Source organism: Rhodococcus olei (genome assembly GCF_039540555.1).
GTDB classification, from domain to species: Bacteria; Actinomycetota; Actinomycetes; order Mycobacteriales; family Mycobacteriaceae; genus Rhodococcus_G; species Rhodococcus_G olei.
The window spans coordinates 1-47,848 of sequence record NZ_BAABFB010000049.1 but is presented as its reverse complement, the minus strand read 5'-3'; the positions used below and the strand labels follow the sequence as shown (position 1 = coordinate 47,848).

At 71.5% G+C, this 47,848-nt stretch carries 35 protein-coding genes, 3 tRNA genes and 1 pseudogene; 21 read left to right on the top strand and 18 right to left on the bottom strand.

Annotated features, from left to right (window positions below):
* From ABD951_RS15545 to ABD951_RS15535, 3 genes and pseudogenes are all read left to right on the top strand, one after another.
* Positions 1 to 322: pseudogene (locus ABD951_RS15545) on the top strand (acetyl-CoA C-acyltransferase); the annotation flags it as partial.
* Positions 323 to 389: 67 nt separating this feature from the next.
* Entirely contained in the window at positions 390 to 767 is a 378-nt protein-coding gene (locus ABD951_RS15540; RefSeq protein WP_345346490.1) for a DUF3817 domain-containing protein, read from the top strand.
* 178 nt (positions 768 to 945) lie between these two features.
* Positions 946 to 1,842 carry a tetratricopeptide repeat protein gene (locus tag ABD951_RS15535; protein WP_345346499.1) on the top strand — a complete coding sequence of 299 codons (897 nt, stop codon included), beginning with the start codon at positions 946 to 948 and terminating at the stop codon, positions 1,840 to 1,842.
* Between the two features lie 16 nt (positions 1,843 to 1,858).
* On the opposite strand, the gene ABD951_RS15530 is transcribed toward ABD951_RS15535, so the two are convergent.
* Genes ABD951_RS15530 through ABD951_RS15520 form a run of 3 tightly spaced genes read right to left on the bottom strand, consistent with a single transcriptional unit; the run spans position 1,859 to position 7,490 of the window.
* On the bottom strand, positions 1,859 to 3,286 hold the full coding sequence (locus ABD951_RS15530; RefSeq protein WP_345346487.1) for a neutral zinc metallopeptidase: 1,428 nt from the start codon (positions 3,284 to 3,286) through the stop codon (positions 1,859 to 1,861).
* Positions 3,283 to 5,487, bottom strand: a complete 2,205-nt coding sequence (glgB, locus tag ABD951_RS15525; protein WP_345346484.1) for a 1,4-alpha-glucan branching protein GlgB — start codon at positions 5,485 to 5,487, stop codon at positions 3,283 to 3,285. The genes ABD951_RS15530 and glgB overlap by 4 nt, the downstream gene beginning before the upstream one ends.
* Complete coding sequence (locus ABD951_RS15520; protein ID WP_345346481.1) at positions 5,484 to 7,490, bottom strand: alpha-1,4-glucan--maltose-1-phosphate maltosyltransferase; 2,007 nt, start codon at positions 7,488 to 7,490, stop codon at positions 5,484 to 5,486. Before ABD951_RS15520 ends, glgB begins: the two co-directional genes overlap by 4 nt.
* Before the next feature lie 96 nt (positions 7,491 to 7,586).
* Between ABD951_RS15520 and glgP the strand changes: the two genes are divergently transcribed.
* On the top strand, positions 7,587 to 10,169 hold the full coding sequence (gene glgP / locus ABD951_RS15515) for an alpha-glucan family phosphorylase (RefSeq protein ID WP_345346478.1): 2,583 nt from the start codon (positions 7,587 to 7,589) through the stop codon (positions 10,167 to 10,169).
* A 12-nt stretch (positions 10,170 to 10,181) separates the two neighbouring features.
* Entirely contained in the window at positions 10,182 to 11,012 is an 831-nt protein-coding gene (locus tag ABD951_RS15510) for a dienelactone hydrolase family protein (RefSeq protein ID WP_345346475.1), read from the top strand.
* A gap of 19 nt (positions 11,013 to 11,031) precedes the next feature.
* Here ABD951_RS15510 and ABD951_RS15505 read toward each other — a convergent pair whose 3' ends face one another.
* The 7 genes from ABD951_RS15505 to ABD951_RS15475 form a co-directional block, all read right to left on the bottom strand.
* Positions 11,032 to 12,312 (bottom strand): PucR family transcriptional regulator, encoded by a 1,281-nt coding sequence (locus ABD951_RS15505; RefSeq protein WP_345346472.1) that lies wholly within the window; start codon positions 12,310 to 12,312, stop codon positions 11,032 to 11,034.
* Entirely contained in the window at positions 12,309 to 13,742 is a 1,434-nt protein-coding gene (locus tag ABD951_RS15500) for a phytoene desaturase family protein (protein ID WP_345346469.1), read from the bottom strand. Before ABD951_RS15500 ends, ABD951_RS15505 begins: the two co-directional genes overlap by 4 nt.
* Positions 13,739 to 15,571 carry a DUF3556 domain-containing protein gene (locus ABD951_RS15495; RefSeq protein WP_345346466.1) on the bottom strand — a complete coding sequence of 611 codons (1,833 nt, stop codon included), beginning with the start codon at positions 15,569 to 15,571 and terminating at the stop codon, positions 13,739 to 13,741. Before ABD951_RS15495 ends, ABD951_RS15500 begins: the two co-directional genes overlap by 4 nt.
* Positions 15,572 to 15,660: 89 nt before the next feature.
* On the bottom strand, positions 15,661 to 17,121 hold the full coding sequence (locus ABD951_RS15490) for a class I adenylate-forming enzyme family protein (RefSeq protein WP_425569864.1): 1,461 nt from the start codon (positions 17,119 to 17,121) through the stop codon (positions 15,661 to 15,663).
* Positions 17,122 to 17,287: 166 nt separating this feature from the next.
* Positions 17,288 to 19,321 carry an ATP-dependent DNA helicase gene (locus ABD951_RS15485; protein WP_345346460.1) on the bottom strand — a complete coding sequence of 678 codons (2,034 nt, stop codon included), beginning with the start codon at positions 19,319 to 19,321 and terminating at the stop codon, positions 17,288 to 17,290.
* Positions 19,322 to 19,356: 35 nt separating this feature from the next.
* Entirely contained in the window at positions 19,357 to 19,983 is a 627-nt protein-coding gene (locus ABD951_RS15480; protein ID WP_345346457.1) for an isochorismatase family protein, read from the bottom strand.
* 11 nt (positions 19,984 to 19,994) lie between these two features.
* A complete protein-coding gene (locus ABD951_RS15475; RefSeq protein WP_345346454.1) occupies positions 19,995 to 21,320 on the bottom strand; it encodes a nicotinate phosphoribosyltransferase in 1,326 nt (441 codons plus the stop codon).
* 127 nt (positions 21,321 to 21,447) lie between these two features.
* On the opposite strand from ABD951_RS15475, the gene clpS reads away from it, so the two are divergent.
* The 7 genes from clpS to rdgB all read left to right on the top strand — a co-directional run bounded on the left by clpS (position 21,448) and on the right by rdgB (position 26,474).
* A complete protein-coding gene (clpS, locus tag ABD951_RS15470; RefSeq protein WP_425569863.1) occupies positions 21,448 to 21,768 on the top strand; it encodes an ATP-dependent Clp protease adapter ClpS in 321 nt (106 codons plus the stop codon).
* 40 nt (positions 21,769 to 21,808) lie between these two features.
* Positions 21,809 to 22,384 (top strand): oxidative stress transcriptional regulator AosR, encoded by a 576-nt coding sequence (gene aosR, locus ABD951_RS15465; RefSeq protein ID WP_345346451.1) that lies wholly within the window; start codon positions 21,809 to 21,811, stop codon positions 22,382 to 22,384.
* Complete coding sequence (locus tag ABD951_RS15460; RefSeq protein WP_345346448.1) at positions 22,381 to 23,451, top strand: P1 family peptidase; 1,071 nt, start codon at positions 22,381 to 22,383, stop codon at positions 23,449 to 23,451. Before aosR ends, ABD951_RS15460 begins: the two co-directional genes overlap by 4 nt.
* 62 nt (positions 23,452 to 23,513) lie before the next feature.
* Entirely contained in the window at positions 23,514 to 24,161 is a 648-nt protein-coding gene (locus tag ABD951_RS15455) for a rhomboid family intramembrane serine protease (protein WP_345346445.1), read from the top strand.
* Between the two features lie 90 nt (positions 24,162 to 24,251).
* Positions 24,252 to 25,010, top strand: coding sequence for a cyclic nucleotide-degrading phosphodiesterase (locus ABD951_RS15450; RefSeq protein ID WP_345346440.1), 759 nt, complete (start codon positions 24,252 to 24,254; stop codon positions 25,008 to 25,010).
* A gap of 74 nt (positions 25,011 to 25,084) precedes the next feature.
* Entirely contained in the window at positions 25,085 to 25,867 is a 783-nt protein-coding gene (gene rph, locus ABD951_RS15445; protein ID WP_345346437.1) for a ribonuclease PH, read from the top strand.
* Positions 25,860 to 26,474, top strand: coding sequence for an RdgB/HAM1 family non-canonical purine NTP pyrophosphatase (gene rdgB / locus ABD951_RS15440; protein ID WP_345346434.1), 615 nt, complete (start codon positions 25,860 to 25,862; stop codon positions 26,472 to 26,474). Before rph ends, rdgB begins: the two co-directional genes overlap by 8 nt.
* A 104-nt stretch (positions 26,475 to 26,578) precedes the next feature.
* On the opposite strand, the gene ABD951_RS15435 is transcribed toward rdgB, so the two are convergent.
* The 3 genes from ABD951_RS15435 to ABD951_RS15425 form a co-directional block, all read right to left on the bottom strand.
* On the bottom strand, positions 26,579 to 26,953 hold the full coding sequence (locus ABD951_RS15435) for a DUF3817 domain-containing protein (RefSeq protein WP_345346431.1): 375 nt from the start codon (positions 26,951 to 26,953) through the stop codon (positions 26,579 to 26,581).
* On the bottom strand, positions 26,950 to 27,354 hold the full coding sequence (locus ABD951_RS15430; protein WP_345346428.1) for a transcriptional regulator: 405 nt from the start codon (positions 27,352 to 27,354) through the stop codon (positions 26,950 to 26,952). Before ABD951_RS15430 ends, ABD951_RS15435 begins: the two co-directional genes overlap by 4 nt.
* 87 nt (positions 27,355 to 27,441) lie before the next feature.
* Positions 27,442 to 27,526, bottom strand: a tRNA-Leu gene (locus ABD951_RS15425).
* A 402-nt stretch (positions 27,527 to 27,928) separates the two neighbouring features.
* Here ABD951_RS15425 and ABD951_RS15420 point away from each other — a divergent pair.
* Positions 27,929 to 37,225 (top strand): fatty acid synthase subunit beta domain-containing protein, encoded by a 9,297-nt coding sequence (locus ABD951_RS15420; RefSeq protein WP_345346425.1) that lies wholly within the window; start codon positions 27,929 to 27,931, stop codon positions 37,223 to 37,225.
* Entirely contained in the window at positions 37,226 to 37,639 is a 414-nt protein-coding gene (gene acpS, locus ABD951_RS15415) for a holo-ACP synthase AcpS (RefSeq protein WP_345346422.1), read from the top strand.
* Positions 37,640 to 37,719: 80 nt separating this feature from the next.
* On the opposite strand, the gene ABD951_RS15410 is transcribed toward acpS, so the two are convergent.
* Positions 37,720 to 38,376: a phosphodiesterase gene (locus ABD951_RS15410; protein WP_345346420.1), complete on the bottom strand. Its 657-nt coding sequence runs from the start codon at positions 38,374 to 38,376 to the stop codon at positions 37,720 to 37,722.
* 187 nt (positions 38,377 to 38,563) lie between these two features.
* Between ABD951_RS15410 and ABD951_RS15405 the strand changes: the two genes are divergently transcribed.
* Both ABD951_RS15405 and ABD951_RS15400 read left to right on the top strand, forming a co-directional pair.
* Positions 38,564 to 39,142, top strand: coding sequence for an MTB12 C-terminal domain-containing protein (locus ABD951_RS15405; protein WP_345346417.1), 579 nt, complete (start codon positions 38,564 to 38,566; stop codon positions 39,140 to 39,142).
* A gap of 9 nt (positions 39,143 to 39,151) precedes the next feature.
* Positions 39,152 to 40,735, top strand: a complete 1,584-nt coding sequence (locus ABD951_RS15400; protein WP_345346414.1) for an MFS transporter — start codon at positions 39,152 to 39,154, stop codon at positions 40,733 to 40,735.
* On the opposite strand, the gene ABD951_RS15395 is transcribed toward ABD951_RS15400, so the two are convergent.
* Positions 40,702 to 41,493: a TetR/AcrR family transcriptional regulator gene (locus ABD951_RS15395; protein ID WP_345346411.1), complete on the bottom strand. Its 792-nt coding sequence runs from the start codon at positions 41,491 to 41,493 to the stop codon at positions 40,702 to 40,704. The two genes, ABD951_RS15400 and ABD951_RS15395, sit on opposite strands and share 34 nt — an antisense overlap.
* Before the next feature lie 243 nt (positions 41,494 to 41,736).
* On the opposite strand from ABD951_RS15395, the gene gadC reads away from it, so the two are divergent.
* Genes gadC through ABD951_RS15380 form a run of 3 tightly spaced genes read left to right on the top strand, consistent with a single transcriptional unit; the run spans position 41,737 to position 45,119 of the window.
* On the top strand, positions 41,737 to 43,215 hold the full coding sequence (gene gadC, locus ABD951_RS15390; protein ID WP_345346408.1) for a glutamate/gamma-aminobutyrate antiporter GadC: 1,479 nt from the start codon (positions 41,737 to 41,739) through the stop codon (positions 43,213 to 43,215).
* A gap of 1 nt (position 43,216) precedes the next feature.
* Positions 43,217 to 43,708 (top strand): hypothetical protein, encoded by a 492-nt coding sequence (locus tag ABD951_RS15385; protein ID WP_345346405.1) that lies wholly within the window; start codon positions 43,217 to 43,219, stop codon positions 43,706 to 43,708.
* A gap of 52 nt (positions 43,709 to 43,760) precedes the next feature.
* Positions 43,761 to 45,119 carry a dipeptidase gene (locus ABD951_RS15380; RefSeq protein WP_345346402.1) on the top strand — a complete coding sequence of 453 codons (1,359 nt, stop codon included), beginning with the start codon at positions 43,761 to 43,763 and terminating at the stop codon, positions 45,117 to 45,119.
* Positions 45,120 to 45,193: 74 nt separating this feature from the next.
* On the opposite strand, the gene bcp is transcribed toward ABD951_RS15380, so the two are convergent.
* Positions 45,194 to 45,667, bottom strand: coding sequence for a thioredoxin-dependent thiol peroxidase (gene bcp / locus ABD951_RS15375; protein WP_345346399.1), 474 nt, complete (start codon positions 45,665 to 45,667; stop codon positions 45,194 to 45,196).
* An 80-nt stretch (positions 45,668 to 45,747) separates the two neighbouring features.
* Here bcp and ABD951_RS15370 point away from each other — a divergent pair, with 80 nt between their 5' ends.
* Positions 45,748 to 45,969 (top strand): DUF3618 domain-containing protein, encoded by a 222-nt coding sequence (locus ABD951_RS15370; protein WP_345346396.1) that lies wholly within the window; start codon positions 45,748 to 45,750, stop codon positions 45,967 to 45,969.
* A 44-nt stretch (positions 45,970 to 46,013) separates the two neighbouring features.
* On the opposite strand, the gene ABD951_RS15365 is transcribed toward ABD951_RS15370, so the two are convergent.
* Positions 46,014 to 46,086, bottom strand: a tRNA-Lys gene (locus tag ABD951_RS15365).
* A 66-nt stretch (positions 46,087 to 46,152) separates the two neighbouring features.
* Positions 46,153 to 46,228, bottom strand: a tRNA-Lys gene (locus ABD951_RS15360).
* Positions 46,229 to 46,524: 296 nt separating this feature from the next.
* Between ABD951_RS15360 and ABD951_RS15355 the strand changes: the two genes are divergently transcribed.
* Positions 46,525 to 47,697, top strand: a complete 1,173-nt coding sequence (locus ABD951_RS15355; protein WP_425569862.1) for a L,D-transpeptidase — start codon at positions 46,525 to 46,527, stop codon at positions 47,695 to 47,697.
* Positions 47,698 to 47,848: the final 151 nt, after the last annotated feature.

Below are 47,848 nucleotides of genomic sequence, written 5' to 3'. Positions count from 1 at the left end.
GCAGTCGCAGCCGGCGAACGCGATCGCGAAGGCGTGTGCGCGGGAGGGCATCGACCCGAAGGACCTGGATCTGGTCGAGATCAACGAGGCGTTCGCCGCGGTCGGCATCGTGTCGGCCCGGGAGCTGGGCATCGACCCGGAGAGGGTGAACGTCAACGGCGGCGCGATCGCGCTCGGTCACCCGCTGGGGATGTCGGGTGCGCGGATCGCGCTGCACCTGGCGCTGGAGCTGGGCCGTCGTGGCGGTGGTGTCGGTGCCGCGGCCCTGTGTGGTGGTGGCGGGCAGGGTGACGCACTGATCGTCCGGGTCCCGAAGAAGTAGGACGAGCGACTACAGGGCGTCGTAGATCACAGTCTGCGACGCCCTGTGCTCGGGCACAATGGAGCCCATGCCGACGATTCTCGACGTGTCCACCCCCGCGAAGCGCTTCCGACTTGTCGCCGTCTGGGAGGCCGTCACCTGGGCGATCCTGCTCGTTGCGATGTTCTTCAAGTGGGTCCTCGGATACGAGGAGGCCGTCCGGATCCCCGGCATGATCCACGGCGTCGCCGCGTTCATCCCGTTCGTGATCATCGCGCTGCTCACCGCGCGCTCGCTGAAGTGGAGCCTCGGCACCACGTTCTGGGCCCTGGTGTCCAGCGTGCCCCCGTTCGGTTCGGTGATCTTCGAGCGGTGGGCCGTCAACAACGGCCGGCTCGGTGAGCTGTCGGCGACCGCCGGTGCCGCCGCGCCCGCCGCTGCCGACCGCGAACTCGACGCCGTCTGACCCGACTTCGCGCCGCCCCCGAACCGCACACGGTCCGGGGGCGCAGTCGTTTCCGGGGCCGGTCCCGGGCACCGGCGGCCGGGACCGGAAGGCGGGGCCGCGCCTGTGACAGACTGGCATCGTGACTCGACCCGGTTCCCGTCAGCCCGCACCTCCGTCGGCCGCACTGGCGGCCGCCATGTCCGGCGCAGTGGATCTGTCCGGACTCAAGGACCGCCCGCAGCCGCCTCCGGCGCCGACCGCGGCGCCCGCGACCGGTGACGGCCCGGCGACCGGTCTGTCGCCGGTCGTGGAGATCACCGAGGCGTCGTTCGAGGCGGAGGTGCTCGAGCGGTCGCTGCAGGTCGTGGTGCTCGTCGCGCTGTGGTCGGCGCGCAGCGAGGCCAGTGCCGCGTTCACCCGCGAGCTCGAGGAGCTCGCGCGCGAGGGCAACGGCACGTGGGTGCTCGCGACGGTCGACGTCGACGCGAACATGCGGATCGCGCAGGCGTTCGGGGTCCAGGGCATCCCGACGGTGGTCGCGGTCGCGGCGGGTCAGCCGCTCGCCGACTTCCAGGGCGTCCAGCCGGTCGACCAGGTGCGCGGCTGGCTCGGCCAGGTGCTCGCCGCGACCGCGGGCAAGCTGTCGGGCCCGCCGCAGCCGGAGGGCGCCGAGCCGGAGCCGGAGGATCCCCGGTTCGTCGCCGCCGAGGACGCTCTCGCCGAGGGTGACCTCGACGGCGCCGACGCCGCGTACCAGGCGATCCTCGACGCGGAGCCGGGCAACAAGCAGGCCGTCGCCGCGCAGCGTCAGGTGCGTTTCCTGGCCCGGGTCCAGAACGTCGCGCCGGACGCGGTGGCGGCCGCGGCCGCGGAGCCGGCGAACGTCGCGGCCCAGCTCGACGCCGCGGACGCGCTGCTCTACACGCAGCAGGCGGAGGACGCGTTCACGGTGCTGATCGATGCGGTCAAGCGGTATGCCGGTGACGACAGGACGACGGTCCGTACCCGCCTGCTCGAGTTGTTCGAGCTCTTCGACCCGGCCGACCCGGTCGTCGTCGCGGCGCGCCGCAAGCTGGCGTCGGCGCTGTACTAGGGGCCGCGCAGCCGCGCTAGCCGTAGCGGTTGGCGCAGGCCTCGCGGCCGCCGAGCACGCCGGATCGGAAGGCGTCGACACGCGCGAATCCGCTGGGCACGGTGACCCCGTCGACGTCGCTGGCCATCAGGCCGTCGGTGAGCAACCCGGACGCGGCCTCGTCGAGGTCCCCGGGTGACAGGCTCAGCCGGCCCGCCTGCCCGACCGCGGTGGCCGCGGTCCACGCGCCGGACAGGCAGGCCGCGCGCAACGCGGTCTTCGGGTCGGTCAGCGAATCCCCGGCCGCCCGCTGCACGGCCAGCGTGTACCGCGACGCGACGAGCACATACGCGCCGAAATCGCCGCGGATGTCGGTCGAGAGGTCGTTCGGGTCACCGGCGTGCGGGGTGCCGCGCTCGACCAGGTCGGGCATCGAGACGCCGATCGTGTTGGTCGCCGGGCAGTACGACACCGGTTCGGTCGAGTGGGCGTCGGGGCATCCGGTGTCGGCCCCGGCGAACTCGACCCGCGGTGGATCGGTCAACGCGAACAGCGACTGCAGCGAGTCGACGGTCATCTGCACCGTCTGCTCGGTGACGGGCGTCTCGCCGGTGTCGGCGGCCGTCGTGAACTGCTGGGGCAGCTGCGCGCGCCGACCCTCGACCTCGGCCTCGTCGATCGCGGTGCAGGCGCGGGCACCGTCGGTGAATCCCATCTGGAACGCGGTGACCCGCTCGAACGCCGATCCGTGTACGGACTCGGGGTCGCTCGGGTCGATGTCGCGAACGGCGACCATCGCGGCCATCACCGAGTTCAGGCCGTCGGAGGTGTTGAGGGTGAAGTGCGCGGAGTCGCCGGCCGCGACGTACCGCATGTACGCGCCGGCGAAGCAGTCCGCCTGCTGTTCGAGCACCAGGGTGGGGTCGTCGTCGCCGGCGAGCCCGGAGTCGTGCTGGACGGCGTGGCCGTACTCGTGGGCCATCACCATCACGACCGACATCGGTCCGAACGTGTCCATCAGGGCGGGCAGCAGCGAGGTCCGGTCCCAGCCGATCGAGCCGTCCCCGGTGCAGTAGCCGGCATTGATTACACCGTGGGTGTTGTCGCCACAGAACGTCCCGGACTCGGCGGGAGCGACGTCGGGGTCCCAGGAGACCAGATCGGTGACGGGCCGGAAGGTCCCGGCGAACGCGTGCGGGTACGTGGAGCGCCAGAACGCGGTGATGTCGTCGACGGCGTTGGTGGCCAGGGTGTCGGCGGCCGATCCGTCGGCGCCCCGCACGGCCAGCGTGGACGGCGGCGCGTCGGGGCGCGGACCACTCGGACCGTCGGTGGCGGGCAGGCCGGCGACCGTGAACGGGTTGTCGTAGATCGACACCGGGCGGCCGTCGATCACCGACCCGCACCCGGCGAGCAGGGCGGCGCCGGCCACCGCCGCGGCGACCGCGAGCGGCAGGCGGGTCACGGCCGGTCCCGGCGCAGCCAGATCGCGGCGTTCGCCGGCAGTGTCACCTCGGCGGACGCCGGGCGGCCGTGCCAGGTGTCGGTGGTGGCGGTCACCCCTCCGAAGTTACCGACTCCGCCGCCGTGATAGGTCTCGGCGTCGGTGTTGAGAATCTCGGACCAGCGGCCCGGCTCGGGCAGCCCGACCCGGTACCGGTCGTGCCGGGTGCCCGAGAAGTTGAACAGGCAGGCCACGACCGAGCCGTCGGTGCCGTAGCGCAGGAAGCTGAGCACGTTGTTCTCGGTGTCGTTGGCGTCGATCCACGAGTAGCCGCCGGGCGAGGTGTCGAGCGTCCACAGCGCCGGAGCCGCCCGGTACACGGCGTTCAGGTCGCGGACCAGGGCGAGCACACCGCGTTGCAGGGCGCCGGTGTGCACGTCGTCGAGCTGGTGCCAGTCCAGGCCGAGCTCCTCGGACCACTCGGTGCGCTGCCCGAACTCCTGGCCCATGAACAGCAGTTGCTTGCCGGGGTGCGCCCACATGTAGGCGAGCAGCGCTCGCAGGCCGGCGGCCTTGGCGTGGTCGTCACCGGGCATCCGGGTCCACAGCGTGCCCTTGCCGTGCACGACCTCGTCGTGGCTGATCGGCAGCAGGTAGTTCTCGCTCCACGCGTACATCAACGAGAAGGTGATCTCGTGGTGGTGGAAGCTGCGGTGCACCGGATCGCGGCCGAGGTAGCCGAGGGTGTCGTGCATCCAGCCCATGTTCCACTTCATCGAGAACCCGAGACCGCCGACGGTGGTGGTGCGGGTGACCCCGGGCCAGGCGGTGGACTCCTCGGCGATCGTCACCACGCCCGGGTGGTGTTTGTGGACGGTGGCGTTCATCTCCTGGAGGAAGGCCACCGCCTCGAGGTTCTCGCGGCCACCGTGGGCGTTCGGGGTCCACCCGCCGGGCGGGCGGGAGTAGTCGAGGTAGAGCATCGAGGCGACCGCGTCCACGCGCAGACCGTCGACGTGGAACTCGTCGATCCAGTACCGCGCGTTCGCGACGAGGAAGTTGCGGACCTCGGGTCGGCCGAAGTCGAAAACGTAGGTGCCCCAGTCGAGCTGCTCACCCCGTTGGGGATCCGCGTGTTCGTAGAGCGGTTCGCCGTCGAAGCGGGCCAGCGCCCACTCGTCCTTCGGGAAGTGCGCCGGTACCCAGTCGACGATCACGCCGACGCCGGCCCGGTGCATCCGGTCGACGAAGGAACGGAAGTCGTCGGGGGTGCCGAACCGTGCGGTGGGGGCGTAGTACGAGGTCACCTGGTATCCCCAGGACCCGCCGTACGGGTGCTCGGCGACCGGCAGCAGCTCGACGTGGGTGAAGCCGGCCGCGGTGACGTGGTCGGCGAGCTGCTCGGCCAGTTCGAGATAGCCGAGACCGGGCCGCCACGACCCGAGGTGCACCTCGTAGACGCTCATCGGCTCCTGGTTCGGTTCCCGGTGCGCCCGCGCCGCGATCCAGTCCTCGTCGGTCCAGGTGTGCGTGGACCGGGTCACCCGGGACGCGGTCGCGGGTGGCACTTCGGTGGCGAACGCCATCGGGTCGGCCTTGTCCCGGACGGATCCGTCGCGGCAGTGGACGCGGAACTTGTACAGCTCGCCGGGGCCGATGCCGGGGACGAACACCTCCCAGACCCCGGTCGAGCCGAGCACGCGCATCGGGGCCTGCCGCCCGCCCCACCCGTCGAAGTCGCCCATCACGGCGACGCCGCGCGCGTTCGGCGCCCACACCGCGAACGAGGTCCCGGCGACCTCGCCGTCCGGAGTGGTGTAGCCGCGGGGGTGGGCGCCGAGCACCTCCCACAGCCGTTCGTGCCTGCCCTCACGCAGCAGGTGCAGGTCGAGCTCGCCGAGCGTCGGGAGGAAGCGGTAGCCGTCGGCGACCACGACGGTGTGGTCGCCGGGGTACTCGACCACGAGGCGGTAGTCGGCGAGATCGACAAACGGGACCACCGCGCCGAACACGCCGTCCGCGAGGTGGGCGAGCGGGTGGTCGACGCCGCCGATGCGGGCCGCGACCGCGACCGCGTGGGGGCGCAGGGCCCGGATCACGGTGCCGTCGGGGTGCGGGTGCGCGCCCAGCACCGAGTGCGGGTCGTGGTGGATGCCTGCCGTCAGACGGGCGAGGTCGTCGGGGGTCGGGGCCGCGCCGGGGCGCGGCGTGGCGGCGGTCACGAGACCGGCGGGCGGTGCGCCAGGTGCAGCCGCGCGGGGAGGGGGACCGGGGGCAGCGCGAGAATGTGTGCGACCGCGCGCCACGGCTCTAGGCGGATGAAATTGGTTTGGCCCCAGTGGAACTGCTCGCCCGACACCTCGTCGAGGACGGTGAGGTGGTCCTGCCAGTCGTGTCCGATCGCGGGCATGTCCAGCCAGATCATGCCCTGCTCGGCGCCGTACGGGTTGAGGTTGACGACGGTGAGCACCGCGTCCCCGGTCACCGGGTCGAACTTCGAGTACGCGATCAGCGAGTCGTTGTCGACGTGGTGGAAGGTGATGTTGCGCAACTGCTGCAGCGCGGGGTGTGCGCGGCGGATGCGGTTGAGCGTGGTGATCCACGGCTCGAGCGACTCGCCCCGGGCGCGGGCGCCGTCGAAGTCCCGCGGCCGCAGCTGGTACTTCTCCGAGTCCAGGTACTCCTCGCTGCCGGGACGCAGCGGGACGTGTTCGTAGAGTTCGTATCCCGAGTACACGCCCCACGTCGGCGCGAGGGTCGCCGCGAGTGCGGCCCGCACCGCGAACATGCCGGGGCCGCCCACCTGCAGCGACTCGTGCAGGATGTCCGGGGTGTTGACGAACAGGTTCGGCCGCGCCTCGTCGGCCTTCGCCGCGATCTCCAGGCCGAACTCCACCAGTTCCTGCTTGTGCACCCGCCAGGTGAAATACGTGTAGGACTGGGTGAAACCGCGTCTGGCGAGCCCGTACATCCGGGCCGGCCGGGTGAACGCCTCCGACAGGAACAGCACGTCGGGGTCGGTCACCTTGACCTCCGCGATCAACCACTCCCAGAAGTCCGGCGGCTTGGTGTGCGGGTTGTCGACCCGGAAGATCTTGACCCCGTTGTCGATCCAGAACCGCACCACGCGCAGCACCTCGGTGTAGATGCCGTCGCGGTCGTCGTCGAAGTTGATCGGGTAGATGTCCTGGTACTTCTTCGGCGGGTTCTCCGCGTAGGCGATCGTGCCGTCGGGCAGGACGGTGAACCATTCCGGGTGGGAGGCGGCCCACGGGTGGTCCGGGGCGCACTGCAGTGCGAGGTCGAGTGCGACCTCGAGCCCGAGTCGTCCGGCGCGCGCGACGAAGGCGCGGAAGTCCCGCAGGGTGCCGAGTTCCGGGTGGATCGCGTCGTGCCCGCCCTCCGCGGCCCCGATCGCCCACGGCGAGCCGACGTCGTCGGGGCCCGGGGTCAGGGAGTTGTTCGGGCCCTTGCGGTTCACCCGGCCGATCGGGTGGATCGGCGGCAGGTACACCACGTCGAAGCCCATCGCGGCGATCCTCGGGAGGTCGTTCGCCGCGGTGGCGAACGTGCCGTGCCGCGGCTTCCCCCCGGCGTCCCACCCGCCGGTCGAGCGGGGGAAGAACTCGTACCACGACCCGAACAGCGCCCGAGTGCGGTCCACCCACACCTGCAGGGGGCGGCCGCGGGTGAGCAGGTCCCGCAACGGGTGTGCGCGCAGCAGCTCGGTGACGGCGGGGGCGAACGCGGGTGCGACCCGCTCCGGCAGGTGGTGGCCGCCGCGCAGGGCGGCGGCGACCGCGAGGCAGCGGTGCCGGTCGCCGCGCGGCACCGACCGGGCCGCCCGCTCGAACAGCCGTGCCCCGGTCTCGAGGTCGTTCGCGAGTTCGGCCGCGCCCTGCCCGACCGCGAGTTTCACCTCGATCGCGTTGCGCCAGGTGGTGATCGGATCGCTCCAGCCCTCGACGCGGTAGCTCCAGATGCCCGGGCCGGTGGGGGTGAACGCGGCCGCGAACGTGTCGGGCAGCGGTCCCGGCACCATCGGGATGCGGATGCTGCGCGTGAAGCCGGGGCCGCGCACCGCCAGGGTGGCGGCCACCGCGTCGTGCCCCTCCCGCCACACCGTGGCGGACACCGGGAAGGTCTCGCCCACGACCGCCTTCGCCGGGAGGTGTCCGCCCGCGATCTCGGGGACGACGTCGTCGATGCCTATCCGCCCGGTCATGGAACAGACCTTACGGGTATCGGGCCGCTGCTCGCGCGTGACGAAGCGCCCGCGTACGACAGGACCGACCGCACGGGGGTCGGTAGTCTTCGCCTGGTGAAAGCCTTGCGTCGGTTCACCGTCCGTGCCCACCTGCCCGTCCGGCTGTCCGCTCTGGGAAAGCTGTCGACGAACCTGCGCTGGTCGTGGCATCCGCCGACGCAGGATCTGTTCGCCCGGATCGACCCGCGACTGTGGGCGGAGCTCCGTCACGACCCGGTCCGGATGCTCGGCGAGGTCGCCCCCGGGCGGCTCGACGAACTGGCCGCCGACGCCGGATTCGTCGCCGAACTCGACCGCCTCGAGGCCGATCTCGACGAGTACCTGGACCGGCCGCGGTGGTATCAGAACCAGCAGGCCGCCGGCGCCGACCTGGCCACCGGGATCGCCTACTTCTCGATGGAGTTCGGCGTCACCGAGGTGCTGCCGAACTACTCGGGCGGGCTCGGCATCCTGGCCGGCGACCACCTCAAGGCCGCCTCCGATCTCGGGGTGCCGTTGATCGGGGTCGGGTTGCTCTACCGGTCCGGCTACTTCCGGCAGTCGCTGACCGCCGACGGCTGGCAGGCCGAGCACTATCCGGCGCTCGACCCGCAGGGGCTGCCGCTGCGGCTGCTGACCGGTGCGGGCGGCGCGCCGGTTCTGCTGCACGTCGCGATGCCCGGTGGCCGGGTGCTGCGGGCCCGGGTGTGGGTCGCGCGGGTGGGCCGGGTGCCGCTGCTGCTGCTGGACTCGGACATCGCCGAGAACGACCCCGAACTGCGCGGGGTCACCGACCGGCTGTACGGCGGCGACCAGGACCACCGGATCAAGCAGGAGATCCTGGCCGGGATCGGCGGGGTGCGGGCGGTGCGGGCGTACACGCGCTCGGAGGGACTCGCCGACCCCGAGGTGTTCCACATGAACGAGGGTCACGCCGGGTTCCTCGGGGTGGAGCGGATCCGCGAGCTGGTCACCGGAGCCGGACTCGAGTTCGACGAGGCGCTGGCGGCGGTGCGCGCGTCGACCGTGTTCACCACCCACACCCCGGTGCCTGCCGGTATCGACCGGTTCCCGGTCGACCTGGTGCGGCACTACTTCGGGGCATCGGGCGGCGACGAGTCCGCGCTGATGCCCGGCCTGCGGGTCGATCGCATCGTCGAGCTGGGTCGTGAGGCGGACCCGTCGGTGTTCAACATGGCGCACATGGGCCTGCGGCTCGGCCAGCGTGCCAACGGGGTCTCGAAGCTGCACGGCATCGTCAGCCGGGAGATGTTCAACGGGCTGTGGCCGGGATTCGACGCGGCCGAGGTGCCGATCGGGTCGGTGACCAACGGGGTGCACGCGCCGACCTGGGCGGCCCGGGAGTGGATGGACCTGGCGCGCCGCACGGTCGGCCCCGAGCTGGTCGAGGAGGGCCGCGGGTGGGAGCAGCTCACCGGGATCCCGTCGGCCGAGTTGTGGGCGACCCGCACCGTCCTGCGCGGGCAGCTGGTCGACGAGGTCCGGCGGCGGGTGCGGGCCTCGTGGCTCGAACGCGGCGCCACCGACGCCGAACTGGGGTGGACCGCAGACGTTTTCGACCCGGACGTGCTGACCGTCGGATTCGCGCGGCGGGTGCCGACCTACAAGCGGCTGACCCTGATGCTGCGCGACCCCGAACGGCTGCGGGCGCTGCTGCTCGACCCGAAGCGGCCGGTGCAACTGGTGGTCGCGGGCAAGAGCCACCCGGCCGACGACGGCGGCAAGGCGCTGATCCAGCAGGTGGTGCGGTTCGCCGACGCGCACGACGTGCGGCACCGCATCGTCTTCCTGCCCGACTACGACATGTCGATGGCGCGGTTCCTGTACTGGGGCTGCGACGTGTGGCTGAACAACCCGCTGCGGCCGCTCGAGGCGTGCGGCACGTCGGGCATGAAGTCGGCACTCAACGGCGGGCTGAACCTGTCCATCCGGGACGGGTGGTGGGACGAGATGTTCGACGGTGAGAACGGGTGGGCGATCCCGACGGCGGACGGCGTGACCGACGAGGCACGGCGCGACGACCTCGAGGCGAACGCGCTGTACGAACTGCTCGAGCAGTCGGTGCTGCCGAAGTTCTACGACCGCGACGCGGACGGGGTCCCGGTGCGCTGGGTGGAGATGGTCCGGCACACGCTGCAGTCGCTGGGGCCGAAGGTGCTGGCGTCACGCATGGTTCGGGACTACGTCGTCGACTGGTACGCGCCCGCGGGCCGGGCGGGACGGGCCGCGGTGGCCGACGCGTATGCCGGCGCCCGGCAGGTCGCGCGCTTCCGGGCACGGGTCGAGGCGGCCTGGCCGGCGGTCCAGGTGGTCCAGGTCGACAGTTCCGGACTGCCCGACACCCCGGTCATCGGCGCGGACCTGTCACTGCGCGCGTACGTCCACCTCGGCGGACTCGACCCCGAGGAGGTGACCGTGCAGGCGGTGCTCGGGCGGGTCGGGCCGGACGACGACCTCACCGACGTCGTCACCGTCCCGATGAGCCACGCCGGGGCCGAGGAGCTGGGTCAGGTGTACGTCGTCGACACGCAGCTCCCGCGGTCGGGTGCCGTCGGGTACACCGTCCGCGTGCTGCCGCACCACGAGCTGCTGGCGGCGGATGCGGAGCCGGGCCTCGTCGCGATGCCGGCACGGTGACGGGAGACGACGATGGCCGACGACCTGCTCGCCGACTTCACCCGCGAGTCGTTCACGCACGCCGGAACGGCCCGCACGGTCTTCCGCTCGGGAACCGGCCCCGCCGTGATCGTGATCGCCGAGGTCCCGGGCATCACACCCAAGGTCGCGGCGTTCGCCCGCCGGGTCCGCGACCTCGGACTGACCGCGGTCCTGCCCGACCTGTTCGGGATCGCCGGGCGGGACCCGGACCCCGCGGCACACGGGCGGGTGGGGGCCGCGGCCTACGGCGTCCGGACGATGACCCACGTCTGCGTCAGCCGCGAGTTCACCATCTTCGCCACCGGCCGGAGCTCGCCGGTCGTGACGTGGCTGCGAGCGCTCGGCGCCCACGAGCACGAGCGCTGCGGCGGCCCCGGAATCGGCGCCATCGGGATGTGTCTCAGCGGGGGATTCGCTCTCGCGATGGCCACCGACGACCGGCTCGTCGCGCCGGTGCTGTCGCAGCCGTCGCTCCCGTTGGCGATCACGCCCGCCCGCCGGGCGACGGTCGACATCGGCCCCGACGAACTCGCGGTCGTCCGGCGGCGCTGCGCTGAGGGGCTCGAGGTGCTCGGGCTCCGCTTCCGCGGTGACCGATTCGTGCCGCCGGAACGGTTCGCGTTCCTGCGCCGGGAACTGGGCGATGCGTTCGTGGCCGTCGAACTCGACGACGCGGACGCCAACCCGGACGCCCTGCTCCCGCCGCATTCGGTGGTGACCGAGCACCTGATCGACGAACCGGGCCAGCCGACCAGGCAGGCGCTGGACGGGGTTCTCGAGCACTTCCGTCGGCGGCTGTTGCCGGCCGAGCCCCCGAACTGAGGGGGGCCCGCGGCCGGGATCACCGGGGCCGCAGCACCTTCGCGCCCAGGTACTCGCACACCTGCAGGGCCAGGGCGAGATCGAGTTTGCTGTGCGTACCCGGACCGGCCGCGGGGTCGCCCAGCGCTTTCGCGATGCGGTACTTGACGGTGTTGCGGTGCAGGTTCATTCGCTGTGCCGTGTGCAGGTGGCTCTCGCCGGTCGCGAAGTAGGTGCTCAGCGTGGCGCGCAGCGTCGCGGCCTGTTCGGTGTCCTCGGCGAGGGGTCCGAGCACCTCCCACACCCACGCCCGCGTCGAGTCCGGGTTCTCGGCGAGCAGCGAGACCACCGCGACGCCCCGGTCGCCGAAACCCACGACGGGTCGGGTCCCGGAACCCGGCATCGTCGCGACCGAGTACGCCGCCAGGGCCTGCTGATGCGATCGGCGGAACCCCGTCCTACCCGGCGTCGGCATGCCGAGGGCGACCCGGACTCCCGCGGGCACGGCGCCGGTGGCCACCACCTCGGCCGACGCGACCGCCGGTGCTTCCCGGTCGAAAGGCAGCCAGGCCCACAGGGTTTGCCGGTCGACCGCGGTCAGGATCGGCGGCCCGGCGGCGCCGAGCCGGGCCGCGAGTCCGCGCACGCAACGATCCAGCGCGCGCAGGTCCGCCGCGTCGTCGGTGGACCACACGATCATCGCGACGTGGGTTCGGGACAGCCGGTAGCCGGTGGCGCTCTCGAACGGCGCCGGATCGTCGGCCGCGCCCGCGAGGAGCGCGCGGATCGCGGACGAGTGGACGTCGGCCTGCGCACCGATCCAGCGGCGACGTTCGCGCTCGTACGTGTCGAAGACGTAGAGCGTGATCCAGTCGATGTAGCGGTAGGCGACGTCCGAGATGTACCTCACCACGTCGAGGGAGAGCCGGGTCGGCAGGTCGAGCGCGGTGACCGCGTCGTGGCAGGTGCGCAGCAGAACGTCCTGGCCCATGTGGTAGGCCCGGACGAGGGAGTGGGACGGGACGTCCCGCTGCGCCAACCGCAGCGCGTACTCGACCGCCGCGGTCGTCGGCTGCAGGTGGTCGACCGGGATGTCGTTGGCGAGCACGTGGATGATCGTCGCGACGTTGCCCGCGACGCTCGCCTCGAGCAGCTCGACGAGTTTCGGATCCGCGTCGAGCTGGTCGATCTCGCGGGCGAGCAGGGCACTCATCGACCGGGTGATCTCGGTCTTGCGGGCGTCGAGGTCGTGCGCGATCGCGACGACGATCGCGCGGACCTCGTCGTCCGCCGACACGGGCACCGACGCCGCCTCGCTCACAGCACCTCGGCCCCGGTCCGCCGCAGACGGCGCAACGCGGACTCGGCCGCGTTGAACCCGCACATCCCGTGCGCTCCGGCCCCGGGCGGGGTCGACGCCGAACACAGGTAGGTGCCCGGGACGCCGGTGGCGTACGGGTCCAGCGCGATCCGCGGGCGCAGGACCACCTGCGTCTCGGTGTTCGCGCCCCCGATGATGTCGCCGCCCACGTAGTTCGGGTTGGACGCGGCCAGCCGCGCCGGCCCGGCCGCGGTGGTGGCGACGACCCGGTCCCGGAACCCCGGCGCGAAACGTTCGATCTGCGCGAGCACCGACTCGGTGGCGTCACCGGAATAGCCGTGCGGGACATGGGCATACGCGTACACCGGGTTCAGTCCGTCCCGGGAGCGGGTCGGGTCGGCGACGTACTGCTGGCCGAGCAGGACGAACGGCCGCTGCGGCATCCGGCCCGCCGTCACGTCGCGCTCGGCCGCGGCGACCTCGGCGAACGTCCCGCCCAGGTGCACGGTCCCGGCCCGGCCGCACGCCGGGTCCGTCCACGGGATCGGTCCCTGCACCGCGAAATCCACCTTGAACGCCGCCGCCCCGTGCCGGAACCGGCGGTAGGCGCGGGCGACCCGCGCGGGCACCCGGTCCCCGAGCACCTCGAGCGCGGCCGCGGGAGCGAGGTCGAGAAGGACGACGTCGGCCGGCGGGATGTCCCGTGCACTCCGGACCCGGACGCCGGTGCTGATCTTCCCGCCGTGATCGGTCAGCATCGCGGCGAGCGCGTCCGCGATCGCGCGGGACCCGCCCTCGGCCACCGGCCACCCGTACCGGTGCCCGGCGGCGGCGATCATCAGCCCGACCGCCGAGGTCGCCGGCCGGTCGAGCCGGTAGTAGGCGTGCGCGGCGACCCCGCCGTACAGGGCCCGGGCCCGTTCGGTGCGCAGCCACCGCGCGGTGACCGTCGCCGGGAGCAGCGCCCGCGGCCCGAACGCCGCGAGCCGGACCGGGTGCCGGGGCACGCGCGCGATCGGCCGCATCAGGTCGGCGGCGAGGTCGTCGAAGCCGGTGGCCAGGTCGCCGACGAGGCGCCGCCACCGCGGACCGTCGGCCCCGAGTCCCGCGGCCGTGGCGTCCAGGGACCGGTACAGCAGGCCGGCCGTGCCGTCGTCGAGAGGGTGGGCGCAGTCGATCTCCGGCCACCGCCAGCGCAGCCCGTACCGGTCGAGACCGAGCGTCTGCAGGTACGGCGAGCCCGCGCCCATCGGGTGGAACGCCGAGCACTCGTCGTGGATCAGGCCGGGGACGGTCAGCTCCGCGGAGCGGGTGCCGCCGCCGATCCGGTCGGCGGCCTCGAGGACGTGCACCTCGACGCCGCTGCGGGCGAGGTGGACCGCGGCAGCGAGCCCGTTCGGCCCGCTGCCGACGACGACCGCGGTGGTCACGGCTGCACCGCCTTGTTCACCCTCATCTGCGGCTCCTCGATGTGTCCGGGATCGGTTTCCGCGCGGTTCGCGTCCACCTCCAGTGTCCACCGGACGTCGAACGGGATGGGACCGTTCGGCAGCCACGGCTGCTCCGCGATCGCGTCCGACACCCGGTAGGTGCCGCGTTCGATGACGCCGAGCGCGGCGTCGATCACCTTGTACTCCTGCACACCCTTGTGGATCGGCTGCGACTCGATCCAGGCGACGAGGAACTCACCCGGCGCGAAGTTGCAGCGGCGCTGGATCGCGGCGATCAGGTGCTCGTCGTGCAGGTGGCCGTCGCCGAAGTTGAACGCCGCGACCGAGTTGCAGCTGAACTCGCCGTCCCGCAGCGCGTAGGTGTCGATGTCCTCGCCGAGGTGATTGATCATCAGCGAGTACAGGGCCCGGCCCTGGCTGTGCATCGCCCGCCAGCCGAGAATCTGGTGGATCAGCACGTCGGCGACGTCGGGCGGGTACGACGCGAGCAGCTGGGCGCGGGTCATCTTCGCCGGCCGCGGGATGCACTCGTCGATCCGGTCCTCCACGCCCGGGGCGAACGCCCACGTGGCCGACGCCCAGTTGCCCGCGTACTGCCGCATCGACGGCAGGAACGAGACCAGGTCGGGACGCAGGTTGCCGAGGACCGGGAAGAACAGCAGGGCCGCCACGATCACCGCGGTCAGCCACGGCGACGACATGTCCGTGACGCCGTAGCCCTCCCACGACGGGAACCCGAGGAACAGGAACACCGAGGCGTACGCGAACAGCAGGTTCCACTCGAGCGGTACCGCGAGCGGGAACGTGGACAGGATGAAGAGGTGGAACGCGACCATCAGGACCACCGCGAGGAGCGTGACCGTCCGGTTGGTCGAGAAGAGCAGCACGAGCGGGGTGACGACCTCGACGAGGGTGCCGAGCACGTGCGCGACCCCACCGGCGGCCCGCGACGGCAGCAGGTCGTGCGGGAAGTTGCGGTAGTGGGCCCGCTTGACCTGCTTCGACAGCATCCACGGGGTGTTGCTCAGCATCGGCGGCACCACCATCGAGAAGTGGTGTCCCAGCTTCGAGACGCCGGCGCCGACCCACACCGTCACGATCAGCAGCTTGAGCGCGACGATCATGTCCACGAACGGCAGCGTCGCGAAGAACACCATCGCCGGCAGGTACTGCTCGCCGCGGGCGGCGATGAAGATCACCTTGTCCCGCAGGCCGAGCAGGATCAGCAGCGCGATCGCCGGGAACACGACCGCTGGGCGCACCAGGCCGGAGTTGTCGGCGACCGCCGCGTCAAGGGAGGCGGTGTGGACGCCCGGAAGTGCCAGGGACACAACGAGAGTGGCCAGCAGTGCCAGGTACAGGGCGACGTCGACCGGGGTGCGGGTGTCGCCGGAGGTCAACGGCACCTTGCCGGGCCACGGTGGCAGCCGGATCGTTCCCGGGCGCAGCCAGTACAGGATGCCGCCGGTCATCGGCGAGAAGTGGCCGGCCAGCGGACCCCACGACCCGGCGAGGCCGACCGACTCGAGCAGCACCGTCCAGAGGATCAGTTTCTGGTAGACGATCGGGTCGTTCCACCAGTCGCCGACGTGGAGCGGGTTCAGGCCGGAGGTGAGTGTCGCGATCGTGACACCCGCGCCGAGGTAGAGCACCAGGAGCTTGACGATGTAGATGGCGTGCACCATCTTCGGGGTTCCGAATCCGTGGTCGACCCAGTGGGTGGTCGTGGCCCGCAGGCGGTCACGGAACGGTCGGTCGAGGAAGGTCGCCGGATCGACCTCGGGGAAGTTGCCGGTCTTGAATCCCATTGGATGCTCCTGGGTTTCGGGTGTTGCGGGGTTTCGGGCAGGGGTCATCGCCTCGGGTGTCGCCCCGAGGTGCCGTGGTGGCCGTCGAGTCAGACGGTCGCGGGGGAGTGCCGGCGTCGCAGCCCGGGCTTGTCGATCTTGCCGACCGGGTTGCGCGGCAGGTCGTCCGTCACGTGGATCTGCACGGGCAGTTTGACTTTCGCGAGTCGCTCGCGCAGGTGTCCGGCGAGGTCGTCGGCGGTGGTGTCGGCGTCCGGATACGTGACGACGTAGGCGACGGGCACCTCGCCGTACACCCGGTGCGGCGCGCCGATCACCGCGGCCTCGAGAACGCCCTCGTGGGTGGCCAGCGCGTTCTCGATCTCCTTCGGGTAGATGTTCTCGCCACCGCGGATGATCATGTCCTTGATCCGGTCCACGAGGGTGAGATAGCCGTCCTCGTCGAGACGGCCGACGTCGCCGGTGTGCAGCCAGCCGTCGACCACCGTCCGGGCGGTCTCGTCCGGGCGGCCGAGGTAGCCGGCCATCACGTTCGGCCCGGCGATCAGGACCTCGCCGACCGTCCCGGTCGGCAGGAACCGTCCGTCCGCATCGGCGATCGCGATGCGCTGACCGGGCATCGCCGGTCCGACGGTCCCGGGCTTGCGGGGGCCGGCGATCGGGTTGCACGCAGACGCGCAGGTGCCCTCGGTCAGGCCGTAGCCCTCGACCACGACGAGACCGAGCCGCTGCTCCACGCGAGCGAGCAGTTCCTTCGAGATCGGCGCCGCACCGCACACCGCCAGTCGCAGCGACGACAGGTCGTGCTCGGTGCCCTCGGCCTGCGAGACCAGCAGTGCGTAGATCGTCGGTACCGCAGAGAAGTACGTGGGCCGCAGCCGGGCGACGTCGTCGAAGAACCGGGATGCCGAGAAGTGTCCGGTGATGCTGAGCTGCGCACCGACCCGCATTGGCGTCAGGAAGCTGACGCAGATCGCGTTCACGTGAAACAACGGCAGCACCAGCATGCAGTGGTCGTCGCTCGTCAGCTCGAAGGCCGCGACCGTCGAGCCGGTCATGAAGTCCAGGTTGTCGTGGGTGAGCATCACGCCCTTCGGCCGGCCCGTCGACCCCGACGTGTAGATCAGCAACGCCAGGTCCGGACCGGACGGTGGCCCGGGCGGGGTCCATGCGGGGTCGGGGTCGACGGCCATGTCCGCGACGGTGATCGAGGGGCGGCCGGCGGTGGGGGAGTCGGTGTCCCGGGTGACCACGAGAACCGCTGCGGCGTCGTCGATCTGGTATCCGGCCTCGTCGGCGGTGAACGCCGGGTTCACCGGGGTCGCGGCGGCGCCGAGACGCCACGCCGCCATCAGCGCGATCAGGAGTTCGACCCGGTTCGGCAGCATCACCGCGACGGTGTCGCCGGCGCGTACCCCGGACCGGTCCAGCTGCGCCGCGAACGCGTCGACGCGGTCCGCGAACGCCCGGTAGGTCAGTTCGATGTGATCGTCACGCACACAGGGGAGTTCGCCGTACTCGGCTGCCCGGTCCCACGCGAAATAGCTCATGTTCACCACGTTCTCGCAATCCGTTCGGTGTGTGATCACCGACACTATTGACGCGGTGGAGCGGGTGAAACGGTCCGCGAGGCCAGACTTCCTCCGCGGGGTTGTCCTCCGGGCACAAAGGCCCGCCGGCGCCGGCGAGCGAGTGTCACCCCCACCGGGGTGACACTCACGGGCGGCGCAGCCGCTCCAGCGCTTTGCGGACGACGACCGGGTCGGACGTCTCCCAGAACGGCGGCAGGGAGGCCCGCAGGTACCCGCCGTACCGGGCGGTGGCCAGCCGGGAGTCGAGCATCGCGACCACGCCCTTGTCGTCGACGCTGCGCAGCAGGCGGCCCACCCCCTGCGCCAGCAGCAGTGCCGCGTGGTTGGCCGAGACCGCGAGAAAGCCGTTGCCGCCGCGGGATTCGACGGCCCGCTGGCGTGCGGCGAGCAGCGGGTCGTCGGGGCGCGGGAACGGGATCCGGTCCAGGATCACCAGCGACAGCGACGGCCCCGGCACGTCCACGCCCTGCCACAGCGACAGCGTGCCGAACAGCGACGTCGCCTCGTCCTCGGCGAACTTGCGCACGAGTTGTCCGGTGGCGTCCTCGCCCTGGCACAGCACCGGGGTGTCGAGCCGGGTGCGCATCTCGGCGGCCGCCGCCTTCGCCGCCCGCGTCGACGAGAACAGCCCGAGCGTGCGGCCGCCGGCGGCGGTGATCAACTCCTCGATCTCGTCGAGGACCCGCGGGGTCAACCCGTCGCGCCCCGGCGCCGGAAGATGCTTGGCCACGTACAGGATTCCGGCCTTCGCGTGGTCGAACGGCGACCCCACGTCGACCGCGTTCCACTTGACCGTCGACTCGTCGGACGGTGCCTCGGTGCCGGTCGCCATCGCGGTGTCGCTGCGCACCGGGGCCTGCGCGGGCAGCCCCCACTCGACGGCCAGGCCGTCGAACGACCCGCCGACCGTCAGCGTCGCGGAGGTCAGCACCACGGTCGACTCGTCGAACAGCCGCGTCCGCAGCAGGCCGCCGACCGACAGCGGCGCGATCCGGACCAGCTTCCCGCGGCGCTCCTCGTCGGCCAGCCACACCACGTCCCGGCGCTTCGCCGGGTCGGGTTCGTCGAACGCGGTGAGCACCCGCACCGCGCTGTCGTGCACCTCGTCGACCGCGGACAGGGCCGCCGCGCGGGCCGCCGCCGACTCCGGGTCCGCCGCCGCCTGCCCGGGCCGGGACGGGCCGATCGCGGTCCGTACCGCCCACGCCGCGTCCCGGACCAGGGCCAACGCGTGTCCGGCGCCGTCGGGCAGCTGCTCCCAGCGCCCCGCGGGCAGCTCGTCGAGCACCGCCGCCCACGCCTCCGACGACGCCTCCAACCGGTCGGCGTCCTGCTCCTCGACCAGCTTCACGCAGCGGCGGGCCGCCGCGCCGATCGTCGACGGCGCCAGCTCCGCGGTCGCGACCCCGGTCACCCGGTCCACCAGCTCGTGGGCCTCGTCGATCACCACCACGTCGTGTTCGGGCAGCACCGCGATCCCGGAGATCGCGTCGATCGCGAGCAACGCGTGATTGGTGACGACGACGTCGACCTGCGCGGCCTCGGTGCGGGCCCGTTCGGCGAAGCAGTCCTCGCCGATCGGACAGCGGGACTTGCCGAGACACTCGCGCGAGGTGACACTGACCTGCCGCCACGCCTGGTCGCTGACACCCGGCACCAGCTCGTCGCGGTCGCCGGTCTCGGTGTCCGACGACCACGCGGTCAGCCGCTGCACCTCCCGGCCGAGCCGTGACACCGCGAACGCGTCGAACAGCTCCGTCTCCGGCGCCGGCTGGTCGGCCATTCCGGTGTGCACCTTGTTCATGCACAGGTAGTTGTTGCGGCCCTTGAGGATTGCGAATCGCAGCTCGCGGCCGAGTGCCTTCTTCAGGGCCTTCGCCAGTCGGGGGAGGTCGCGGTCGACGAGCTGACGCTGCAGCGCGATCGTCGCGGTCGAGATCACCACCGTCCGGCCCGACTGCACCGCGTGCCGCACGCTCGGCACCAGATACGCGAGCGACTTGCCGGTGCCGGTGCCGGCCTGCACGGCCAGGTGCTCACCGGACTCGATCGAGTGCGCGACCGCCGACGCCATCGTCAGCTGGTTTCGCCGCTCCGTGCCGCCGAGGGCGTGCACCGCCTCGGACAGCAACTCGGGGACGGTGGGGAGTTCGCGCACCGGACCAGCCTACTGTCCGCGGTCGGGTGCTCCTGTCACCGTCCGCGACGCGGCCGGCCGGCGGCCGTGCGGCGCGGCGGGGGAGCCGACCACCCGACGAGGGTGACGCCTGCGGTCTGCATCGCGTCCAGCGCGGACCGCACCGTGTCCGGCGCCACCCCGGCCGTGTAGTCCAGCAGCACGCGGGTGTCGAAGCCCTCCCGGACGGCGTCCATCGCGGTCGCGCGGACGCAGTGGTCGGTGGCGATGCCGACCACGTCGACGGCGGTGATGCCGTGGTCCTGCAGCCAGTCCGACAGCGAGTCGCCGTCGGCGCTGCTGCCCTCGAAGCCGGAATACGCGGCCGCGTAGTTGCCCTTGCCGAAGACCTCCTGGACCGCCGAGACGTCCAGCGCCGGATGGAAGTCGCTTCCGGATGTACCGACCACGCAGTGCGGCGGCCAGCTGTCCCGGAAGTCGGGGCGCGCGGAGAAGTGCGGCCCGGGGTCGATGTGCCGGTCCGCGGTCGCGACGATCGCGGCGTACCGCGGTCTGCCGGGGGTGGCGAGGTACTCGGTGATCGCCTCCGCGACCGCCGCGCCGCCCGTCACCGCGAGGGAGCCGCCCTCGCAGAAGTCGTTCTGGACGTCCACGATCACGAGGGCCCGCTTGTCGTTGCTCATGTCGTCCTCCTTCAACCGACGAAACGGGTGGGCACGGCCGGGTCGCCGTGAGAGAGCTTCAGACCCTCCCAGGGCAGGCTCACCAGGTTGCGGGCCACCAGGTCCCGGCTCTCGGTCAGGGTCGGCAGATCGGGTTCGCGGACCCCGTCGCGGATCATCGGGATCGTCAGCGGGCGACCGGTGAGTCCGTCGGACTCCGGGACCGGCACGGAGGTTCGGTACACGACCTCCTCGACGATCGTCCCCGTCGACCGGGCGAACCGGATCGCGGACTTGGTCCCGCCCTTCGACACCTTGTGGCTGCTGCGCTTCTCCACGGGAACCCCGTCCACCTCCACCAGCTTGTAGACCATGCCCGCGGTGGGGGCGCCGGAGCCGGTGACCAGCGCGGTCCCCACACCGTAAGTGTCCACCGGTTCGGCGCGCAGCGCCGCGATCGCGTACTCGTCGAGGTCGCCCGACACCACGATCTGCGTCCCGGTCGCGCCGAGGGAGTCGAGCTGCCCCCGAACCTCCCGGGCCCAGACCCCCAGGTCACCGGAGTCGATCCGGACGGCGCCGAGCTCCGGGCCCGCGACCTCGATCGCCGTCGCCACGCCCTCGGTGATGTCGTAGGTGTCCACCAGCAGGGTCGTCTTCACCCCGAGCGTCGCGACCTGACCGCGGAACGCGGCGGCCTCGTCCGGCCGGCCGTCGGCGGTGGTGTGCAGCAGCGTGTACGCGTGTGCGCTGGTGCCCGCCGCCGGGATCCCGTGCCGGCGGGCGGCCTCGAGATTCGAGGTCGCGGTGAAGCCGGCCAGATAGGCGGCCCGGGCGCACGCGACCGCGGATTCCTCGTGCGCGCGCCGGGACCCCATCTCGATCAGCCTCCGCCCGTCCGCGGCCCTGACCATCCGGGCCGCCGCGGACGCGATCGCGCTGTCGTGGTTGAGAATCGACAGGATCACCGTCTCGAGCAGGACGCATTCGGCGAACGTGCCGCGCACCGACAGGATCGGCGAACCGGGGAAGTACAGCTCGCCCTCCCGGTATCCGTCGACGTCACCGGAGAACCGGTGGTCGCGCAGCCACCGCACCGTGCGCTCGTCGAGGAACTCGGACACCACGGCCAGTTCGGCGTCGCCGAACCGGAACCGCTCGATCGCGTCGATCACCCGCGCGGTGCCGCCCACGACCCCGTACCGGCGGCCGTCCGGCAGTCGGCGAGCGAACGCCTCGAACGTGCACCGACGGTCCGCGGAGCCGTCGGCCAGGGCGGCCGAGAGCATGGTCAGTTCGTACTTGTCGGTGAGCAGCGCGGTGCTCGTCGCGGATTCGGGCCGCTGCCAGTTCGTCACCCCGCACACCCTACGAGGGGGTGACACCACCGGCCGACTGCGTCGCCGCGTTTTGATCGCCGGTGTTCATTTGGTCCGGATCCCGTCGTAGGCTGGTTGTATGGCTCCGCGCCCGTACATTTCACTGATGGCCGTACCGATGGCGAACATGCCGACGCCGGCGCCGACCGTGCTGCCCGAGCAGGCGGAGGTCACCGACGAGGACGAATCGCTGAATCGGCCCTGGGTGACGGTGGTGTGGGACGACCCGGTCAACCTCATGCACTACGTGACGTTCATCTTCCAGAAGCTGTTCGGCTACAGCAAGGCCAAGGCAACGGACCTGATGATGCAGGTGCACAAGGAGGGCAAGGCCGTCGTGTCGTCCGGCTCCCGGGACAAGATGGAGCACGACGTCCAGCGGCTGCATGCGGCCGGCCTGTGGGCCACCATGCAGAAGGACAGCTGAGCGGCACCGTCACATCGAAAGGGTCATCGGGTAATTCACCGTGCGCACATGGAGCCGTAGGAATTCACTGGGCGGCGTCAAGATCCGGTCCGAAATGGACGCTCGGGAGGCGTCGGTGCTGCGCTCCCTGGTGACGTCGGTGATGGGTCTGCTCGAGGACCGGTCGGCGTCCGCACCGTACGACGACCTCGCCGAACTGACGGGGCTGCGCACCGGTAACGCCACGCCGCCCGCCGACGCCACCCTCGCCCGGCTGCTGCCCGACTTCTTCGGCGCCGGCCGGGACGCGGTCGACCCCGAGTCCCGCGACGCCAACGCCAACGGCGCGCTGCGCAGTCTGTACGAACCGGAGATCATCGACGCCAAGGTCGCCGCCGGGACGGTGATCCTCGAGACGGTCCCCGCCGACGGCGGCAAGGTCGTGCTCACCCCGGAGCAGGCCGAGGCGTGGCTGTACGGACTCAACGACGTCCGGCTGGCGCTGGGCACCACGATCGGCATCGACGCCGACACCCCGGACGAACTGGACCCCGACGACCCGCGGGCGCCGCACCTCGACGTCTACCACTGGCTGACCTGGATGCAGGACTCCCTCGTTCAGGTGCTGCTGCCGTGACGGGGGCACCGGGGCCGCGCAACAGCCTGACCGACGTCGCGGGACTGCTCGTCGGGCACCACCAGGAACTCGACGCCGACGCGAGTCTCGGATCGGGTCGCGCCACCGGGTGCACGGTCGTCGTCGCCGAGAACGGTGCGACCGCCGCCGTCGACGTGCGAGGAGGCGGACCCGGCACCCGCGAGACGGATCTGCTCGATCCCAGCCACAGCGTGCAGCGGGTCAACGCCGTACTGCTCACCGGCGGCAGTGCCTACGGACTCGCCGCCGCCGACGGCGTCATGCGCTGGCTCGAAGAACGTGGTCGCGGCATCCCGATGGACGCCGACGGTCACGTCGTCCCGATCGTTCCGGGCGCGGTGATCTTCGACCTTCCGGTTGGGGACTGGGCGGTGCGCCCGACGCCCGACCACGGGTTCCTCGCCGCCGACACCGCGCACGCCGAGTTCAAACGCGGCAGCGTCGGGGCCGGAGCAGGGGCCCGCGCCGGCATCCTCAAGGGCGGGGTCGGGACCGCCAGCACCGTGCTCGGGCCCGGACCCGCCGAGGGGGCGACGGTCGGTGCGCTGGTCGTCGCGAACCCGGTCGGCTCGGTCTTCGATCCGGGCACCGGGCTGCCGTGGGGTGTCGGGACCGCCGACGCGGCCGCGTGGGGACTGCGCGTCCCGGACGCCGCGGACCTCGCCGCGGCACGGGAACTCGGCAGCAAGGGGACCGTGCTCAACACGACGATCGGCGTCGTCGCCACCGACGCGCCGCTGAGCAAGGCCGCGTGCCGGCGGGTCGCGGTCGCCGGGCACGACGGGCTCGCCCGCGCGATCCGGCCCGCGCACTCGCCCCTCGACGGCGACACCCTGTTCGCCCTGTCGACCGGAACCCATCCGCTGCCCGCACCGGCCGTGGCCCTGCCCGCGGCCTTCCCGGTGGATCTGCCTGCGCTCGACGCCGTCTGCGCCGCCGCCGCGGACGTCGTCTCGCGGGCCATCGTCGACGCGATCCTCACCGCGACCGCGGTCGCCGGGATCCCCGGCTACCGCGACCTGTTCCCGTCCGCGTTCGACGTCTGAGCTGGGTAGGCTCGGGGCATCGGTATTCGAGTCCCATCCCCGAGAAAGGGGCCCGCCGGACCATGACCCACCCGACGTCGCGTCACCCGGTCCCCGGACCGTCGAACGCGCCCGTGCCCGCGCGCCCGAACTGGCAGCAGGCGGCGATCACGATCAGCGCCTTCGTGGTCGGGCTGTACGTACTCGAATTCGCCGACATGGTCCTCGGCAACCGGCTCGACGCCGGCGGTGTCGAACCCCGCACCGTCGACGGACTCTGGGGCGTCGTGTTCGCCCCCGTCCTGCACTACGGCTGGGGCCACCTGGTGGCCAACACGATTCCGCTGCTGGTGCTCGGGTTCCTGGTGATGCTGTCCGGGATCGCGCGCGGGCTCACCGCGACCGCGATCATCTGGGTCGTCGGCGGCGTCGGCACCTGGCTGACCGGCGGATCCGGCACGAACCACCTCGGCGCGTCCGTGCTGGTGTTCGGCTGGCTCGCCTACCTGATCACCCGGGGCCTGTTCACCCGGCACTTCGGCCAGCTCGCACTCGGGCTGGTGGTGCTGCTCGTGTACGGCGGCATGCTGTGGGGCGTGCTGCCCGGCACGCCCGGGGTGTCCTGGCAGGGCCACCTGTTCGGTGCCGTCGGCGGGGTGCTCGCGGCGTGGCTGCTGGCGTCCGACGTGCGCGGCTCGCGGACGGCGAAGGCTCTCCCTCCGGTCGTGTGACGTCACGCTCACTGCGGCCCTGCCGCGGGTGTTCGTCTCGAATCCGGGCGATCCTTTTTCGCGACCGGCCGGGCGTGGCAGCATGACCCTATGCGCATCACCGTCCTGGGTTGTTCGGGCAGCGTCGGCGGGCCCGACTCGCCCGCGTCGGGGTACCTGCTCACCGCACCGGACACCCCTCCGGCGGTCATCGACTTCGGACCCGGAGTGCTCGGCGCCCTGCAGCGCTACGAGGACCCGGGTGCCGTGTCGATCTTCCTGACGCACCTGCACGCCGACCACTGCCTCGACCTGCCCGGGCTGCTGGTGTGGCGGCGCTACCACCCGAACCCGCCGCCGGGACGGGCCGTGATCTACGGGCCCACCGACACCCACCACCGGATCGGGGTCGCGTCCGCGGAGTGCGCCGGCGACCTCGACGACATCTCCGACACGATCGACCTGCGCAGGTTCACCGACGGCGGTGTCGTCGACCACGGGATCCTGACCGTGCAGTCGCGGCGCGTGTACCACCCGCCGGAGGCCTACGGGCTGCGGTTCACCGACCCGGACGGCCGGACGCTCGTCTACACCGGCGACACCGGGATGTGCGACGACGTCGTCGAACTCGCTCGCGGCGCCGACGTCCTGCTGTCCGAGGCCTCCTGGACCCACCACCCGGACCGGCCCGAGGGCATCCACCTGTCCGGCACCGAGGCCGGGCAGCTCGCGACCCGGGCCGGCGTCGGCGAACTGCTGTTGACGCACATTCCGCCGTGGACCTCGCGGGAGGACGTCATCGCCGAGGCGAAGGCCGAGTTCTCCGGACCCGTACACGCCGTCAGCGCCGGCGACGTCTTCGACATCTGAGCGGCCAGCGCGTGTCTCCCGATCGCTCGAGGCGCTGAAACGGGGATCGGGAGACATGGCCTAGGCTCACCGGGGTGAGCAGACGACTGGACGGCAGGGCGGACGACGAGCTCCGCGAAGTGAAGATCACCCGGGGATTCACCAGCCATCCCGCGGGCTCGGTGCTGGTCGAATTCGGCAACACCCGCGTGATGTGCACGGCCAGCGTCACCGAGGGGGTGCCGCGCTGGCGGCAGGGGTCCGGGCTGGGCTGGCTGACCGCCGAGTACGCAATGCTCCCGGCGGCGACCCACACCCGCAGCGGCCGCGAGTCGGTCAAGGGTCGGGTCGGCGGGCGCACCCAGGAGATCAGCCGGCTCGTCGGGCGGTCCCTGCGGGCCTGCATCGACCTCGGCGCGATCGGTGAGAACACCATCGCGATCGACTGCGACGTCCTGCAGGCCGACGGCGGAACCCGCACCGCGGCCATCACCGGCGCCTACGTCGCCCTCGTCGACGCCGTCACCTACCTGCGGGCCGCGGACCTGCTGTCCGACCCGCAGCCGATCTCCTGCGCGATCGCCGCGGTCAGCGTCGGCGTCGTCGACGGCCGGGTCCGGCTCGACCTGCCGTACGAGGAGGATTCGCGCGCGGAGGTCGACATGAACGTCGTCGCCACCGACACCGGCACCCTCGTCGAGATCCAGGGCACCGGCGAGGGCGCGACGTTCCCGCGCAGCACCCTCGACAAGCTGCTCGACTCCGCGCTGGCCGGCTGCGAGCAGCTCTTCGAGGTGCAGAAGGCCGCGCTCGCGCTGCCGTATCCGGGTGATCTGCCCGAGCCGAAGACCCCCGAGAAGAAGAAGTTCGGTGTCTGAGACCCGGGTTCTCGTCGCGTCCCGGAACGCCAAGAAGCTCCGCGAACTGCGTCGGGTCCTGGAGACGGCGGGGGTCGTCGGCATCGAACTCGTCGGACTGAACGAGGTCCCGGAATTCCCGGAAACCCCAGAGACCGGCGCGACGTTCGAGGAGAACGCTCTGGTCAAGGCCCGGGACGGCGCCGCCGCGACCGGCCTGCCCTGTGTCGCCGACGACTCCGGGCTCGAGGTCGACGTGTTGAACGCGATGCCGGGCGTGCTGTCGGCGCGGTGGGCCGGCGGGCATGGCGACGACGACGCGAACACCGCGCTCCTGCTCGCGCAGCTGTCGGACACCCCGGACGAGCGGCGGGGAGCGGCGTTCGTCTCCGCCTGCGCGCTGGTGGTGCCCGGGGGCGTCGAGCGGGTCGTGCGGGGCACCTGGCCCGGAACGATCGCCCGCGAGGCCCGCGGTGACGGCGGCTTCGGCTACGACCCGGTGTTCGTGCCGGAAGGGGAGCCGCGCACCGCCGCGGAACTCAGCCCGGAGGAGAAGGACGCCGCCTCGCACCGCGGCCGCGCACTGGCCCAGTTGGTGCCGGATCTCGCCGATCTCGCCCGCGGCTGAGGGCGGGCCTCGGTTGGCCGCCCACCCCTGAAATCCGGAATGGGCCATTCGCTCGGTTGAACCGAGCGAATGGCCCATTCGGGTGAGGAGCGGGGGCGCTGCCGTCAGAGGTCGAAGTCGGCGCGGACCTGCCGGGTCCGCTTGTGCTCGGCGACGAACGACAGGAACGGAATCGTGCCCGCCAGCGCGGTCGTGACGATCGTCACCGGCTTCCACCGGGCCTTGATCGCCAGGTCGATCGTGAAGGCCAGGTACAGCATGTAGAACAGCCCGTGCACCTGTCCGATGTAGAAGAACCAGCTCGGGGCGCTGCTCGCATCGTCGAGGATCAGGTACTTGTAGATGAGCTCCGCGGTGAGGATCAGCAGCCAGACACCGGTGATGTAGGCGAGCACTCGATAGCGGGTGAGCGCGGAGGCGATCTTCGCGGTGTCGCGGACCGGGGTGGTGGTGACGGTCTCGTCGGGGGCCGTGCTCACGTGCTGCTCCTATCGGCCTCGCCGGCTCGGAGCTGCGCGAGGTAGTTGTTGTACGCCTGGAGGGCTTCGTCGTCCGGGTTGTCGGAGTCCAGGTTCGCGGTGACCGGCGGGGCGCTGCGCTGCGGCAGGAGGTTCGCGGGGATCTCGCGCGGCTCGTCACCGTTCGCGACCTTGGCCTGATCCTCCGGTGCGGTGTCCTCCAGCTGCACGAAGCGGCGGTACGCATACACCACGAACGCCGCGAACAGCGGCCACTGGAACGCGTAGCCCAGGTTCTGCCCGGTGCCGCCGACCGCTTCGAAACGGGTCCACTGCCAGTAGCCCAGACCCAAGCACGCGGCGCTCGCGACGATCACGAACACGATCAGTGCCGGTCGACGACGAGAGGATGAACGAGCCACACCACGACGGTACCCGAGCTGGGAAGGGGCCCAGCCGGGTGTGGGGGAGGTGAGGGTCACAGTGACCCGGCCGGTCACCGCCGGTTGTGGTGCGCGAGGGGGGACTCGAACCCCCACGTCCGAAGACACCAGGACCTAAACCTGACGCGGCTGCCAATTACGCCACTCGCGCGTGCCGCAACAGACTATGCCACGGCGTCGACGCCGGATGCACCGGAGGAGCCCGATCCGAAGCCGTTCGGAAGGTAAAGGCGGGAGACGGTAGCCGAGGCCGTGGATATAACGGTTGCATAACGATCAACGTGAGGATTTCCTCAGGTTTCCTACTCGCGGGTTCTCGGCTCTGCCAGCGTGTTTTCTTCTTACTCGAAAGTCACTTGGACGAGCGTCCTGTGAGCTGCGTCACGCCTACTACCTGGTAGAACGCCGGAGCTGAACGGTAAACATGAGGAAATCCTCATGATCCTGTGCGACGCTGTTCGCACCCCCGAAAAGCTGGCCCGCGGACTCGCCGAAGCGTCCGTCGGGTGGTTGGCGACGTCGGTGGGTTCCGACCAGGAGAGGACCAACCAGCGTGACGATCGACGAGAGCACACCTCTGGGCAAGGGCGACGGGTCCACCGGATCCCGATTCGCGCCGACGCGGCCCGGTGCGGCGAAGTCGCCCCTACGCGATCGGCTTGTTGCCGGTGAGCCCTACGCCCTGGCCTTCGGCGGTCAGGGTGCCGCATGGCTCGAACCGCTCGAGGAACTGATCCGTGACAACGGACTCGAGCCCGACATGACCTCCCTCGTGAACGAAGCCGCGGCCGCACTGGCGCCGGTCGCGCAGGACCTGCTGGTGGTTCGGCCCGTCGGCTTCGACCCCATCGGCTGGATCCTCGAACGTGACGTCGCCGACGAGGACGTCACGGACGCCGGCCCGTCCGCGGAGGCACTGACCTCGGCTGCGGTGTCGCTGCCCGGCGTGCTGCTCACCCAGCTCGCCGCGCTGCGGTCGCTGCGCCTGCAGGGCCTCGATTCGGCACAGACCCCGCCCGCCGCGGTGATCGGCCACTCGCAGGGCCTGGTCGCCGCCGAGTCCATCGCCGACGGTGGCGAGTCCGACGGCGCACTGCTCGCCATCTCCCAGCTGATCGGTGCCGCCGCCGTCCTGGTCGGTCGTCGTCGTGGCATCGTCGGCGCAGGCGAGCGCACGCCGATGCTCGCGGTCTCCGACGTCGATCCGGCCCGCATGCAGGCCATCGTCGACGAACTGTTCAGCGGCGTCGACGCCGAACGCGGCGTCGCGATGGCGATCCGCAACGGCCGTCGCCGGGTCGTGCTGTCCGGCGCGCCCGCCCAGCTCGCCCGCGTGCAGCAGCGCGCCGAGCAGATCGCCGCCGAGGAGGCCGCCGAGCGGGAGGCGAAGAAGCGCGGCGGTGCCGTCTTCGCGCCGATCTTCGAGCCCGTCGCCGCCGAGGTCGGATTCCACCACCCCGCCTTCGCCGACGCCGTCGACACGGTCGGCGCCTGGGCCGCCCGCTGCGGCCTCGACGTCGAGCGCGCCACCCGTCTGGCCCGCGCCTGCCTGACCGACCCGGTCGACTGGGTCGCCGCCGTCGACTCCGCGGTCGACGCCGGTGCCGCCTGGATCCTCGACCTCGGTCCCGGCGACCTGCTCACCCGGATGACCGCCGGCCCGCTGCGGGGCAGCGGCGTCGGGATCGTCGCCGTCGCCACCCGCGGCGGCCAGCGCAGCCTGCTCACCCCGGGCGCCGCACCCGAGGTGCACAAGGCGTGGACCGCGTTCCGCCCGTCGCTGGTGTCGCTGCCCGACGGCAAGGTCGCTGTCGAGACCGCGTTCACGAAGCTGACCGGCCGGTCGCCGATCCTGCTCGCCGGCATGACCCCGACCACGGTCGATCCGAAGATCGTCGCCGCCGCCGCGAACGCCGGCCACTGGGCCGAGCTCGCCGGTGGCGGCCAGGTCACCGAGAAGATCTTCGCCGACCACGTCGCGGAGCTGTCGACGCTGCTCGAACCGGGCCGCGCCGTCCAGTTCAACTCGATGTTCCTCGACCCCTACCTGTGGAAGCTGCACGTCGGCGGCAAGCGCCTCGTTCCGAAGGCCCGCGCGGCCGGCGCCCCGTTCGACGGTGTCGTCGTCACCGCAGGCGTCCCCGAGCTCGAGGAAGCCGTCGCGATCATCGGCGACCTCGACGAGGCCGGCATCACGCATGTCGCGTTCAAGCCGGGCACCGTCGCCCAGATCAAGTCCGTGATCCGGATCGCCGCCGAGGTGCCGGAGTTCCCGGTCATCGCGCACATCGAGGGCGGCCGCGCCGGTGGCCACCACTCGTGGGAGGACCTCGACGACCTGCTGCTGAGCACCTACGCCGAGCTCCGCGCGCGGCCGAACCTGGTGATCTGCGTCGGCGGCGGCATCGGCACCCCCGAGCGGGCCGCCGACTACCTGACCGGACGCTGGTCCGAGCAGCTCGGCTACCCGGCGATGCCGGTCGACGGCATCCTCGTGGGCACCGCCGCGATGGCCACCCTCGAGGCCACCACCTCGCCCGACGTCAAGCAGATGCTCGTCGACACCCCCGGCACCCCCGACTGGGTCGCCGCGGGCACCGCGACCGGCGGCATGTCGTCGGGTCGCAGCCAGCTCGGCGCCGACATCCACGAGATCGACAACGCCGCCTCCCGCACCGGACGCCTCCTCGACGAGGTCGCCGGCGACGAGAAGGCCGTCGCGAAGCGTCGCGACGAGATCATCACCGCCCTCGACGTGACCGCGAAGCCGTACTTCGGTGACGTCGCGACGATGACCTACGAGCGCTGGCTGCGCCGCTACCTCGAGCTCGCCGTCGGGATCGACGCGGCGAAGGAGTTCGACTGCGGCACCGACTGGGCGCAGGCGTACGCCGAGGCCACCGAGTCGGTGTGGCTGGACATCACCTGGCGGGACCGGTTCGCGCAGATGCTCCAGCGCGCCGAGGCGCGGCTGCACCGCAACGACCGCGGCCCGATCGCGACCCAGTTCGCGGACGAGCTGATCCTCGAGCGTCCCGAGGCCGCGCTGTGCACGCTGCGCGCCCAGTTCCCGGACGCCGCGACCACCGTCCTGCACCCCGCCGACGTCGCGTTCTTCGTCGCACTGTGCAAGACCCCCGGCAAGCCGGTGAACTTCGTCCCGGTCATCGACAAGGACGTGCGCCGCTGGTGGCGGTCCGACTCGCTGTGGCAGGCGCACGACCCGCGCTACACCGCGGACCAGGTGTGCATCATTCCGGGCACCGTCGCCGTCGCCGGGATCACCCGCGCCGACGAGCCGGTCGGGGACCTGCTCGACCGCTTCGAGAAGGCGACCACCGACGAGCTGCTCGCCGCCGGCGCGGCGCCGGTCGCCGTGGCCGGACGTCGCCGCGCCGACGCCGCCGGGCTGTTCGGTGTCGTGCTCGCCGCCCCCGACGTGCTGTGGGCCTCGCGCCTGACCCGCAACCCGGTGCACCGCCTCGGCGACCTGAACGCCTGGACCGTCACCGACTCCGACGCCGCGCACGCCACCACCGGCGCCACGCTGCGGCAGCTCGGGGAGGACCGCGTCGAACTGCGGGTCCCGCTCGTCGGCGACCGCGCGGTCACCATCGCGATCACCGTCCCCGGCTCCACCCGCGACGGCGGCGCGCCCGTCGTCACCGAAGAGGACGCCGAGGCCGCGATGTCGGCGCTGCTCGGGGTCGCGGCCGGTCAGGAACTGCCGGCCGTCAAGGGCGACGTCGCCCGCCTGAACGTCGCGTGGATCCCCGACCTGGTCGCCGACCACTCCGGCGTCACCGCGTCCGGTCTGCCCGTGTCGCTGGTGCCCGGCGCCTCCGCGGTGCCGGACGTGCTCGTCGGCGCGTGCTGGCCTGCGGTGTTCGCCGTGCTCGGTGCCGCGCAGACCGCCGAGGGTGTGCACGCGATCGAGGGCATGCTCGACCTGGTGCACCTCGACCACGCCGTCCAGCTCGTCGACGCGATCCCCGCCGACGCGGCCGTGCTGACCGTCAAGGCCGAGGGCGTCTCCGTCGTCGACACCGACCTCGGTCGGGTCGTCGAGGTCCGGGTCGAGGTCGGCGCCATGCGCGGCGAGCAGGGCACCGCGGCCCCGACGTTCGCGACGATGGTCGAGCGGTTCGCGATCCGCGGCCGCAGCGGCAAGGCCGAGCTGGCCGACCCGGCCCGCGCCGGCGGCTCGCTGACCGACGCCGCCGTCGACACCCCGCGTCGCCGCCGCCGGCAGACCACGATCGTCGCGCCGCGGCACATGGCCGCGTTCGCTCAGGTCTCCGGTGACCACAACCCGATCCACACCTCCGACAACGCCGCGCTGCTCGCCGGGCTCGGCAGCCCGATCGTGCACGGCATGTGGCTCTCCGCCGCCGCCCAGCAGGTCGTCGTCGCGGTCGACCCGGAGGCGACCGTCCCGGCGCGCCGGCTGACCGCGTGGACCGCCCGTTTCCTCGGCATGGTCCGCCCGGGCGCGCTGATCGACGTCCGTGTCGACCGCATCGCGCACGACGCCGGCGCCGAGATCGTCGAGGTCGGCTGCCGCGTCGACGGCGAACTGGTGATGGTCGCAACCGGCCGCACCGCCGCGCCGACGACGGTGTACGCCTTCCCCGGCCAGGGCATCCAGCGCCCGGGCATGGGCCTGGACGCCCGGGCCCGCTCGAAGGCCGCCCGCGAGATCTGGGACAGGGCCGACAAGCACACCCGCGAGACGCTCGGCTTCTCGATCCTCGCCATCGTCCGTGACAACCCGACCGTCGTGAAGGCCCGTGGCGTCACGCACAAGCACCCGGACGGCGTGCTGCACCTGACCCAGTTCACCCAGGTCGCGATGGCAGTCCTCGGCGTCGCGCAGGTCGCGGAGCTGCGTGAGTCCGGTGCCTTCGTCGAGGGCTCCTACCTGGCCGGTCACTCGGTCGGTGAGTACAACGCGCTCGCCGCGGTCGCCGGGGTGCTGCCGCTCGAGGCGGTGCTCGAGGTGGTCTTCCAGAGGGGCTCGGCGATGCACGCCCTGGTCCCGCGCGACGAGCACGGCCGCTCGGACTACCGGCTGGCCGCGATCCGGCCGTCGCAGTTCGGTGTCGACGACGCCGACCTGGAGGCCTTCGTCGGCGGTGTCGCTGCCGAGACCGGCGAGTTCCTGCAGATCGTGAACCTGAACCTGCGGGGTTCGCAGTACGCGATCGCCGGCACCGTCGCGGGCCTGGCGGCCCTGGAGAAGGAGATCGACCGCAAGCGCGCCGAGTTCGGCGGCAAACGGGCGTTCATCGTCATCCCCGGCATCGACGTCCCGTTCCACTCGACCGTGCTCCGGGGCGGCGTCGACGACTTCCGGGAGCGGCTGCTCAAGCTGCTGCCGGAGGAGATCGACCCGGCGATCCTGATCGGCCGCTACATCCCGAACCTGGTGCCCAAGCCGTTCAACCTGGGCCGCGAGTTCATCCAGGAGATCGCGGACCTGGTGCCGTCCGCGCAGCTGAACGAGGTCCTCGCGGACTTCGACACCTGGTCGGCGAACCCGGTCGCGCTGACCCGCGTGGTCCTCGCCGAGCTGCTGGCCTGGCAGTTCGCCAGCCCGGTCCGCTGGATCGAGACCCAGGACCTGCTGTTCGCCGACGAGGCCGACGGCGGACTCGGCGTCGAGCGGTTCGTCGAGATCGGTCTCGCCGCGACCCCGACGGTCGCGAACCTGGCGTCGCAGACCCTCAAGCTGCCCGGTCGCATCGGCGGCCCGGTCGAGGTGCTCAACATCGAGCGCGAGGCCGGGGTCGTGTACTCCACGGACACCGATCCGGCTCCGGTGGACGACGAGCCCGAGGCCCCGGTGGCCGAGGCCGCTCCGGCACCGGCGGCGGCCGCCCCGGCTCCCGCCGCGGCCCCGTCCGCTCCGGCCGGAGGCCCGCGTCCCGACGACATCGCGTTCGCGGCGTCCGACGCCACCAACGTGCTGATCGCGCTGTGGACGAAGCTGCGCCCGGACCAGATCGGTCCGGCGGACACGATCGAGGCGCTGTGCGACGGCGTGTCGTCGCGACGCAACCAGCTGCTCGTCGACCTCGGTTCCGAGCTGTCGCTCGGCGCGATCGACGGTGCCGCGGACGCCGACATGGGCTCGCTCGCGGTGACCGTGAACAAGCTGGCCCGCACCTACAAGCCATTCGGCCCGGTGCTGACCGACTCGCTGAACGACCACCTGCGCAAGGTGTTCGGTCCGTCCGGCAAGCGTCCGGCCGCGATCGCCGAGCGTGTCACCAAGGTGTGGGAGCTCGGCGCCGGCTGGGCCAGCCACGTCACCGCCGAGGTGGCCCTCGGCACCCGCGACGGTTCGAGCGTGCGCGGCGGCGCGATGGGCGGGCTGCACGAGGGTGCGCTGTCCGACGGCGCCGCGGTGGACGCGGTGGTCGACGCCGCGGTGCAGGCGGTGGCGGCGCGCCGCGGAGTCGCGGTGTCGATGCCGTCGGCCGGCGGCGGTGCCGGTGGCACCGTCGACGCGGCCGCGCTGGGTGAGTTCACCGAGCACATCACCGGACGCAACGGCGTGCTCGCCTCGGCGGCCCGCCTGGTGCTCGAGCAGCTCGGCCTGGCCGATCAGGCGGCGGCGACCGTCGCCGAGGCCGACACCGAACTGGTCGACCTGGTTTCGGCGGAGCTCGGCTCCGACTGGCCGCGGCTGGTCGCGCCGGCGTTCGACGCCCGCAAGGCGCTGCTGCTCGACGACCGCTGGGCCTCCGCCCGCGAGGACCTCGCGCGGCTGTGGATCGGCGACCACGCGACGGTCGTCTCGGTCACCGACGCCGACTTCACCGGCGCCGGACCGGCCGTCGCCGCGCACGCCGACTGGTGGCGTCGCCGCGCCGAGGCCGAGGGCCGGGAGGAACTCGTCGGCGTGTACGCGACGATCGCCGAGGCCGCCCAGGTCCGGGACGCGCTGACCGGCCCGTGGTCGGATCAGGTCGCCGTCGTCACCGGCGCCAGCAAGGGCTCGATCGCCGCGTCCGTGACCGGGCAGCTGCTGCGCGGTGGGGCGACGGTGTTCGTGACGACCTCGCGTCTCGACGACGAGCGGCTCGGCTTCTACCGGAAGCTGTACCGCGAGAACGCCCGCGCCGGTGCGTCGCTGTGGGTGGTGCCCGCGAACATGGCGTCGTACACCGACGTCGACGCCCTGATCGACTGGATCGGCCAGGAGCAGACGGAAACCGCCGGCGGTGCGAAGAAGCTGGTCAAGGAGGCCGTCACCCCGACGCTGCTGTTCCCGTTCGCGGCACCGCGCGTCGCGGGCGAGCTCTCCGACGCCGGCGCGCGCGCCGAGATGGAGATGCGGGTGCTGCTGTGGTCGGTGGAGCGGTTGATCGCCGGCCTGTCGACGATCGGTCACGACCGTGACGTCGACACCCACCTGCACGTGGTGCTGCCCGGTTCCCCGAACCGGGGCCTGTTCGGCGGCGACGGCGCGTACGGCGAGTCGAAGGCGGCGCTCGACGCGCTCGTCGGCCGCTGGAGCGCCGAGCGCAGCTGGGCCGAGCGGGTCACGCTGGTGCACGCGCTGATCGGGTGGGTGCGCGGCACCGGCCTGATGGGCGGCAACGACCCGATGGTCGAGGCCGTCGAGTCGAAGGGTGTGCGCACCTGGTCGACCGACGAGATGGCCGAGCAGCTGCTGGCCACCTGCACCGCCGAGACGGTGACGCAGGCCGCGGTCGCACCGGTGACGGTCGACCTGACCGGTGGTCTCGCCGACGTCCGGCTCGACCTGGTGGCCCTGTCCCGCGAGGCCGCCGAGGCCGAGAGGGAGTCGGAATCGGCCGAGTCCGCGGCGGAGACGATCTCGGCGCTGCCCGCGCCGCCGCGGCTCGTCGACGAGCTGCCCGCCCCGGCGTGGCCGGAGCTGGACGTCAACCCGGCGGACCTGGTCGTCATCGTCGGCGCCGGCGAGCTCGGCCCGTACGGCTCGGCCCGCACCCGCTTCGAGATGGAGGTCGACGAGCAGCTCTCGGCGGCCGGCGTGCTCGAACTGGCGTGGAACACCGGCCTCGTCGGCTGGGAGCAGGACCCCGAGCCGGGCTGGTACGACGCCGAGACCGGTGAGCTGGTGCCGGAGGCGGAGATCGCCGACCGCTACCACGACACGGTCGTGGAACGCTGCGGCATCCGCCGCTACGGCGACGAGGGCGCGATGGTCGACAACACCATGCCGCTGATGACGTCGGTGTTCCTCGACAAGGACCTGAGCTTCGTGGTCGGGTCCGAGGCCGAGGCACAGGCGTTCGTCGACTCCGACCCGGAGCACACGGTCGCCGCGCAGGACCCCGAGAGCGGTGACTGGCAGGTCACCCGCCGCGCCGGCACCGAGATCCGGGTGCCGCGCAAGGCGAAGCTGACCCGCACGGTCGGCGGCCAGATCCCGACCGGGTTCGACGTGACGAAGTGGGGTGTCCCCGCGGACATGGCCGGGTCGGTGGACCGGGTCGGCCTGTGGAACCTGGTGACCACGGTCGACGCGTTCCTCACCGGCGGCTTCACCCCGTCGGAGCTGCTGCGTTGGGTGCACCCGTCGACGGTCGCCAACACGCAGGGCACCGGTATGGGCGGCATGACCTCGATGCGGTCGCTGTACGTCGACACCCTGCTCGGGGAGTCGCGGCAGAACGACATCCTGCAGGAGGCGCTGCCGAACGTCATCGCCGCGCACGTCATGCAGTCGTACGTCGGTGGTTACGGCGCGATGGTGCACCCGGTCGCGGCGTGCGCGACGGCCGCGGTGTCGGTCGAGGAGGGCGTCGACAAGATCCGGCTCGGCAAGGCGATGTTCGCGGTCGCCGGTGGTTTCGACGACCTCGGTATCGAGGGCATCGTCGGGTTCGGTGACATGTCGGCGACCGCGAAGTCGGAGGAGATGACCGCCAAGGGCATCAGCGACCGCCGGTTCTCGCGGGCCAACGACCGCCGGCGCGGTGGGTTCGTCGAGTCCGCCGGTGGCGGCACCATCCTGCTGGCCCGCGGTGACGTGGCGCTCGAGATGGGCCTGCCGGTGTTCGGTGTGGTCGCGTGGGCCGGTTCGTTCGCCGACGGTGTCCACACCTCGATCCCGGCCCCCGGTATCGGTGCCCTCGGCGCGGGCCGGGGTGGTCAGGACTCGCAGCTGGCGCTCTCGCTGAACGCGCTCGGTGTCACCGCCGACGACATCTCGGTGATCTCCAAGCACGACACGTCGACGGCCGCGAACGACCCGAACGAGGCCGAGCTGCACGAGCGGCTCGCGGCGGCGCTGGGCCGCAGCGAAGGCGCCCCGCTGTTCGTCGTCTCGCAGAAGACCCTCACCGGTCACGCAAAGGGTGGCGCGGCGGCGTTCCAGCTGATCGGTCTGTGCCAGGTGCTCAGCCAGGGCATCGTGCCGCCGAACCGCAGCCTGGACTGCGTCGACGACAAGATGGCCGAGTTCTCCCACCTGGTGTGGCCGCGGGAGGCGCTGCGGTTCGGCGAGCAGTTCCCGCTCAAGGCGGGCCTGCTGACCAGCCTCGGCTTCGGTCACGTGTCCGGGCTGATCGCGGTGGTGCACCCGCAGGCGTTCATCGAGTCGGTGCCCGCCGACCGTCGGGCGGACTACCTGGCGCAGGCCCGGCAGCGCACGATCGACGGTCAGCGGCGGCTCGCGTCCGCGATGTGCGGCGGCACCGACCTCTACGAGCGGCCCGCGGACCGGCGGTTCGGCGGTGACGCGGTGCCCGCGAAGGCGGCCCGCCAGCTCGAGGCGGACGTGCTGCTCAGCGAGGACGCGCGTCTCGGTGCCGACGACGTGTACCGGTCCGGACTGCCGGGGTGCAAGTAGATGGCGATCCTGGGAATCGGTTTCGATCTGGTGACGGTCTCCGAGTTCGCGGAGCAGCTGGCCCGGCCGGGCACGGCGATGAAGTCGAGCTTCCGGCCGGGGGAGCGCCGCTACTGCGAGGCCAAGAGCGACCCGGCCCGCCACTACGCTGTCCGATGGGCGGCGAAGGAAGCGGTGATCAAGGCGTGGGCGTCGTCCCGGTTCGCGCGGCCGCCGTCAGTCGGTGACAACGCGTACGTGCAGGTCGAGGTCGTCAACGACGCCTGGGGCCGGCCGTCGATCAAGCTGCACGACGAGGCCGCGCAGTTCCTGCCGGGTGCCATCATCCACCTGTCCCTGACCCACGACGGGGACATGGCCGGGGCGATGGTCGTCATCGAGGAACCGGACATCGTCGCGCCCGTCGCGCGCTGACCGGTAACGCCGAACGCGGGGCCGGCCGGTGGATCACTCCACCGGCCGGCCCCGCCGTCGTGTATCCGATGGAACGCGTGTCATGCCGGCGCGGCGTGCCGCCCGGCTCGGCTGCCTCCGTAGGCCGCCCGTCGAGCGGACGCCAACCACTGCGGCCACGTCACGACCTGGTCCGGATGGTTGAGCACCGGATCGAAGGCCGGTTGGTTGTCGTCGTTCTCCGTCGGGGGCCCGAGGGACAGCCGGCCGGCGGGCGTCGCGTCGGAGCGCGCGGTCGCCAGGGACAGGGTGAAATCCAGCGGGTCGCAGTCGGAGAGCGCCGTCAGGGAACCGGTCCGGGGTTGCCCGGCGTCCGGTTTGGCGAGCACCCATGTCAGGGCTCCGTTCTCGGTGGTGCGAAACGCGGTGAGGCTGCTGTAACGCGCACTGGACCAGCCGCGAGCGGGCCACAACGCCATCCGGGTCACCGATGGCGCGGTCACCAGCAGGAGGTCCCACGGGCCGGCGGCGAAGTGAAGCCTCACGGCCAGGCCGAGAACGTCGGGCAGGGCGCTCGGGAGGCCGAGTCCACGCGACAGTCGGGCGGTGACCGGAATTCGTCCCTGCACAGGCCACCAGTGGGAGCCCAACTCGGCATGTCCCTGGGTCACCGCGCCGTGCGCGTGGAACACCCGCACCTGGCGGAGGGGCGATGCGAGTGCGAAGGGCGCGCGGAGAGCAGTGTCGATGTAGTTCATGGGAGAGGCGGTACCCGTTTCGGCGGGCCTTCAATCGGCACGCCGAGTTCGGGCGTCGGCCGGTCCTGCGTTTTCCGGATCGGGATGTCGCCATCGTCAGCGATTGGGCGATTCCCCGCGCGCCGCCGCGGGATCGGCGTAGAACGAAGGGGAAGACTGCTCGGTTCAGTTCACTGGAAGGGGCATCATGGTCGACTCCACACCGATCCTGCGGGGCGGGCCACAGCGGCTCGCGGCCGCCTTCGCGTTCGGTGCACTTCTCGCCGCGGCCGTTGCAGGCTGCGGCAACAGTTCCGACGAATCCTCCACGACCACCTCTCCGACGACGACCCACACGACAGCGACGACTCACGAGACGGAGACCACCCACGCGACGGGGACCGCCGCCGGCGCGGACACGGACGCGGTCACGCACGCGTTCGTGACGTTCTTCTCGGGCGAGACGGCAGGCGCCACGAAGATCACCCTGGTCCAGAACGGCGAGGCGTTCGCGGACACCATCAACGCCCAGGCGAACTCGCCGATGGCGACGGGCACCACCGCCACGGTGTCGCACGTGGACATGGACGCGCCGGGCCACGCGACCGTCACCTACACGGTGCTGATCAACGGCCAGCCTGCTCTCACCGATCAGATGGGTGAGGCCGTGCAGGTCGACGGGACGTGGAAGGTGTCGCAGTCCACGTTCTGTGCGCTGCTCACGCTCGAGGGCAATCCGCCGCCGGCGTGCGCGAACCCGGCCACCCCGGCGCCGCCAACCAGCTGAGGTGCGGCGATGGAGCCGGTGACCCTGACACCGGCGACCGCGGGAACGCGGCCGCGGCTCGCGCTGGCCACCCTCTGCGCGGTGCTGTTCCTGACCTTCCTCGACACCACGATCGTCAGCGTCGCGCTCGGGTCCGTGCAGTCCGACCTGCAGGCCGGGGTGGTGCCGCTGCAGTGGGTGATCAACGCGTACACACTGGTGTTCGCGAGCCTGATGCTGATCGGCGGTTCGCTCGGCGACCGTTGGGGCCGGCGCCGGGTGATGGTCGGCGGCATGGTGGTGTTCTGCGCCGGTTCGGTGGTGGCTGCAGCGGCACCGACCACCGCGGTGCTGATCCTCGGCCGCGCCGTCATGGGGGTCGGTGCGGCCGCGTCCGAACCGGGCACCCTGTCGGTGATCCGACACGTGTTCCCGAACCGGGCGGACCGCGCGAAGGCCCTCGGCGCGTGGGCCGGGGTGTCGGGACTCGCACTCGCTCTCGGCCCGGTGATCGGCGGACTGCTGGTCGGGGCGTTCGACTGGCGGGCGGTGTTCTGGTTCAACCTCGCGCTCGGCGTCGTGCTGGTGTTCGCGGCGCTGCGGTATGTCCCGGAGAGCGCCGACCCGCAACCCGGCCGGCTGGACCTGGCGGGTTGCGTGCTCGGGGCGACGTTCCTCGGGTGCGTGATCTACGCGGCCATCGACGGGGAGACGGTCGGCTACGCCGCATCGTCGTCGATCGGCCTGTTCGTGGTCGGTGGGCTCGCGTTCGTCGCGTTCGTGCTGGTCGAGTCGCGGGTCCGCAATCCGATGCTGAACTTCAGGTTCCTGCGCCCGCCCGTGGTGCGCAGCGCGTTGATCGTCGCGTTCGCGGTGTATTTCGGGGTGTTCTCGATCTTCTTCTTCACCGCCCTGTACCTGCAGCAGGTGTTCGGCTACTCGGGGCAGCGCACGGCCGCGGTGTTCGGTCCGATGGCCGCCGCGATCGTGGTCGGCGCGATCGCGTGCGGATTCTGGGTGGCCCGGGCCGCCGCCGCGGTGCCGATGATCGTCGGCTGTGTGCTCGGTGCCGTCGGGATCCTGCTGACCCGTGACGAGCTTGCGGGCACGCCCTCGTTCGGGCCGCTCGCCGCGACCCTCGCTGTGGCGGGGCTCGGATTCGGTGTCGCGGTGGTGCCGTTGACGTCAGCGGTGCTGACCGGGGTGCCTGCCGCGCATTCCGGCATGGCGGCGGCGGCGACGAACACGATGCGTCAGGTCGGTGCGGTGGTCGGGGTGGCCGCACTCGGCTCGCTGGTGAACGCGCACCTGCACGCCGATCTGACGAACCGGCTCACCGACCTGGACGTGCCGACCTCGTTCCAGGGGATCGTCATCCACGCGATCGAGACCGGTGCGGTCCCCGAGGGCGGCGACGCGGCCGCGACCGCCGCGTACGGGCCGATCGTGCAGAAGGTGATCGACGCCGCGTACGCCGCCTTCCACGCCGGCCTCGACACCGCGCTGCTGGTGTCGGCGATCCTGATCCTGGTCGCGGCGGCGGTGACCGTGACCGCGGTCCGCCGCGGCGGACACGGCGGCTACGAACCGGCGGGGGAGGTACCCGCGGCGTGACCGCCGGCCTCGTCGACCGACCGGCTGCGGCTCGCGCGTGACTCTTTCTCGGCGACGGTGAGATACGCGGCCATCAGGCGCTTGAGTTCCGCGACCGCGTCGGAGTGCGACTGACCGTCCTGGACCGAGAAGTTGAGCATCGAGTAGACGACGTGCACGAGCACCTCGGCCATCAGGGTCCGCCGGTGCAGCGGTGTCCGCGGTGTCAGCGGCGCGAGCATCGTGGCGATCTTCCCGGCCAGTTGCTTCTCGCTGATCTTGCCGGTCGCCCGGGTCGACGGGGTGGACTGCATCGCCAGCCACACCTCCCGCCGGGAGGGGTCGGAGGTCCACAGGGTCGCGAGGTGATCGACGAAGCTGTCGAGGAACCGCAGCCAGTCCAGCGACGGGATCACGCCGTCGAACTGCTCGAGCTCGTCCCGCACCGACGCGAAGTCCTGCCGGTTGAGCTCGCAGACGATGACGTACTTGTTGGCGAAGAACTGGTACAGCGTGCCGATCGGGACGTCCGCGCGGGACGCGACCTCCTCGCAGGTGAACGATTCGAATCCGACCTCGGTCAGCAGGTCCCGTGACGCGGCGAGCAGCGCGTCGAACTTGCGCCGGCTGCGCTCCTGGGTGGGCCGCTTGCGGGGCAGCAGCTCCTGCGGGGCGTCCGGTGCCTGTCCCGGCAGGGAGACGTCGGAGATCGCCTCGGCGCCGGCTACCAGGGCCGGGTCCGCACGACGCGAGGCTCGGCTGCTGGTCATGGACTCCACCCACCCAGGTTAACCGGCGCCCGCGCCGGATTCGATCAACCACGCATTCTGGTGGTTCTCGTGGTACCGGACACCTCCGGTTCGGGGAGCGGCGCCCGGGTCACCCGAATCGGGTGAATTGGCGTCACGATTCGATTCCAACCCAGCACGACGTCCGGTTCGCGTGGATAGTGCTAGCAGGAGCTTGCCGTCGTGGGCGCGCGTCGTCCGTCCGGACGGCCGTGCGAGAGGGCGGTGGAGCTGATGAGTGTGGGGACCGAGGGGACCGCGAAACCGACTGCGGGCCGGGTGTTGCCGGTGGGTCCGCGGCAGCAGTACATCACGTGGATCGCGTTGGCCATGATGACGACCAGTTCGGTCGCGAGTCTGCGGTCGGCGCCCTCGATGGCGGTGTACGGGCTCGCGTGCGTCTTCCTGTACGTCGTACCGGCCATCGTGTTCCTGCTGCCGACCTCCCTGGTCTCCGCGGAACTCGCGTCCGGCTGGTCGGGCGGCGTCTACCGGTGGGTGGGCGAGGGGATCTCCGACAAGGCCGGGTTCCTGGCCGTGTGGTGCCAGTTCGCGATGACGATCTTCTACTACCCGACGCTGCTCGGCTACGTGGCCAGCACCTTCGCGTACGTCATCAACCCGTCACTGGCGTCGAACGGCCTGTACACCGCGATCATCATCGTGACCCTGTTCTGGACGGGGGTGTTCGTCTCCTCGCGCGGCATGAAGGCGGTCGCCGGGTTGTCCAGTGCCGGACTGGTGCTCGGCACCCTCATTCCCGGCGTGCTGCTGATCGTGATGGGCATCGTGTTCCTCGGACAGGGCAACGCCTCGGCCGCACCGATGGAGTTCTCCGCGCTGCTGCCGGCCTGGACCGGCATCGCGTCGCTCGTGCTGATCGTCAACAACTTCCTGTCCTACTCCGGCATGGAGATGAACGCGGTGCACGTCTCGAGCCTTCGCAAGCCGGCGAGCGAGTTCCCGAGGGCGATGTTCGTCGCCATGGGTCTGGTGCTCGCGATCTTCATCCTGCCCGCCGTCGCGATCAGCTGGGTGGTGCCCGCGGACCAGTTGTCCCTGACCGCAGGCGTCATGCAGGCCTTCGACACCTTCTTCGCGTACTTCGGGTTCGGCTGGGCCACACCGATCCTCGCCCTGATGCTGATCGCCGCGTCGCTCGGCGGCATGCTGACGTGGCTCGCCGGGCCGTCGAAGGGCCTGCTGATGATCGGCAGGCAGGACGGCTTCCTGCCGCCGGCGCTGCAGAAGCTGAACAAGCACGGTATCCAGCAGAACATCCTCGTCGCGCAGGGTGCGGTGACCACCCTGATCGCGCTGCTGTACGCGTTCATCCCCGAGGTGTCGAGCGCCTACTGGATCCTGTCGGTGATCACCACGCAGGTGTATCTGGTGGTGTACCTGCTGATGTTCGTCGCGGCGATGCGGTTGCGGCGCACCAAGCCGGACCATCCGCGCGGCTACCGCGCGCCTGCGCTGTTCCTGCTGTGCTGGGTGGGTCTGATCTCGAGTGTGGCCGCGTTCTGCATCGGCTTCGTCCCGCCGTCGCAGTTCGGCGGCGGCAGCGTGTTCGTCTACGTGCTGATCGTCGGCGGCGGGTTCGGGATCGTCGGCCTCGGCGTGCCGCTGTTGATCCTGGCCCTGCGCAAGCCGTCCTGGAAACAGGACGTGACCGTGGATCCGCTCCAGGAGCTCTCCGGACAGGAGGCGTGAGATGAGTACACCTGCAACCGGATCCGCCTCGGACGACGCGGTGAGCGTGGCACCCGTCGACGATCTGCACACGCGTCCCGAGAACACCCATCTGACCCTGTACCTCGTCGCCTTCGCACTGTTCGTGGGTCTGGCGGTGTGGGGGTTGGTGGCGTTCAACCAGGACAAGCGCAGCGAGCAGGCGAACCGGATGGCCACCGAACTGGCCCTGCGGTTCTCGGCGGCAGGGCTGGCCCCGCTCGACATCGACGCCACCGCCCGGGTGCTCGGGACCGACGGCGGAGCGGTCTGCGCGGACCCCGCCGCCGCCCTGAACGAGGCGACGCTCGATCAGCAGATCGTCAGCGGTGCGGCCGGACCAGGGATTCGTCCGATCATCGCGGCCCGGAACCTGGTGGTCGGCGAACGCCTGGTGCTCGAGGTCTACTGCCCCGAACACCTCGCGGACTTCGACGCGACGATCGACGATCTGAAGCTCACCGACGAAGGATGAGTCGGAGACCCACCGACGACGGACGACAACACCGGCCAGGAGAGGAGCGGGCGTGACCGACGAGGTGACGACGAAGGACGGAATCCGGGACGCGATCCGGGGGTTGATGCCCACTGCCCGCGAGGAGTTGGCCACGCTCGTGCGGTTCCGGTCGGTGGCCGATCCGCGCCAGTTCCCGCCCGAGGAGTGTCTCGGCGCGGCGAACTGGGTCAAGGACGCCTTCCGGGCGGCCGGGGTGGGCTCGGTGGAGTTGATCGAGACGGTCGACGGCTCGCACGCCGTCGTCGGGCACCAGCCGGGACCGCCCGGTGCGCCGACCGTCCTGCTGTACTGCCATTACGACGTCCAGCCGCCGGGCGACGAGACGAAGTGGCACACACCGCCGTTCGAGCTCACCGAGCGCGACGGCCGGTGGTACGGCCGCGGCGCCGCGGACTGCAAGGGCAACATCGTGATGCACCTGCTGGCGTTGCGGGCGCTCGGTGCGCCGTTCCCGGTCGGTATCCGGGTGGTCGCCGAGGGCACCGAGGAGATGGGCACCGGCGGCCTCGAGGCGCTGGTGCAGGCGCGGCCGGAGCTGTTCCAGGCCGACATGATCCTCGTGGTCGACACCGGCAACGCGGAGGTGGGGGAGCCGACCGCGACGGTCACCCTGCGCGGCGTGGCGAACGTCGTCGTGCACGTGGAAACCCTGGCCGGCGAGGTGCATTCGGGCATGTTCGGCGGTCCGGCCCCGGACGCGTTGGCGGCGCTGGTCCAGATGCTCGCGACGCTGCGCGACGCGGACGGCAACACCGTCGTCGACGGTCTCGACTCCGGGCAGAGCTGGGACGGCGCCGGCTACGGCGAGGAGCAGTTCCGTACCGACGCGGGCGTTCTCGACGGCGTGGAGCTGGTGGGCACCGGCTCGGTCGCGGACCGGGTGTGGGCGCGTCCGGCGCTGACGATCCTCGGCATCGACTGCCCGCCGGTGGTCGGGTCGGCGGCGGCGATCCAGCCGCGGGCGTCCGCACGGCTGAACCTGCGGGTGCCGCCGGGAATGGACCCGCAGGCGGCGCAGGAGGCGCTGACCGCGCACCTGCTCGCCCGGGCGCCGTGGGGTGCGAAGGTGACCGTCGAACCCGAGCAGGTCGGGGCGCCGTTCCGGGCGAGCACCGACGGCCCGGGGTACGCGGCGCTCGGCGACGCGATGGCCGAGGCGTTCGGCAGCGCGATGGGCACGGTCGGGCAGGGCGGGTCGATCCCGCTCTGCAACGTCTTCGCCGACATGGTTCCCGGTGCCGAGATCGTGATGCTGGGCGTCGAGGAGCCCCGCTGCCTGATCCACGCCCCGAACGAGAGCGTCCACCCGTCCGAGATCGAGAATCTCGCGGTCGCCGAGGCGCTGTTCCTGGGTCGCTTCGGATCCTGAAACGCGCCGCGGTGACGCCGAACCGTCGACCGGTCCGCCGGGTCGGGGTACGGCGTCGCCGCGGCGCGCGGGTGTCAGACGGACAGGTCGCGGCGCAGCTTGGCGACGTGGCCGGTGGCGCGCACGTTGTACTGGGCTACCTCGATCTTCCCGTTCTCGTCGACCAGGAAGGTCGACCGGATCACGCCCTGCACCTTCTTGCCGTACATCGTCTTCTCGCCGAACGCGCCCCACGCCGCGAGGGTCGCGCGGTCCGGGTCGGACAGCAGCGGGAAGTTCAGCGACTCGGTGTCCCGGAACTTCACCAGCTTCGCCGGCTTGTCGGGGGAGATGCCGATCACGTCGAGCCCGGCGTCGTTCAGCTCGGCGAGGCTGTCGCGGAAGTCGCAGGCCTGTTTGGTGCATCCCGGGGTGCTCGCGGCCGGGTAGAAGTACACGATGACCTTGCGGCCGCGGTAGTCCGACAGCGAGACCTCGTTGCCGTCGGCGTCGGGGAGGGTGAAGTCGGGTGCGGTGTCTCCGGGGGCGAGTCTGATGTTCTCGGTCACGGTGGCCAGGCTACTTGCCGGGCGACGCCGGGTACGGTCATGCGGAGAAGAGATCGACCACGAGAGGAAGTGGGATTCACGTGCCCAGGGACACCGAGAGCATCGAGCGCGACATCGAGCGGGCGCGCAACCAGCTCGCCAGCACCCTCGACGAGCTGAGCGTGCGCACCAACCCGAAGCGGCTGCTCGACACCGCGAAGACCGCGGTGCTCGCCAAGGTGAACGAGCCCCCGGTGAAGTTCGCGCTGATCGGCGCGGGTGCACTGGTGGCGGTGCTGGTGGTGCGGAAGATCTTCCGCTGAGACGCGAAAGGCCCCGGTCGGAGACGACCGGGGCCTGTTGCTTGTGCGCCATCAGGGACTTGAACCCCGAACCCGCTGATTAAGAGTCAGCTGCTCTGCCAATTGAGCTAATGGCGCCTGGTGGGACACGCGTCAGGCCCCGATCCGTTGCTGGATGAAACAGCCAGGACCGGGGCCTGCGTGTGGTGCGCCATCAGGGACTTGAACCCCGAACCCGCTGATTAAGAGTCAGCTGCTCTGCCAATTGAGCTAATGGCGCGCGGTGCGTCTCGCGAGGCGTGATGTCTCGCTCGGTGCGAAGAGAACATTAACAGCAGTCGCCGCCGGATGTGAAATCGGCTGGTCAGGTCGGCTTTTGCGGCGGTGGATCCGCCGCGGTCTCCCCGCTGGCGGTGTTTGCAACGGGAACGTTATGGCGCCCTGCGGGAGCGCCGCGGGCGCGGTCTGCAACGACCTGGCAAAATTCCGGGTCGCGGGTTGTCGCGCGGAGGTCGGCGCGGTTCGGGGTCCCGTCGAGGACACGTGTGAAGTGGGGTTGCGGTGAGGACGTTGCGGGTGGGGATCGCGCTGGGCGCGGCGGTGCTGGCATTGGGCGTGTCGGGTTGCACGGTCCCGTCGAGCGGCCAGGCGTCCGCGGCACCGGCGATCGACGTCAACCCCGTCACCGAGCTGATCAAACCGAAACTGACCGCGGCGGTCGCCGACGGCGCGGTCGGGCACTCGCCCGGCGAACCGGTCGCGGTGCAGGTCACCGACGGCAAGCTCTCGAACGTCACCCTCGTCGACGCCGCCGGCGCGACGGTGGCCGGTGCGATCGCCCCGGACGGCCGGTCCTGGGTCAACACCGCGCCACTCGTCTACGACGGTCACTACCGGTTGCAGGCCGAGGCGATCGGGCTCGGCGGCCCGGGCACCCTGGTGTCGAACTTCGCGACGAGTTCGCCGGGCAACCTCACCAAGCCGTACGTCCTGCCGGGCGAGGGCGACGTCGTCGGCATCGGGCAGCCGGTCGCGGTGCAGTTCGACGAGAACATCCCCGACCGGGCGGCCGCGCAGAACGCGATCACGGTCGTCACGAACCCGCCCGTCGAGGGGGCGTTCTACTGGGTCAACAACCGTGAGGTGCGGTGGCGGCCCGAACGGTTCTGGGTCCCCGGCACGACCGTGACCGTCGACGTCAACGTCTTCGGCCGCGACCTCGGCAACGGGCTGTTCGGGCAGGTGAACCAGCACACGCAGTTCCGCATCGGCGACGCGATGGTCGCGACCGCCGACGACGTCACCAAGCAGGTGACGTTCGAACGCAACGGGCAGGTCGTGATGACGATGCCGACGTCGATGGGCAAGGACGGCACCCCGACCGACAACGGCGTCTACATCATCGGAGACCGGTTCGACCACCTGGTGATGGACTCGTCGACGTACGGGGTGCCGGTGAACTCCCCACAGGGCTATCGCACGCCGGTGGACTGGGCGACCCGGATGTCCTACAGCGGCATCTTCTTCCACTCCGCGCCGTGGTCGGTGAGTCAGCAGGGCTACTCGAACACCAGCCACGGCTGCCTGAACCTGAGTCCCGCGAACGCGAAGTGGGTGTACGACAACACCAAGCGCGGCGACATCGCGATCGTGAAGAACACCGTCGGTGGCACGCTGTCCGGCGTCGACGGACTCGGCGACTGGAACATCCCGTGGGCCACCTGGAAGGCCGGGAACGCGAACGCCTGACGGGGTGACGGAAACCACAGTGCCCCGGACCCGAATTCGGGTGCGGGGCACTGTGGTCGGACGTCGCCCGCGACGGGGCGCCGAATCAGATCATCGAGCGGTGGATGCCCTGCGGCTCGCCACCGAGCTGGGTCAGCGCGGAGGCGTGGAA

Coding starts and splice junctions, on each gene's coding strand:
- ABD951_RS15540 (WP_345346490.1), top strand. CDS start 390: ATGCCGACGATTCTCGACGTGTCCACCCCCGCGAAGCGCTTCCGACTT.
- ABD951_RS15535 (WP_345346499.1), top strand. CDS start 946: ATGTCCGGCGCAGTGGATCTGTCCGGACTCAAGGACCGCCCGCAGCCG.
- ABD951_RS15520 (WP_345346481.1), bottom strand. CDS start 7,490: ATGACCGGGCGGATAGGCATCGACGACGTCGTCCCCGAGATCGCGGGC.
- ABD951_RS15510 (WP_345346475.1), top strand. CDS start 10,182: ATGGCCGACGACCTGCTCGCCGACTTCACCCGCGAGTCGTTCACGCAC.
- ABD951_RS15495 (WP_345346466.1), bottom strand. CDS start 15,571: ATGGGATTCAAGACCGGCAACTTCCCCGAGGTCGATCCGGCGACCTTC.
- ABD951_RS15490 (WP_425569864.1), bottom strand. CDS start 17,121: ATGAGCTATTTCGCGTGGGACCGGGCAGCCGAGTACGGCGAACTCCCC.
- ABD951_RS15480 (WP_345346457.1), bottom strand. CDS start 19,983: ATGAGCAACGACAAGCGGGCCCTCGTGATCGTGGACGTCCAGAACGAC.
- clpS (WP_425569863.1), top strand. CDS start 21,448: ATGGCCGTACCGATGGCGAACATGCCGACGCCGGCGCCGACCGTGCTG.
- ABD951_RS15455 (WP_345346445.1), top strand. CDS start 23,514: ATGACCCACCCGACGTCGCGTCACCCGGTCCCCGGACCGTCGAACGCG.
- ABD951_RS15450 (WP_345346440.1), top strand. CDS start 24,252: ATGCGCATCACCGTCCTGGGTTGTTCGGGCAGCGTCGGCGGGCCCGAC.
- acpS (WP_345346422.1), top strand. CDS start 37,226: ATGGCGATCCTGGGAATCGGTTTCGATCTGGTGACGGTCTCCGAGTTC.
- ABD951_RS15410 (WP_345346420.1), bottom strand. CDS start 38,376: ATGAACTACATCGACACTGCTCTCCGCGCGCCCTTCGCACTCGCATCG.
- ABD951_RS15405 (WP_345346417.1), top strand. CDS start 38,564: ATGGTCGACTCCACACCGATCCTGCGGGGCGGGCCACAGCGGCTCGCG.
- ABD951_RS15400 (WP_345346414.1), top strand. CDS start 39,152: ATGGAGCCGGTGACCCTGACACCGGCGACCGCGGGAACGCGGCCGCGG.
- gadC (WP_345346408.1), top strand. CDS start 41,737: ATGAGTGTGGGGACCGAGGGGACCGCGAAACCGACTGCGGGCCGGGTG.
- ABD951_RS15385 (WP_345346405.1), top strand. CDS start 43,217: ATGAGTACACCTGCAACCGGATCCGCCTCGGACGACGCGGTGAGCGTG.